56 protein-coding genes and 1 riboswitch (1 of these 57 only partly in view) are annotated in these 55,907 nt (G+C 69.0%); of the genes, 18 read left to right on the top strand and 38 right to left on the bottom strand.

All coding sequences use genetic code 11. The annotated features are described in order from the left end of the window. From ACWDV4_RS17700 to ACWDV4_RS17690, 3 genes are all read right to left on the bottom strand, one after another. A protein-coding gene (locus ACWDV4_RS17700; protein WP_449979907.1) for an urease subunit alpha crosses the window boundary here: on the bottom strand, positions 1-1,554 show its 5' portion. 165 nt of this gene lie to the left of the window's left edge; only the first 1,554 of its 1,719 coding nucleotides appear in the window; its start codon is at positions 1,552-1,554; its stop codon lies beyond the left edge, outside the window. Positions 1,555-1,605: 51 nt separating this feature from the next. Next, positions 1,606-2,154 carry an urease subunit beta gene (locus ACWDV4_RS17695; protein ID WP_449979904.1) on the bottom strand — a complete coding sequence of 183 codons (549 nt, stop codon included), beginning with the start codon at positions 2,152-2,154 and terminating at the stop codon, positions 1,606-1,608. Positions 2,155-2,236: 82 nt separating this feature from the next. Continuing rightward, the gene (locus ACWDV4_RS17690; RefSeq protein WP_449979901.1) at positions 2,237-2,539 is read right to left on the bottom strand and encodes an urease subunit gamma; all 303 of its coding nucleotides are present in this window, start codon (positions 2,537-2,539) and stop codon (positions 2,237-2,239) included. A gap of 265 nt (positions 2,540-2,804) precedes the next feature. On the opposite strand from ACWDV4_RS17690, the gene ACWDV4_RS17685 reads away from it, so the two are divergent. Further along, positions 2,805-5,198 (top strand): M4 family metallopeptidase, encoded by a 2,394-nt coding sequence (locus ACWDV4_RS17685; protein WP_449979899.1) that lies wholly within the window; start codon positions 2,805-2,807, stop codon positions 5,196-5,198. A gap of 105 nt (positions 5,199-5,303) precedes the next feature. Here ACWDV4_RS17685 and ACWDV4_RS17680 read toward each other — a convergent pair whose 3' ends face one another. From ACWDV4_RS17680 to dusB, 4 genes are all read right to left on the bottom strand, one after another. Further along, on the bottom strand, positions 5,304-6,530 hold the full coding sequence (locus ACWDV4_RS17680; protein ID WP_449979896.1) for a deoxyguanosinetriphosphate triphosphohydrolase: 1,227 nt from the start codon (positions 6,528-6,530) through the stop codon (positions 5,304-5,306). Positions 6,531-6,542: 12 nt separating this feature from the next. After that, on the bottom strand, positions 6,543-6,899 hold the full coding sequence (locus tag ACWDV4_RS17675) for a VOC family protein (RefSeq protein ID WP_449979893.1): 357 nt from the start codon (positions 6,897-6,899) through the stop codon (positions 6,543-6,545). A gap of 260 nt (positions 6,900-7,159) precedes the next feature. After that, positions 7,160-9,931, bottom strand: a complete 2,772-nt coding sequence (gene ppdK / locus ACWDV4_RS17670; RefSeq protein ID WP_449979890.1) for a pyruvate, phosphate dikinase — start codon at positions 9,929-9,931, stop codon at positions 7,160-7,162. 210 nt (positions 9,932-10,141) lie between these two features. Further along, on the bottom strand, positions 10,142-11,293 hold the full coding sequence (gene dusB, locus ACWDV4_RS17665; RefSeq protein ID WP_449979887.1) for a tRNA dihydrouridine synthase DusB: 1,152 nt from the start codon (positions 11,291-11,293) through the stop codon (positions 10,142-10,144). A gap of 201 nt (positions 11,294-11,494) precedes the next feature. On the opposite strand from dusB, the gene ACWDV4_RS17660 reads away from it, so the two are divergent. Beyond that, positions 11,495-12,535, top strand: coding sequence for a type IV toxin-antitoxin system AbiEi family antitoxin domain-containing protein (locus tag ACWDV4_RS17660; protein WP_449979885.1), 1,041 nt, complete (start codon positions 11,495-11,497; stop codon positions 12,533-12,535). Here the strand turns inward: ACWDV4_RS17660 and ACWDV4_RS17655 are convergent. The 3 genes from ACWDV4_RS17655 to ACWDV4_RS17645 all read right to left on the bottom strand — a co-directional run bounded on the left by ACWDV4_RS17655 (position 12,505) and on the right by ACWDV4_RS17645 (position 15,178). Beyond that, positions 12,505-13,884: a glycine--tRNA ligase gene (locus ACWDV4_RS17655; protein WP_449979882.1), complete on the bottom strand. Its 1,380-nt coding sequence runs from the start codon at positions 13,882-13,884 to the stop codon at positions 12,505-12,507. The genes ACWDV4_RS17660 and ACWDV4_RS17655 overlap by 31 nt on opposite strands. A 216-nt stretch (positions 13,885-14,100) precedes the next feature. After that, entirely contained in the window at positions 14,101-14,604 is a 504-nt protein-coding gene (locus ACWDV4_RS17650) for an Rv0361 family membrane protein (RefSeq protein ID WP_449979879.1), read from the bottom strand. A 232-nt stretch (positions 14,605-14,836) separates the two neighbouring features. Then, positions 14,837-15,178, bottom strand: coding sequence for an antibiotic biosynthesis monooxygenase family protein (locus tag ACWDV4_RS17645; protein WP_449979877.1), 342 nt, complete (start codon positions 15,176-15,178; stop codon positions 14,837-14,839). A gap of 26 nt (positions 15,179-15,204) precedes the next feature. Here ACWDV4_RS17645 and ACWDV4_RS17640 point away from each other — a divergent pair, with 26 nt between their 5' ends. The 6 genes from ACWDV4_RS17640 to ACWDV4_RS17615 all read left to right on the top strand — a co-directional run bounded on the left by ACWDV4_RS17640 (position 15,205) and on the right by ACWDV4_RS17615 (position 19,101). After that, entirely contained in the window at positions 15,205-15,462 is a 258-nt protein-coding gene (locus ACWDV4_RS17640; protein ID WP_449979874.1) for a hypothetical protein, read from the top strand. Positions 15,463-15,581: 119 nt separating this feature from the next. Next, the gene (locus tag ACWDV4_RS17635) at positions 15,582-16,601 is read left to right on the top strand and encodes a metal ABC transporter substrate-binding protein (protein ID WP_449979872.1); all 1,020 of its coding nucleotides are present in this window, start codon (positions 15,582-15,584) and stop codon (positions 16,599-16,601) included. Further along, positions 16,598-17,383, top strand: a complete 786-nt coding sequence (locus ACWDV4_RS17630; protein WP_449979870.1) for a metal ABC transporter ATP-binding protein — start codon at positions 16,598-16,600, stop codon at positions 17,381-17,383. Before ACWDV4_RS17635 ends, ACWDV4_RS17630 begins: the two co-directional genes overlap by 4 nt. Before the next feature lie 2 nt (positions 17,384-17,385). Next, positions 17,386-18,258, top strand: a complete 873-nt coding sequence (locus ACWDV4_RS17625; RefSeq protein ID WP_449979867.1) for a metal ABC transporter permease — start codon at positions 17,386-17,388, stop codon at positions 18,256-18,258. 139 nt (positions 18,259-18,397) lie between these two features. Further along, positions 18,398-18,697, top strand: a complete 300-nt coding sequence (locus tag ACWDV4_RS17620; protein WP_449979865.1) for an ArsR/SmtB family transcription factor — start codon at positions 18,398-18,400, stop codon at positions 18,695-18,697. Then, a complete protein-coding gene (locus tag ACWDV4_RS17615) occupies positions 18,694-19,101 on the top strand; it encodes a Fur family transcriptional regulator (RefSeq protein ID WP_449979863.1) in 408 nt (135 codons plus the stop codon). The genes ACWDV4_RS17620 and ACWDV4_RS17615 overlap by 4 nt, the downstream gene beginning before the upstream one ends. 243 nt (positions 19,102-19,344) lie before the next feature. Here ACWDV4_RS17615 and ACWDV4_RS17610 read toward each other — a convergent pair whose 3' ends face one another. Beyond that, a complete protein-coding gene (locus ACWDV4_RS17610; protein ID WP_449979861.1) occupies positions 19,345-19,821 on the bottom strand; it encodes a cupin-like domain-containing protein in 477 nt (158 codons plus the stop codon). 228 nt (positions 19,822-20,049) lie between these two features. Further along, positions 20,050-20,661 carry a hypothetical protein gene (locus ACWDV4_RS17605; protein WP_449979859.1) on the bottom strand — a complete coding sequence of 204 codons (612 nt, stop codon included), beginning with the start codon at positions 20,659-20,661 and terminating at the stop codon, positions 20,050-20,052. 86 nt (positions 20,662-20,747) lie between these two features. Here ACWDV4_RS17605 and ACWDV4_RS17600 point away from each other — a divergent pair, with 86 nt between their 5' ends. Next, complete coding sequence (locus ACWDV4_RS17600; protein WP_449979856.1) at positions 20,748-21,359, top strand: CGNR zinc finger domain-containing protein; 612 nt, start codon at positions 20,748-20,750, stop codon at positions 21,357-21,359. Positions 21,360-21,420: 61 nt separating this feature from the next. Further along, positions 21,421-22,023, top strand: a complete 603-nt coding sequence (locus ACWDV4_RS17595) for a hypothetical protein (RefSeq protein WP_449979854.1) — start codon at positions 21,421-21,423, stop codon at positions 22,021-22,023. Positions 22,024-22,176: 153 nt separating this feature from the next. On the opposite strand, the gene ACWDV4_RS17590 is transcribed toward ACWDV4_RS17595, so the two are convergent. From ACWDV4_RS17590 to ACWDV4_RS17565, 6 genes are all read right to left on the bottom strand, one after another. Next, on the bottom strand, positions 22,177-24,171 hold the full coding sequence (locus ACWDV4_RS17590; protein WP_449979852.1) for an acyl-CoA dehydrogenase family protein: 1,995 nt from the start codon (positions 24,169-24,171) through the stop codon (positions 22,177-22,179). A 132-nt stretch (positions 24,172-24,303) separates the two neighbouring features. Beyond that, the gene (locus tag ACWDV4_RS17585; RefSeq protein WP_449979849.1) at positions 24,304-24,816 is read right to left on the bottom strand and encodes a DUF6328 family protein; all 513 of its coding nucleotides are present in this window, start codon (positions 24,814-24,816) and stop codon (positions 24,304-24,306) included. 214 nt (positions 24,817-25,030) lie between these two features. Next, positions 25,031-25,780: a sugar isomerase domain-containing protein gene (locus ACWDV4_RS17580; protein ID WP_449979846.1), complete on the bottom strand. Its 750-nt coding sequence runs from the start codon at positions 25,778-25,780 to the stop codon at positions 25,031-25,033. 162 nt (positions 25,781-25,942) lie between these two features. After that, complete coding sequence (locus ACWDV4_RS17575; RefSeq protein WP_449979843.1) at positions 25,943-26,986, bottom strand: P1 family peptidase; 1,044 nt, start codon at positions 26,984-26,986, stop codon at positions 25,943-25,945. A 31-nt stretch (positions 26,987-27,017) separates the two neighbouring features. After that, entirely contained in the window at positions 27,018-27,794 is a 777-nt protein-coding gene (locus ACWDV4_RS17570) for a TIGR03943 family putative permease subunit (protein WP_449979841.1), read from the bottom strand. After that, a complete protein-coding gene (locus ACWDV4_RS17565; RefSeq protein WP_449980076.1) occupies positions 27,791-28,819 on the bottom strand; it encodes a permease in 1,029 nt (342 codons plus the stop codon). Before ACWDV4_RS17565 ends, ACWDV4_RS17570 begins: the two co-directional genes overlap by 4 nt. Positions 28,820-29,039: 220 nt before the next feature. Continuing rightward, positions 29,040-29,145, top strand: a riboswitch (TPP riboswitch). Between the two features lie 75 nt (positions 29,146-29,220). On the opposite strand from ACWDV4_RS17565, the gene ACWDV4_RS17560 reads away from it, so the two are divergent. The 3 genes from ACWDV4_RS17560 to ACWDV4_RS17550 all read left to right on the top strand — a co-directional run bounded on the left by ACWDV4_RS17560 (position 29,221) and on the right by ACWDV4_RS17550 (position 32,315). Next, the gene (locus ACWDV4_RS17560) at positions 29,221-29,811 is read left to right on the top strand and encodes an ECF transporter S component (protein WP_449979839.1); all 591 of its coding nucleotides are present in this window, start codon (positions 29,221-29,223) and stop codon (positions 29,809-29,811) included. Between the two features lie 123 nt (positions 29,812-29,934). Further along, positions 29,935-31,518 carry an ABC transporter ATP-binding protein gene (locus ACWDV4_RS17555; protein ID WP_449979836.1) on the top strand — a complete coding sequence of 528 codons (1,584 nt, stop codon included), beginning with the start codon at positions 29,935-29,937 and terminating at the stop codon, positions 31,516-31,518. 32 nt (positions 31,519-31,550) lie between these two features. Next, complete coding sequence (locus ACWDV4_RS17550; protein ID WP_449980074.1) at positions 31,551-32,315, top strand: energy-coupling factor transporter transmembrane component T family protein; 765 nt, start codon at positions 31,551-31,553, stop codon at positions 32,313-32,315. 20 nt (positions 32,316-32,335) lie between these two features. Here the strand turns inward: ACWDV4_RS17550 and ACWDV4_RS17545 are convergent, their stop codons facing one another. After that, positions 32,336-33,004 carry an NAD(P)-dependent oxidoreductase gene (locus tag ACWDV4_RS17545; RefSeq protein WP_449979833.1) on the bottom strand — a complete coding sequence of 223 codons (669 nt, stop codon included), beginning with the start codon at positions 33,002-33,004 and terminating at the stop codon, positions 32,336-32,338. 96 nt (positions 33,005-33,100) lie between these two features. On the opposite strand from ACWDV4_RS17545, the gene ACWDV4_RS17540 reads away from it, so the two are divergent. Next, a complete protein-coding gene (locus ACWDV4_RS17540; protein ID WP_449979830.1) occupies positions 33,101-33,535 on the top strand; it encodes a winged helix-turn-helix transcriptional regulator in 435 nt (144 codons plus the stop codon). On the opposite strand, the gene ACWDV4_RS17535 is transcribed toward ACWDV4_RS17540, so the two are convergent. The 7 genes from ACWDV4_RS17535 to ACWDV4_RS17505 all read right to left on the bottom strand — a co-directional run bounded on the left by ACWDV4_RS17535 (position 33,523) and on the right by ACWDV4_RS17505 (position 41,305). Then, entirely contained in the window at positions 33,523-34,086 is a 564-nt protein-coding gene (locus ACWDV4_RS17535; RefSeq protein WP_449979828.1) for a hypothetical protein, read from the bottom strand. The genes ACWDV4_RS17540 and ACWDV4_RS17535 overlap by 13 nt on opposite strands. A 14-nt stretch (positions 34,087-34,100) precedes the next feature. Next, positions 34,101-35,366: an ABC transporter permease gene (locus ACWDV4_RS17530; RefSeq protein WP_449979826.1), complete on the bottom strand. Its 1,266-nt coding sequence runs from the start codon at positions 35,364-35,366 to the stop codon at positions 34,101-34,103. Continuing rightward, on the bottom strand, positions 35,363-36,190 hold the full coding sequence (locus tag ACWDV4_RS17525; RefSeq protein WP_449979824.1) for an ABC transporter ATP-binding protein: 828 nt from the start codon (positions 36,188-36,190) through the stop codon (positions 35,363-35,365). The genes ACWDV4_RS17530 and ACWDV4_RS17525 overlap by 4 nt, the downstream gene beginning before the upstream one ends. Next, entirely contained in the window at positions 36,187-37,437 is a 1,251-nt protein-coding gene (locus tag ACWDV4_RS17520; protein ID WP_449979823.1) for an efflux RND transporter periplasmic adaptor subunit, read from the bottom strand. The genes ACWDV4_RS17525 and ACWDV4_RS17520 overlap by 4 nt, the downstream gene beginning before the upstream one ends. A 41-nt stretch (positions 37,438-37,478) precedes the next feature. After that, complete coding sequence (locus ACWDV4_RS17515) at positions 37,479-39,128, bottom strand: sensor histidine kinase (RefSeq protein WP_449979821.1); 1,650 nt, start codon at positions 39,126-39,128, stop codon at positions 37,479-37,481. Further along, positions 39,125-39,853, bottom strand: coding sequence for a response regulator transcription factor (locus ACWDV4_RS17510; RefSeq protein WP_449979819.1), 729 nt, complete (start codon positions 39,851-39,853; stop codon positions 39,125-39,127). The genes ACWDV4_RS17515 and ACWDV4_RS17510 overlap by 4 nt, the downstream gene beginning before the upstream one ends. 90 nt (positions 39,854-39,943) lie before the next feature. Further along, positions 39,944-41,305 carry an efflux RND transporter periplasmic adaptor subunit gene (locus ACWDV4_RS17505; RefSeq protein WP_449979816.1) on the bottom strand — a complete coding sequence of 454 codons (1,362 nt, stop codon included), beginning with the start codon at positions 41,303-41,305 and terminating at the stop codon, positions 39,944-39,946. A gap of 176 nt (positions 41,306-41,481) precedes the next feature. Between ACWDV4_RS17505 and ACWDV4_RS17500 the strand changes: the two genes are divergently transcribed. Next, on the top strand, positions 41,482-42,177 hold the full coding sequence (locus ACWDV4_RS17500; protein WP_449979814.1) for a hypothetical protein: 696 nt from the start codon (positions 41,482-41,484) through the stop codon (positions 42,175-42,177). Between the two features lie 17 nt (positions 42,178-42,194). Then, entirely contained in the window at positions 42,195-42,587 is a 393-nt protein-coding gene (locus ACWDV4_RS17495) for a VOC family protein (protein ID WP_449979812.1), read from the top strand. A 94-nt stretch (positions 42,588-42,681) separates the two neighbouring features. On the opposite strand, the gene ACWDV4_RS17490 is transcribed toward ACWDV4_RS17495, so the two are convergent. From ACWDV4_RS17490 to recO, 3 genes are all read right to left on the bottom strand, one after another. Beyond that, positions 42,682-42,954, bottom strand: coding sequence for a hypothetical protein (locus tag ACWDV4_RS17490; RefSeq protein ID WP_449979809.1), 273 nt, complete (start codon positions 42,952-42,954; stop codon positions 42,682-42,684). A gap of 351 nt (positions 42,955-43,305) precedes the next feature. Continuing rightward, a complete protein-coding gene (locus ACWDV4_RS17485) occupies positions 43,306-44,166 on the bottom strand; it encodes an isoprenyl transferase (protein ID WP_449979807.1) in 861 nt (286 codons plus the stop codon). 30 nt (positions 44,167-44,196) lie between these two features. Beyond that, positions 44,197-45,027 (bottom strand): DNA repair protein RecO, encoded by an 831-nt coding sequence (gene recO / locus ACWDV4_RS17480; protein ID WP_449979804.1) that lies wholly within the window; start codon positions 45,025-45,027, stop codon positions 44,197-44,199. 186 nt (positions 45,028-45,213) lie between these two features. On the opposite strand from recO, the gene ACWDV4_RS17475 reads away from it, so the two are divergent. Next, complete coding sequence (locus ACWDV4_RS17475; protein ID WP_449979803.1) at positions 45,214-46,002, top strand: DUF4097 family beta strand repeat-containing protein; 789 nt, start codon at positions 45,214-45,216, stop codon at positions 46,000-46,002. On the opposite strand, the gene ACWDV4_RS17470 is transcribed toward ACWDV4_RS17475, so the two are convergent. From ACWDV4_RS17470 to ACWDV4_RS17435, 8 genes are all read right to left on the bottom strand, one after another. Next, positions 45,989-47,188 carry an acyltransferase family protein gene (locus ACWDV4_RS17470; protein WP_449979800.1) on the bottom strand — a complete coding sequence of 400 codons (1,200 nt, stop codon included), beginning with the start codon at positions 47,186-47,188 and terminating at the stop codon, positions 45,989-45,991. The two genes, ACWDV4_RS17475 and ACWDV4_RS17470, sit on opposite strands and share 14 nt — an antisense overlap. Positions 47,189-47,361: 173 nt before the next feature. Further along, on the bottom strand, positions 47,362-48,021 hold the full coding sequence (locus ACWDV4_RS17465; RefSeq protein ID WP_449979798.1) for a response regulator transcription factor: 660 nt from the start codon (positions 48,019-48,021) through the stop codon (positions 47,362-47,364). After that, positions 48,018-49,169 carry a sensor histidine kinase gene (locus ACWDV4_RS17460; RefSeq protein ID WP_449979796.1) on the bottom strand — a complete coding sequence of 384 codons (1,152 nt, stop codon included), beginning with the start codon at positions 49,167-49,169 and terminating at the stop codon, positions 48,018-48,020. Before ACWDV4_RS17460 ends, ACWDV4_RS17465 begins: the two co-directional genes overlap by 4 nt. Positions 49,170-49,257: 88 nt before the next feature. After that, the gene (gene era, locus ACWDV4_RS17455) at positions 49,258-50,169 is read right to left on the bottom strand and encodes a GTPase Era (RefSeq protein WP_449979793.1); all 912 of its coding nucleotides are present in this window, start codon (positions 50,167-50,169) and stop codon (positions 49,258-49,260) included. A gap of 17 nt (positions 50,170-50,186) precedes the next feature. Further along, on the bottom strand, positions 50,187-50,576 hold the full coding sequence (locus ACWDV4_RS17450) for a cytidine deaminase (RefSeq protein WP_449979791.1): 390 nt from the start codon (positions 50,574-50,576) through the stop codon (positions 50,187-50,189). After that, entirely contained in the window at positions 50,569-51,960 is a 1,392-nt protein-coding gene (locus ACWDV4_RS17445; protein ID WP_449979788.1) for a hemolysin family protein, read from the bottom strand. Before ACWDV4_RS17445 ends, ACWDV4_RS17450 begins: the two co-directional genes overlap by 8 nt. Beyond that, positions 51,960-52,427: an rRNA maturation RNase YbeY gene (gene ybeY, locus ACWDV4_RS17440; protein WP_449979786.1), complete on the bottom strand. Its 468-nt coding sequence runs from the start codon at positions 52,425-52,427 to the stop codon at positions 51,960-51,962. Before ybeY ends, ACWDV4_RS17445 begins: the two co-directional genes overlap by 1 nt. 17 nt (positions 52,428-52,444) lie before the next feature. Next, a complete protein-coding gene (locus ACWDV4_RS17435) occupies positions 52,445-53,497 on the bottom strand; it encodes a PhoH family protein (protein WP_449979784.1) in 1,053 nt (350 codons plus the stop codon). Between the two features lie 311 nt (positions 53,498-53,808). Here ACWDV4_RS17435 and ACWDV4_RS17430 point away from each other — a divergent pair, with 311 nt between their 5' ends. Further along, positions 53,809-54,381 (top strand): snapalysin family zinc-dependent metalloprotease, encoded by a 573-nt coding sequence (locus ACWDV4_RS17430; RefSeq protein ID WP_449979782.1) that lies wholly within the window; start codon positions 53,809-53,811, stop codon positions 54,379-54,381. A gap of 59 nt (positions 54,382-54,440) precedes the next feature. Here the strand turns inward: ACWDV4_RS17430 and ACWDV4_RS17425 are convergent, their stop codons facing one another. Next, positions 54,441-55,823 carry a serine hydrolase domain-containing protein gene (locus ACWDV4_RS17425; protein WP_449979780.1) on the bottom strand — a complete coding sequence of 461 codons (1,383 nt, stop codon included), beginning with the start codon at positions 55,821-55,823 and terminating at the stop codon, positions 54,441-54,443. Positions 55,824-55,907 lie beyond the last annotated feature (84 nt).

Genomic DNA, 55,907 nt, shown 5'->3' with positions numbered 1-55,907 from the left:
CGGGATGATCTGGCGTTGCAGGCCGAGCTTCTCGGCGATTCCGTTCTCGTAGCCGGCCTGGGAGACGAAGGTGATGCAGTTCTGGGTGAGCGCCGAACCGAGCGCTCCGTACATGGGCCGGTAGTAGACCGGCTGCGGGGTGGGCAGGGACGCGTTCGGGTCGCCCATGATGGACCAGAGAATCTGGCCGTTCTTGATGACCATCTTGGGCTTGACCCCGAAGAAGGGCGGCTCCCACAGCACCAGGTCGGCCATCTTGCCCGGGGCGATCGACCCGAGTACGTGCGAGATGCCCTGGGTGATGGCCGGGTTGATGGTCATCTTGGCGACGTAGCGCAGCACCCGGAAGTTGTCGTTGTCCGGCGAGTCCTCGGCCAGCTTGCCTCGGACCCGCTTCATCTGGCCGGCGAGTTGGATGGTCCGCAGCCAGGTCTCCCCCACCCGGCCCATGGCCTGGGAGTCGCTGGACATCATCGAGATGATGCCCTCGTCCAGCAGTACGTCCTCAGCGGCGATGGTCTCCGGCCGGATCCGACTCTCGACGAATGCCACGTCGGAGGGGACCTTCGGGTTGAAGTTGTGGCAGACCATGATCATGTCGTACAGCTCGGCCTGGCTGTTGATGCCGTACGGCACGGTGGGCGTGGTGGAGCTGGGCAGGACGTTGGGCTGGCCGGCGACCTTGATGATGTCGGGGGCGTGACCGCCACCGGCGCCCTCGGTGTGGAAGGTGTGGATGGTTCGCCCCTCGAAGGCGGCGATGCTGTCCTCGATGTAGCCGCTCTCGTTGAGCGTGTCGGTGTGGATGCTGACCTGTACGTCGTACATCTCCGCCACGGTGAGCGCGGCCCGGATCGCCTCCGGCGGTGATCCCCAGTCCTCGTGCACCTTGAAGCTGGCCGCGCCCGCCTCCAGCTGTTCCATCAGCGGACCCCAGCCGGAGCTGTTGCCCTTGGCCAGGATGCCGACGTTGATCGGCAGCCCTTCGAGACCGCGCATCAACGCGTGGATGTTCCATGGGCCCGGGGTGATGGTCACGCCGTTCGAGCTGTCGCTCGGTCCGGTGCCACCGCCCCACAGGGTGGTCACGCCGTTGCTGAGCGCCGCGTACGCCTGCTGCGGGCAGACCATGTGCACGTGCGGGTCGATACCGGCCGCGGTCAGGATGAGGTGCTCACCGGAGATCGCGTCGGTGCCCACACCGGTCACCAGTCCCGGCGTGACCCCGTCCATGGTGTTCGGGTTACCGGCCTTGCCGATGCCGACGATCTTGCCGTCCTTGACCCCGACGTCAGCCTTGACCACGCCGATCGTCGCGTCGAGGACGGTCACGTTGGTGATGACGAGGTCGAGCACGCCCCCCGAGTTCTTGGTCTGGTTGTCGACCCCCATGCCGTCCCGGAGCGTCTTGCCACCGCCGTACATGACCTCGTCACCGAGGACCCGGAGGTCCTTTTCGATTTCGATGTAGAGCTCGGTGTCGGCCAGCCGGATCTTGTCGCCGGTGGTCGGGCCGTACATTCCGGCATATTCCTGCCGGGAGATCTGGCTCATCGTGGACTCTCTCTCCTGGGGCTGCCTCGGCCGACCCCGTCACCGGACCGCCTACTGGTTCTTGCCTTTGCCCTTGCCGTTCCCTTGGCCGCCACCTTGGGCACCGCTTTGACTGCCGCTTTGACCGCCACCTTGGCCGCCGCCCGATTTGCCGCCGCCCGACTTGCCGGAGCTCGACTTGAAGCCTCGGAGTTCGGCCTGGTGCATCGCCTCCGATCGGTCCGGCTGATATCCCGGAATTGGCCCCGGGCCGGTCCAGCCATTGACCAGACCGTTGAATCCGTACACCCGTTGCCGACCACCGAACGGCACGAGTTGTACGGTCTTCTTGTCACCTGGTTCGAATCGGATCGACGTTGTCGCGGGAATGTCCAACCGCCAACCGAAGGTGGCCTCCCGGTCGAATTCGAGATTCCGGTTGGTCTCGTAGAAGTGGTAGTGGGAGCCGACCTGGATCGGCCGGTCACCGGTGTTGTGGACCTCGATCTGCTGGGTGGGCCGTCCCGCGTTCAACTCCACCGGCTGGTCGGACAGGACGTATCCGCCAATCGGCCGCAGATGCTTGTGATTGGGTCCAGGATGCCGCTTGGGCTCCGTCATTTCGTCCTCGCATTCGTGGGTCCGCGTCCTGGCCACCGCCGGGGCCGGCGGTGCCACAGCAACCGAGGGCTGGCTAACCGGCTCACTGAACCGGCGAATGGATGGTCACCAGGCGGCTGCCATCGGTGAATACCGCCTCGACCTGGACCATGGGCAGCATTTCCGCGACGCCCTCCATCACGTCCGCCTTGGTCAGTACATGCGCCGCGTCGTGCATCACCTCTTCGACGGTCTTCCCCTCGCGCGCCCCCTCCAGGGCAGCAGCGGAAATGATCGCCACCGACTCCGGATGGTTCAGCTTTATCCCCTTGTCTCGGCGCGCGTTAGCGATCTGCGCCATCGAAAGAATGGTCAGCTTGTCAAACTCTTTCGGGGTAAGATGCACGGTCCATCCCTTTCACGCGATCATCGACGCGTAGGGCCGTTTCCACGCCAAGGGCGAGCGTTGGCGATGCTGCTCCACAGTTGGCGGCACGCGTCCAGCGAGGTCAGCGTAACAACGCATATGCCGCAGTGTTGGACAAAACAGAGAAGCTGACCACATCACCCATTGCCCCCGTCTGCCGGCGCATCCGAATGGAATTCACCTCTTCCCTTTCCCGCACGAGATCGCTATATCTACATGGCTGACTATCTCTCGGGAGGAACGAGTGAAGAGATCCTTCGCTGCCGCCAGCGCCATGCTGCTCACCAGCGGCCTGCTGGCCTGCATCACATCGACCGCACAGGCGGCGCCACCAGCGCCGGCAGCGGACCCAACCCCTGTCGGGCGAGCCAACGAGGTGCTCCGGACGAACCCGGGCGCCATCCAGGCCGCCGCTGGCGAGTCGTACACGGCGTACAGCTCCAAGGTCGATCCGAACGGCACGGCACACGTCCGCTACAACCGCACCTACCAGGGGCTACGGGTCTACGGCGGCGACTTCGTCGTACACACCGCCGCCAATGGCACCTACTCCGGGGCCTCGGTCAGCCTGGCCGCCCCGCTGACGCTGGGCACCACCGCCAAGGTGGGCAAGGCCGACGCGGCGAAGACCGCCAAGGCGAAGTTCTCCGGCAAGATCACGTCGGTCGGTGAGGCCGAGCTGATCGTCGACGCCAGCTCCGGACACGGCCGTCTGGCCTGGGAAACGGTCGTCGAAGGCTGGGCCCCGGACGGTCAGACCCCGTCCAAGCTGCACGTCATCACCGACGCGACCACCGGCGCGTACCTCGGCTCCTTCGACGAGATCCACGCCGTCGCCGGCACCGGAAACAGCATCTACTCCGGCACGGTCACCGTCGACACCACGCAGTCCGGCTCGACCTACCAGATGATCGACCCGCTGCGCGGCAACGGCTCCACCTGCGACATGAACAACGGCACCTCGACGTGCACCACGTTCACCGACGCCGACAACATCTGGGGTACGGGGAACAACTCCAACCGGCAGTCGGCGGCGGCCGACGCACACTACGGCGCGGCGGTCACCTACGACTACTTCAAGAACGTGCACGCCCGTAACGGCATCTTCGGCAACGGCCAGGGCGTGCCGAGCCGGGTGCACTACGGCAACAACTACGTCAACGCCTTCTGGGACGGCTCCCGGATGACGTACGGCGACGGCTCAGGCAACGCCAAGCCGTTGGTCGCCATCGACGTGGCCGGCCACGAGATGAGCCACGGCGTGACGGAGAACGTGGTCTCGGGTGGGCTGACCTACTCCGGCGAGTCGGGTGGCCTCAACGAGGCGACCAGCGACATCTTCGGCTCCATGGTCGAGTTCTACGCCAACAACACCGCCGACGCCGGTGACTACCTGATCGGCGAGAAGATCGACATCCGGGGCACCGGCGCGCCGCTTCGCTACATGCACGACCCGACCCTGGACGGCAGCTCACACGGCTGCTGGTCGACCAGCACCAAGAACGTGGACGTGCACTACTCCTCGGGTGTCGCCAACCACTTCTTCTTCAACCTGGCCGAGGGCACCGGCAGCACCCAGTGGGGCACCTCGCCGATCTGCGGCTCGGCACCGAGCGTCACCGGCATCGGCCGGAGCAAGGCGGAGAAGATCTGGTTCCGCGCGCTGGACGTCTACTTCACCTCCAACACGTCGTACGTCAACACCAGCAACCCGGCCAACACCGCCCGGGCGTACACGCTGCGGGCCGCGACCGACCTGTACGGCACCTGCGGCACCGAGTACAAGGCGGTGCAGGCGGCCTGGACGGCGGTCAACGTGGCGGGCAACGACTCGCCCTGCTCGGTGGGCGACGACTTCTCCGTGTCGCTGTCGCCGACCTCCGGCGCGGTCAACCCGGGTAGCTCCGTCTCCACCACCGTCGCCACCGCCACCACCAGCGGCACCGCCCAGACCGTCACCTTCACCGCCAGCGGCCTGCCCACCGGTGCCACCGCCACCTTCACCCCCAGCTCGGTGACCTCCGGCGCCTCCGCCACCCTCACCATCGGCACCAGCGCCAGCACCCCCGCCGGCACCTACACCGTCACCGTCACCGGCGCCGGTACGGCGGGGAACCGCACCTCCACCTACACCCTCACCGTCAACGGCTCCGGTGGCACCTGCTCCAGCCCCGGCCAGAAGCTTGGTAACCCCGGCTTCGAGACCGGCACCACCCCCTGGACCGGCACCACCGCCGCCATCGGCTCCTTCACCCAGCAACCCGCCCACGGCGGCACCCGCGTCGCCTGGCTCGGCGGCAACGGACGCACCACCACCGAAACCCTCTCCCAGAGCGTCACCCTGCCCGCCGGCTGCACCAACTACAACCTGACCTTCTGGCTGCACATCGACACCGCCGAAACCACCAGCAGCGTCGCCTACGACAACCTCCGAGTCCAGGTCCTCAACTCGGCCGGCACCGTCCTGGGCACCCTGGCCACCTACTCCAACCTCAACAAGGCCACCGGCTACAGCCAGAAGACCTTCTCCCTCAACAGCTACGCCGGCCAGACCATCACCCTCCGGTTCACCGCCACCGAGGACATCTCCCTACAGACCTCCTTCGTCGTCGATGACACCGACCTCACCGTCTCCTGACCCCACCCTGAACACACACTGATCCACCGCACACGCTGAGCCGGCGGTCATCCTCCACGGGATGGCCGCCGGTTCGGTGTTGTCCGACCGGTCATCGGTGCGGGATCAGCCAGCCAGTCGCCGATGCCAGGACACGGCGGCTGGGTCGGTCAACGACGCCACCTGGTCGACCACCACGCGCAGCCGTGCGGCGTCGTCCCCGGCAGCCCGCCACAGTGCCGCGAAGACCGGATCGAGGGTGGCCGGGGCACCAGCCAGAAGCGCATGCACCAGCTCGGTGAGCAGTTCCCGCTGCTGTTCGTACCGCCGCTCTGCCCCGGTCCGGCGCATGACGTAGCGCAACGCGATCCCCTTGAGCAGGGCGCACTGCGCCCGGATTCGCCGGGGCACCATCAGGTCAGCGGCGTACCGGCGGACCGGATCAGCGCCAAAACGCTCCTGGGTCGCGGTCACCACCGTCGCGACGAACCGTCCGGTTAGGACGCTCGTCGTACGTTTCAACGCCACCTGCGCCCGATGGCTGCCGTCGTAGCAGGTCAGCGGGGCCAACGCTGGATCGTCGAGCAGATCGGTCAGCACCTCGGCCAGATCGGTGGCGGACTCGGGAGAATAGACCGCCGCCACGTCGGCACAGAGTGCAGCCCGCTCGTCCGCGTCCATCATCAGCGAGCGAAGGTCGACGTAGCCACCGTGCACGCCGTCCTCCACGTCGTGCACCGAATAGGCAACGTCGTCGGCCCAGTCCATCACCTGCGCCTCCAGGCAGCGAGCCCGGTCCGGCGCACCCTGCCGCAGCCAGGCAAAGACCTCGGCGTCGTCGGCGTACACCCCGAACTTGCGCCGGCCGGGCTCGCGCGGCCACGGATACTTGCAGGTGGCGTCGAGCGAGGCCCGGGTCAGGTTGAGGCCGGCTGACGTACCGTCCGGGGCGAGCACCTTGGCTTCCAGCCGGGTCAGTACGCGCAGCGTCTGTGCGTTGCCCTCGAAGCCGCCGCAGGACTGCGCCACGGCGTCCAACGCCTCCTCGCCGTTGTGCCCGAACGGTGGATGCCCGAGATCGTGGGCGAGTCCGGCGACATCGACCACGTCCGGATCGCAGCCGAGCCGGCCGCCCATCTCCCGGGCGATCTGGGCAACCTCCAGGGAATGGGTCAGCCGGGTACGCAGAAAGTCGTCGGTGCCGGCGGTGTGCACCTGGGTCTTGGTGGCCAGCCGGCGGAAGCCCGCCGAGTGCAGCACCCGGGCCCGGTCCCGCTGGTACGGGCCGCGCCCGTGCCCGGTGTCCTTCGGTGCTTCGGTGACCCGGCGCTGCGCGTCACGCTCGCTGGTCACCTCACCAACCGCCTATCCGCGCTGCCGCAACACGCAGAACTCGTTGCCCTCCGGGTCGGCGAGCACCGTCCACGGGTCGTCCTCGGACTGTCCAATGTCGACATGCCGAGCGCCCATGTTGACCAGCCGTTCGATCTCGGCCTCCTGGTCGATCGGACGCAGGTCGATGTGCAGCCGGTTCTTCGCGCTTCCCTTGGCCTCGGCGACCCGGACGAAGGTCAGGCCGGGCGTCCCGTCGGTGGAGCGGCAAATCGTCACCTCGTCGGGCGTCTCGTAGGTGACCTGGTAGTCGAGCGCCTCAGCCCACCAGCGCGCCAGCCGCGCGGGATCCTGGGCGTCGACAACCAGACTCTCCCACAAGCTGCCCATCCGATACCTCCATCGAGGGGGGACGACGAATTCGAATGACGCATAGGTTACGCCGCGGTTCGTCGTCGGGTGACCCGACGGCCGGGTCGAACCATGTCGACCCGGCCTACCAGGCATTTCCAGTCCGGCTGCCCCACAAACCGCCCAGTGACCCGCTCAACAACTGCCCAACCCGGCCGCCCAGGGGCGCCCCGAGCCGGCCGCTCAAGACTCCCCGAACCGGCCGGCTCGGATAATCCCCGAACCGGCCGGTGGGCTGCTCAGCGGCTGTCCGAACCAGCGGATTCGATCGCGGCCCGGCCCGCCTCCAGCCGGGCCACCGGCACCCGGAACGGCGAGCAGGAAACATAGTCGAGTCCGACTTCGTGGAAGAAGTGCACCGACTCCGGGTCACCGCCGTGCTCACCGCAGACACCGAGCTTCAGTTCCGGCCGGGCGGCCCGGCCCTCCTCGGCCGCGATCCGGACCAGCCGGCCGACCCCGTCCCGGTCGATCGACTCGAACGGCGAGATGCCGAAGATGCCCAGTTCCAGGTAGCGCCAGAAGAAGGCACCCTCCACGTCGTCCCGGGAGAAGCCCCAGCCCATCTGGGTCAGGTCGTTGGTGCCGAACGAGAAGAACTGTGCCGCTTCGGCGATCTGCCCGGCGGTCAGCGCCGCCCGGGGCACCTCGATCATCGTGCCGATCAGCACCTCGACGCCGCAGTCCCGGGTCACCTCCGCGATGATCTTCTCGGCTTCGGCGCGTACGGTTTCCAGCTCCTGCACCGCGCCGACCAACGGCACCATGATCTCCGGTTTGGGCGTACCGCCCTGCTGGGCGCACTCCACCGCAGCCTCCACGATCGCCCGTACCTGCATACCGAAGAGGCCGGGAATGACCAGGCCGAGGCGTACGCCCCGCAGGCCCAGCATCGGGTTCTGCTCGTGCATGCGGCGGACGGCGGCGAGCAGCGCCTCCTCCTTGGCCACGTCCTCGCCCCGCTCCTGGGCCACCGCCACGTTCACCGCGAGTTGCTCCAACGGGGGCAGGAACTCGTGCAGCGGCGGGTCGATCAGCCGTACCGTGACCGGCAGGCCGTCCATCTCCCGGAAGATCTCCACGAAGTCGGCCCGTTGCAGCGGCAGCAGCGCGGCCAGCGCCGTCTCCCGCTCCTCCTCGGTCCGGGCCAGGATCAGCCGCTCCACCAACTCCCGCCGGTCGCCCAGGAACATGTGCTCGGTACGGCACAGACCGATGCCCTCAGCGCCGAACCGGCGGGCGCGGGCGGCGTCCGTACCGGTGTCGGCGTTCGTACGAACCGCCAGTCGCCGCTTGGCGTCGGCATGGCCCATGATCCGGTGTACCGCCTTGACCAGCACGTCGTCGGTCTCGGCTGGGTCGAGGTTGCCCTCGAAGTACTGGACCACCTCCGAGGGCATCACCGGCACCTCACCGAGATAGACCTTGCCGGTGGTGCCGTCGATGGAGACGACGTCACCCTCCCGGACGGTCTGTCCCGCCACGGTGAACTTCCGGCCCGGGACGTCGATGTCCAGTTCGTCGGCACCGGAGACACAGGTCTTACCCATGCCCCGGGCCACCACGGCGGCGTGGCTGGTCTTCCCGCCCCGGGAGGTGAGGATGCCCTGCGCGGCGATCATGCCGTTGAGGTCGTCCGGGTTGGTCTCCCGGCGGACCAGGATCACCTGCGCACCTTCGGCGGCCAGTTCGACCGCGCGGGCGGAGGTGAAGACCACCTTGCCGAACGCCGCGCCGGGGGACGCGCCGATGCCCTTGGCCACCGGCTGGAACTCGTGGTCCAGCTTGAACCGGGGGAACATCAGCTGGGCGAGCTGCGCCCCGTTGACCCGGTGCAGCGCCTCGTCGAGATCGATCAGGCCCTCGTCGACGAGCTGACCGGCGATGACGAACGCGGCGGCGGCGGTGCGCTTACCGACCCGGGTCTGCAGCATCCACAACTTGCCGCGCTCGATGGTGAACTCGATGTCGCACAGGTCACGGTAGTGCTCCTCCAGCCGGGCCATGATCCCGAGCAGTTCGTCGTACGACCGCTTGTCGAGCCTTTCCAGCTCCTGTAGCGGGACGGTGTTACGGATGCCGGCCACCACGTCCTCGCCCTGGGCGTTGGCCAGGTAGTCGCCGTAGATGCCCTGCGCCCCGCTGGCCGGATCCCGGGTGAAGGCGACTCCGGTGCCGGAGTCCGGGCCGAGGTTGCCGAAGACCATGGCGACGACGTTGACCGCGGTGCCGAGGTCGGCGGGGATCCGCTCCTGACGGCGGTAGAGTACGGCGCGCTCGGCGTTCCACGACTCGAAGACCGCACGGATCGCCAGGTCGAGCTGCTCCCGGGGCTCCTGGGGGAAGTCCCGCCCGGTGTGCTTTGCAAAGATCTTCTTGTACGCCTCGACCAGCGCCCGCAGGTCGGTCCCGTCGAGGTCCAGGTCGTTGGTGGCGCCCTTGGCCTGCTTGGCCGCATCGAGCGCGTGCTCGAACTCCTCCCCCGGCACGTTGCAGACCGTCTTGCCGAACATCTGGATGAGTCGACGGTAGGAGTCCCAGGCGAAGCGTTCCGCCCCGGCTGCGGAGTCGGCACCGGCGTTGCTGCCTGCGGCGTCGGCACCGGCTGCGGAGTTGGTGCCGCTGGCCTGTCGGGCCAAGCCGTGCACGCTCTCGTCGTTGAGGCCCACATTGAGAACGGTCTCCATCATGCCGGGCATGGAGAACTTGGCCCCGGAACGGACCGAAACCAGCAGTGGATCGTGCGGGTCGCCCAGCCGCTTGCCCATCCCCGCTTCCAGGGCGGCAAGGTGGCTGGCGATCTGCTCGGCCAGCCCGGCCGGTTCCGCACCGGTCGCCAGGTACGCCTGGCACGCCTCGGTGGTGATGGTGAATCCGGGCGGTACGGGCAGACCAAGGTTGGTCATCTCCGCCAGGTTGGCGCCTTTACCTCCGAGCAGATCCTTGAGTTCCTTGTTGCCCTCGGCGAAGTCGTACACATACTTGTGTCCCGCCGTCTCCTGCGATGCCACCGAAAGCCTCCCGCGCCGATCCGACACTGAACGAGGGTTAAAGTGGTCTCTTCGTACCCCGGCGTTGGGTTCCTTACCAGCCTTCGACAAGGTTCGGTGACAATAGGCACAGTCAGTGCAGGGTCCCCCGTTCGTGGCGGCTTTTGGGATCGCTTCCACGCGCAGGTTCGCGCACGTCGCCCGGCTTTTGACCGCAGCGGCTCCGGCGACTCAGCCGCCCGAATCGTCCAGTTCCGCGCCAGCCGGGACATCGTCACTGTCGCGGTCGGCCAGCCACCCATCCGGCAGGAACACCTTCCCCGGCGAGTTCGTCCGACCCCGGGGCTGGCCGAGGGTGCTGATCGGAAACGGCTCGGCCGGATCCAACTTGCCCAACAGGTCGTCCAACTCCGCGAGGCTCTCCACCATGGCCAAGGCCCGGCGCAGCTCGCTACCTACCGGAAACCCCTTCAGATACCAGGCGACATGCTTACGGAAGTCCGTACAGCCGTCCCGCTCAGCGCCAAAAGCTTCCGTAAGCAGTTCGGCGTGTCGGCGCATGGTGGCGGCCACCTCGCCGAGGCGCGGCAGGCGCCGCTCCGCACGCCCCTCGAAGGCCGCCGCCAGATCGGTGAAGAGCCAGGGGCGGCCCAGACAGCCCCGCCCCACGACCACCCCATCCACCCCGGTGTGCGCCACCATCCGCAGCGCATCGTCGGCCTCCCAGATGTCGCCGTTACCCAGCACCGGCACGTCCAGCGCCTGTTTCAGGGTGGCGATCGCATCCCAGTCGGCGGTACCCGAATAGCGCTGTGCGGCCGTACGCCCGTGTAGCGCCACCGCCGCCACCCCGGCGTCCTGGGCGGCCAGCCCGGCCTCGACGTACGTCAGATGGTCGTCGTCGATGCCCTTGCGCATCTTGACCGTGACCGGCACCCCGGCCGGGGCTGCCGCCGCCACCGCAGCCCGGACGAGCCGGGCGAAAAGCCGACGTCGCCAGGGCAGGGCCGACCCGCCACCCTTGCGGGTGACCTTGGGGACCGGGCAACCGAAGTTGAGGTCGATGTGGTCGGCAAGATCCTCTTCGACCACCATCCGCACCGCAGCCGCCGTGATCTCCGGGTCGGTGCCGTAAAGCTGAAGACTGCGGGGATACTCGTCCGCACCGAAGGCGATCATGCGGAGGGTCTTGGGATTACGCTCGACCAGCGCCCGAGTCGTGATCATCTCGCAGACGTAGAGCCCGCCCCCCTGTTCCCGACACAGCTGGCGGAACGCGACATTCGTGATCCCGGCCATCGGGGCGAGCACCACCGGCGGCCACACTTGGTGCCGCCCGAGGGTCAGCGGGCGTACGGCGGGCGGCAGCGCAGTCGTGGTCACCCTTCGAGGATTCCACGCCCCGCCCCGGTGAAAGGAAGGGCCCCTTCTTATCGCTTTTTGTATAGGAAGGGCCCCTTCCTAACACCCCGGCCATAGCACACTTCCTGCCACCGTGCGGCGTTGTGCACAGGCCACGAAGTTATCCACAGCTCGGGCGCAGGCGACCGACACGGGCGGCAATCAGTCGCCCATGCTGCACGCATGACCACCCCAACCACCCCTGACGAGGGCGGTACGACCATCGAGGCGATCGCGATCCGACAGCACCAGATCGTGACCCGCGCTCAACTGATCACCGCTGGCATCGACGACATGCACATCTATCGGCAGACGAGAGGCGGCCGTTGGCAGCGGATCCTGCCCGCGACGTACGCCCTCGTCACCGGCACACTCACCGACGAGCAGCGACGAATCGCCGCGGCGCTCTACGCCGGCCGGGGCGCGCAGATCAGCGGCCTGGCGGCGCTCAACTGGTACGGCTTCCGTTACGCGCCCAGGACCGATCTGGTGCAGTTGATCGTCCCGCATTGGGCCCGCCGCCGCTCCGCCGGTCATGCCGTGGTGTCCCGGGCACTCAGCCTGGACGAGCATGCTCGTGATGCCGGCCTCTACCCGGTTTGCTCGCCTGCGCGCGCCGTGGTCGACGCCGGGCGGGAGCTGCGTGACCTGCGTACGATCCGCGCGGTCGTGGCGGAAGCCATCCAACGCGACTTCACGAGCCTGCACGCCCTCGATCAGGAGGTGATCCGCGCCCGACGAAGCCGTACCTCCCTGGTCCGACGGGCGGTGAGCGAGGTCGTCGACGGCGTCCGCTCATCGCCAGAGGCCGACCTACGCGACTGTCTGTCCGTTAGTCGGTCGCTGCCCGCGATCCTGTGGAACCCCCAGCTGTACGGGCCAGACGGCACCCGGCTGCCCACCCCGGACGGCTATCTCGCCGATGCCGCGATCGCGCTGGAAGTCGACTCGCAGGAATACCACTTCACACCGACCGGGTGGCAACGCACGCTGGACCGGCACAACGAACTCAGCCGGTTCGGCGTACTGATCCTGCACTTCACGCCGGCGCAGATCCGGCGCGAGCCGGACCGGGTACGCCGCACGGTGGAGGACGCGTACCAGTCCCGCCGAGGGCTCGGCGCCCAGTGCCAAGTGTTAGGAAGGGCCCCTTCCTATGCAGAAAGCGATAAGAAGGGGCCCTTCCTAACATCTCAGCAGCCGGGGAGCCGCTCGATCAGGTAGTTCTCCACCCGGTCCAGCGGAATCCGTTCCTGGGTCATCGTGTCCCGGTCCCGCACGGTCACCGCGTTGTCGTCGAGGGTGTCGAAGTCGACCGTCACGCAGAACGGCGTACCGATCTCGTCCTGGCGACGGTAGCGGCGGCCGATCGCCTGCGAATCGTCGAACTCGACCACCCAGCGTCGACGCAACCGGGCCGCCAGGTCCTTCGCCTTCGGCGAGAGTGCCTCGTTACGCGACAACGGCAGCACCGCCACCTTGACCGGGGCCAACCGCGGGTCGAAGCGCATCACCGTACGCTTGTCGACCCCCCCCTTGGTGTTGGGCGCCTCGTCCTCGTCGTACGCCTCCAGCATGAAGGCGAGCACGGCGCGGGTCAGACCAGCCGCCGGCTCGATCACGTACGGCACCCACCGCTCGCCCTTCTCCTGGTCGAAGAAGGACAGGTCGACGCCGGAGTGCTTACTGTGCGTGGACAGATCGAAGTCGGTACGGTTGGCGATACCCTCCAACTCGGAGAACTCGGTCCCACCGAACATGAACTTGTATTCGATGTCGACCGTGCGCTTCGAGTAGTGGGACAGCTTCTCCTTCGGGTGCTCGTAGAACCGCAGGTTCGACTCGCTGAGACCCAGGTCGAGGTACCAGTTCCACCGCTCCTGGAGCCAGTATTCGTGCCACTGCTCGTCGGAACCGGGCTCGACGAAGAACTCCATCTCCATCTGCTCGAACTCCCGCGTACGGAAGATGAAGTTGCCCGGGGTGATCTCGTTGCGGAACGACTTGCCGGTCTGGGCGATGCCGAACGGGGGCTTCTTCCGGGCGGCGGTGGCGACGTTGTTGTAGTTGACGAAGATGCCCTGGGCGGTCTCCGGGCGCAGGTAGTGCAGCCCTTCCTCGCTCTCCACCGGGCCGAGGTAGGTCTTCATCAGGCCGTTGAACATCTTCGGCTCGGTGAAGGAGCCCTTCGCGCCACAGTTGGCGCAGTTGATCTCCGCCAGGCTGGCCGGGAGCCGACCGTGCTTGGCCTCGAACGCCTCCTCCAGGTGGTCGGCCCGGTAGCGCTTGTGGCAGGACTGGCACTCGGTCAGCGGGTCGACGAACGCGTCGAGGTGCCCCGAGGCGGCCCACACGTCCCGGGCCAGGATGACCGCGGAGTCCAGGCCGACGACGTCGTCGCGCTGCTGGACCATGGTCTTCCACCACTGGCGGCGGACGTTCTCCTTCAGCTCGACGCCGAGCGGACCGTAGTCCCACGCCGACCGGGTGCCCCCGTAGATCTCGCTGGACGGAAAGACGAAGCCGCGGCGCTTGGCGAGGCTGACGACGGCGTCGATACGGTCGGCTGGCATGAACTCTCCTCCTGCGCCGGCTGGCGGTCGGCGCGGACGTGATCCGATATGTGATTCGATGTGCGGCTCAGGAACCACCGTGGGAGGTCAACGGTACGGCCACCCACGGCCCAGGCCCAGGAGATTACCCCTGCCCAACCCCGGTGCCGTCAGCTGACCCTGCCCAGCTGCCCCAGCCCAGCCGCGTACCGTCAGCCGCCCAGCCACGTCGTACCGTCAGCTGATCCCGCACACCTCGAAGGTGCCGGTCTTGCTGTCCTGAGCGAGGGTGACCCGCAGGTTGTCCTGGCCACCGCTGCGGTAGGTGACGTCCACAGGGACGACGATCTCGTTGGTGACCATGCTCTGGTGGACCTGGTATCCGGCTATCTCCGGCTCGGCCGACACCCGCTGTTGGAAGTCGCGGGACGACTCGCGCCGTTGGTCCTCATCGCAGAGCAGGTCGTACGCCCGGCCGTACCGCCGGTTCTTCAACGCCTCGAAGTAGTCCCCGGCGACCGTACGGGCCTGTTCGTCGATGGCCTGGGTCCCGGAGACGGCGAGCCCGACCACGGCGACCACCCCACCGCCGCAGCAGAGCACCAGGGCGAGGGCCCCCACCCCCAGACCGATCCAGCGTCGGCGGCTGCGCCCCTCGGTGGGAGGTGCCGCGAACGGGGGCGCGACACCAGGACCGGGCGGCGGTGGTGGCGGGCCGCCCGGCACCGAGGGGCCGGGCATCGCCGGAAGGCCGGACGCCGTCGGACTGCCGGACGTTGGAAGGCCGGACGCCGTCGGACTGCCGGGCACTGGGAGTCCCGACGCCGTCGGACTGCCAGGCGCGTCGCCAGGTCCGGGAGACACCGGGTACGACCACGGCGGGCCGGTCGGTCCGGAAACGGTCATGAGGGCAAGGGTAGTGCTTCGACGGCCCGATGATCGGGACGAGTCACGGCACCGTCAGCCGGTCCGCTCACCGCCCCGGCTCCGTGGCCCGATCACTGGCGGCAACCTGCACTTCGCCGTTCGGGTCGGCGCTGGCCAGCGACTCGTACGCGGATGGCTCGTCGAGGGACTCGGCGAGCAGTGGAATGGAATGGATCTTGACATCGAAGGCGCCCAGTGCCCGGCGGTAGGTGCCCACGGACTCCCATTCGGTGACCAGGACCCAGTGTCGGGGATCGTCGAGGGCGCGCAGTAGTTGTCCGCGCCGGTAGCCGGGCCGGGCCGCGAGGGCGGCCAACGCCATGTGCGCTCGCTCGGTGAAGTCCGCTGCGACACCCTCTTCGACCACGAACCGATTCGTGACAAGCACCCGCATCCTCCTCGTAAAGTCGTGAGATGCAGCGTACGCAGAGCGCCTTCCTGGCCCGGCTCGCCCGGCTGAATCCGACCGTCGTGTTCCTCGCCACGCTGACACTGGTGTTGGTGGCCTTCTTCGCGCCGGGGATCATCGGCGGCGCTCTGTTACTGGCTCTGGCGGCGGGACTGGCCCTACTCATGGTCAAAACCTGGCCGGTGCAGCTGCCAGCGACTCGCGCGGTACGACTGCTGGCGCTGACGCTGCTGGTGGCAGCCGCCCTCGTCAAGATCCTCTAGCCGGGGCCTGCGGTTAGGAAGGGCCCCTTCTTATACAAAAAGCGATAAGAAGGGGCCCTTCCTTGCATGCAAGCATGCGTTTTTGACAATCATTATCATTGGCGCGGAGAGTTGAGCACATGGAGATCCACCCCGCTGCCCGAACCCGACCCGTACTCCGAGCTGCACCTGGCTGGTCCACTCGGCGGCGCGTCCCCGTGGCCAGCCCGTCCCGCTGGCGCGGGGTGGCGGTCGCGGCGGCGCTGCTCGCCCTCGGCGGCGCGACCGCCTGCTCCACCGACTCCACCGGCCAGGACCCGAACCGCGTCGACGTGGTCGCCGGCTTCTACCCGTTGCAGTTCGTCACCGAGCGGATCGGCGGGGACGCCGTCCAGGTGACCAGCCTGGCCAAACCGGGTGCCGAGCCACACGACCTGGAACTCAACCCGCGACAGGTCGGCCAGGTGGTCGACGCGGAACTGATCGTCTATCTCAAGGGGTTCCAGCCAGCCGTCGACGAGGCGATCGCACAGGAGGCGGGCGACCGGGCGTTCGACGTGGCCACCGTGCAGCCGCTGCTCGGTGCCAGCGACGCCGGGCACACCCACGAGGAGGGCGAGGAACACGGCCACGGGGAGGAGGCCGGCGAGAAGGACCCGCACGTCTGGCTCGACCCCGAACGGCTGGCCACCATCGGTGACCGGCTCGCCGAGCGGCTGGGCAAGATCGCGCCGGACCACGCCGCCGACTACACCGCGCGGGCCAAGGCGCTGCGGGCCGACCTCGCGGCCCTGGACAAGGAGTACGCCGAAGGGCTGAAGACCTGCCAGCGCCGGGAGATCGTGGTCAGCCACACCGCGTTCGGCTACCTCGCCCAGCGGTACGACCTGGAGCAGATCGGGGTCTCCGGGCTGACGCCCGAGGACGAGCCTTCACCCAAACGGCTGGCCGAGGTCGCCACCGAGGCCCGGCAGCACGGTGCCACCACCATCTTCTTCGAGACCCAGGTCAGTTCGAAGGTCGCCGACACCATCGCCCGGGAGGTCGGGGCGAGCACAGCCGTACTCAACCCCATCGAGGGTGTCGAGGCCGGCGAGGACTACTTCACCGCGATGCGGGCCAACCTCGTCGCGCTACGGAAGGCGCTGGGCTGCTCATGATCGGGAAGAGGGAGCAGGGCAGCACCGACCAGCCCGTCGTGACGGTGACCCATGCCCAGGTCGCCTACGACAACCGCCCGGTGCTGCGGGACGTCTCGTTCACGTTGACCGCCGGTGAGGTGGTCGCCGTACTCGGGGCGAACGGGTCGGGCAAGTCGACGCTCATCCGTACCATCCTCGGCCTCGTCCCGCTCACCAGCGGGTCGATCGAGCTCTTCGGCACGCCACAACGCCGGTTCCGCAAGTGGTGGCGGATCGGCTACGTCCCGCAGCGCATCGGGGCGGGCAGTGGTGTACCAGCCACCGTCGCCGAAGTGGTCGCCGCCGGCCGGCTCGCCCGTCGGGGCGTACTGCGCCCGGCCGGAGCCGCCGACCGCAAGGCAGTGGCCGACGCGCTACACGCCGTCGGGCTCGCCGACCGGGCCGGTGACTCGGTGGCCACCCTCTCCGGCGGCCAGCAGCAACGCACCCTGATCGCCCGGGCCCTGGCCGGTGAGCCCGACCTACTGGTCCTCGACGAGCCCACCGCCGGGGTGGACGTGGCCAGCCAGGCGGCGTTCGCCGAGGCGCTGCGCGGGTTCATCGCCCGGGGCGGCACGGTACTGCTGGTCGCCCACGAACTCGGCCCGCTGGCACCGTTGATCAGCCGGGCGCTGGTCGTACACGAGGGGCGGATCGCGCACGACGGACCGGTACCGGAGCCGGCCGGCCATCACGCGGACCCCGACCATGACCACGTCCATCCGCACGGACCGGACGAGCCGACCGGGATGTGGAGCTGACGATGGGCCTCTTCCAGTACGAGTTCATGATCCGTGCGCTGGTCGGTGCGCTGATCATCGGCCTGGCCGCCCCGGCCCTCGGCATCTACCTGGTGCAGCGCCGGATGTCGCTGATCGGCGACGGCATCGGGCACGTGGCGCTGACCGGTGTCGGCGTCGGGCTGCTGCTCCACCAGTCGCCAGTGATCACCGCGGTGATCGCTGCGGCAGTCGGCGCGGTGGTGATCGAGTTGATTCGGGAACGCGGACGCACCTCCGGGGACATGGCGCTGGCGTTGCTCTTCTACGGCGGTATCGCCGGTGGCGTGATGTTGGTCGGGCTCTCCGACAACCGCAGCAACGCAGCGCTGCTGTCGTACCTGTTCGGGGCGTTGACCACCACCTCCCAGACCGACCTGGTGACCATCGCGGTGCTCGGCGTGGTGGTGCTGATCGCCATGATCCTGCTGCGCCCGGCGCTCTTCGCGATCTGCCACGACGAGGAGTACGCCCGGGTCTCCGGCCTGCCGGTACGGGCACTGAACCTGCTGCTGGCGATCACCACCGCGGTGACCGTGACCATCGCCATGCGCGCCGTCGGGCTGTTGCTGATCAGCGCACTGATGGTGGTGCCGGTCGCCACCGCACAGCAGGTCACCCGGGGATTCCGTACCACCATGGCGCTGGCGATGGCGCTGGGTCTGCTGGCCGCCGGTTCCGGGGTGACCCTCGCCGGCAGCCTGGACACCGCTCCCGGAGCCACCATCGTCGTCCTGGCGATCGTGCTGTTCCTGCTGGTGACCGTCGGTACGGCCCTGTGGCGCAGCATCCGCCGCCGGTCGCTACCGACCGAGGCCACCCAGTTGGAACCGCCGGAAGTGGTCCTGGACCGATGATGCTCCGGAAACAGGTGCCGGGGCGTCGATCGACTCGCTCCCGTCGTCGCCCGCCGCACTGCTGCCGTCGCCCGACTCGCTGCTGCCGTCGTCCGGATCCTGTCGGCAGCACCGAAACCAAATTGGTTACCGTTACGTAATGGCGAGCAGCAACGGATATGAGGCGTACGCAGGCGCTGGGGAACTACTCCGCGCGTTGGCCGCCCCGATCCGAGTCGCGATCGTCACCGAACTCGCCCAGGGTGAGCGCTGCGTACACGAGTTGGTGGAGAAGCTCGGCGCGCCCCAGCCGCTCGTCTCCCAGCATCTGCGGGTGCTACGCGGTGCCGGCGTGGTGCACGGGTCGCGACGTGGTCGGGAGATCGCCTACGCCCTGGTGGACGAGCACATCGCACACATCGTGGCCGACGCGGTCAGCCACGCCGGGGAGGCGAAGTGACGACCGGAGAGAGCACCACCGCCGTACGCAACACCCGGCAACGCAGCGCGGTCAGCGCCCTGCTGCGGGAGGTCGAGGGCTTCCACAGCGCCCAGGACCTGCACGCGATGCTGCGGGACCGGGGGGAACGGGTCGGCTTGACCACGGTCTACCGCACCCTGCAAGGGCTGGCCGACGCGGGCGAGATCGACGTGATGCGACCGCCGGGCGGTGAGCACCTCTACCGCCGGTGCAGCGAGGGACACCATCACCACCTGGTGTGCCGGGCCTGTGGTCGTACCGTCGAGGTCGAGGGGCCGGCGGTGGAGACCTGGGCTGACCGGGTCGCCGCCCAGCACGGCTTCGTCGACGTCAGTCACACCATGGAGATCTTCGGCACCTGCCCCGCCTGCGCCAGCTCTTGAGTTAGGAAGGGCCCCTTCTTATCGCTTTCTGCCTTGGAAGGGGCCCTTCCTAACGCCCCACACGCGCGATTCCAGCCGAATCCCACTGGCCACGGACGAATTTCCGGACCCCCCACCGGAGAAGGACAAGGGTTAGCCGGGTGTGGGGGTGCCGACGCATCGGCACCCCCGTTCCGGCTGTCCCGCCTCACGGTCAGTCCGCTCCGGCTGTCCCGTCTCTCGGTCAGTCCGCTCCGCCCTCGGTCAGTCCGTGTCGCCGACCAACGGCGGGTGCAGGTAGTGGTTGCCGGCCGGCACCTGGAAGTGGTGCAGGCTCACCGTGGCACTGACGTCCAGGGCTCGTACCCAGTGCCACCACCCGGCGGGCACCAACAGGGCGTCGCCCGGTTGCAGTACTCCCTCCAGGACGGTCGCCTGCCCGTACGCCGGATGCTGGTCCAGGTCGGGCTGCGCCGCGTCGACATGGCTGTACGTCCCGCCCCGCGGATACACCCGGGCGCGCTGGTACGACGGCACAAGCCGGACGTGTTTACGGCCCATCACCTGACACAACAGGATGTTCATGTTGTCGTGGTGCAGTCCGGTGACCGTGCCTGCCGGTCCCAGCAGCAGAGTCACCGTCTCCGGCAGCAGGGCCGGATCGATGATGCCGGGCACCGGCCTGATGTCCTCGCTCAACGGTCGGAGCCCGTGCTGCCAGTTCTCGTTGCGCGCGACCATGTAGTAGTCGTTGGTTTCCCCGGCCGGCCAGCCGCCCGCCGTCGCTCCACACCAGGTCGCGGAGCCGTTCCTCGGGCAGCATCCGGCCCCGGGCCACCAGCAGCGTGGCCAGCACCATGCGCTGTCGCCGGCCGCCGAGCGCCACTTCCGCCCCATTGCGGTACGCGGTCAGTGGCCCGAGTACGCGCAGTTGCAGGTCGGTCATCTCCACTCACCAGCCGCACCGGGTCACCGTGGTCCGGCGGCCGGGTCACCGAGCGCGACACAGACGTTGTCCTGTCGGCCGATCCCCAGGGTCAACCGACGGGTGCCGGTCGGGTCGATCGAGATGACGTGCAGACCGTCGAGGATGTAGTAACCGCGCGGGTGGTGGTCCCCGGGCCGGAAGCCGAATCCGGCCGGCCCGACGATGGTGTATCGCAGCCACCCACCGTCCGGACGGTATTCGAGCAGGCCGGAGCCGCCCGCATCCCGGCGTACGGCTCGACCGGTGTCGACGTCGACGAAGTCGACGGTCAGTGGCCCGGCGTACTCCTCACGTTGGACGGCACCGGTGGCGTACCGGGCGAGCACGCGGACCCGCACGTCCTGGGAGACGACGCGGACGTGCAGCGGGAACGAACAGTAGCGGCCGGCCGGGGCGGTCCATTCCTCCTGGACCGACGGACGCCAGGGTTCGGGCCGATCGGCATTTCGATGCCACCAGCCGGGCACCAACGTGCGCTGGGGCCCGTCCTGGGCCGCCATCGCAGCTGCCGGTACAGCGGGTGCGGCGGCAAGGGCGGTGGGCACCATCAGTGTTGTGAGCAGGAACCGACTCAGGATCTTCTTCAACCGCATGCCACATCACCTAACCAGTAGATGAACGTCAACCGGTGTTATCGACAGTAGTGGTTAGTTTCGCCGAGTCAAGGCACACTGTCGGCATGCACTGGGTAGAGGTAGCGGGCTATCCCATGCCCATCCCGATTGGCGGGCACCCCGCCCTGGAGCTTTGCAACACCTGGGCCGGCTGGGAGGAACCACCCAGCCCGAACCGAGAATGGTTGCGCGACTTCGACCGGCTGGCGGTCTGGACCGGCCACGTCCAACTGCTCGCTCCCGCGACCGTCGCCCGACTCCGGGAACACGGTCGCGACGATCCGGCCGGGGCGCATGACGTACTGGTGGCGATCCGTTCGTTGCGTACGGCGCTGCACGACGTGCTGCTCGACCCGGACGATGCTGCCGCCTTCCGGCAGGTTGCCGAGGTGGCGCAGTGGGCCGCCGCGGCGGCGGTGCTGACGTCCGGCCCCGACGGACTGGCCCACTGGGTGTTCCCTGACGACCTCGGCCTGACGCTTCCCCTACTGGCGGCCGCCCGATCCGGCGCCGACCTGCTCGGCTCACCCGACCGACACCAGGTACGGGCCTGTCCCGGCACCGACTGCGGTTGGCTCTTCCTCGACCGGCGCGGCCGACGCCGCTGGTGCAGCATGGCGGACTGCGGAAACCGGGCCAAGGTACGGGCCTACTCCGCCCGCCGTAAGCCTGGCTGAGGCTCCTGCGCCACTTCTCGTCGCGATGCCGTAAGCCATCCGCCGTGTCACGCTGTCGAACGTGAAGATTTATGCTGACCGTTTTCCCATCGCCGTTCGCCAACTCCTCACCGACCTGCTCGTCGTCGTCTGGGTCTACCTGTGGATCCGGGGCGCGATGTGGCTGCACGACCTGGTTCAGAAACTCGCCCTGCCCGGGCAGAAGCTGGAGGGTGCCGGCGGTGGGCTCGCCGAGAATCTCGCGGATGCAAGCGGCAAGGTCGGCCGGGTACCGGTGGTCGGTGACGATCTGACCGCACCATTCGAGAAGGCTGCCGGGGCCGCCCGTACGCTCGCCGACGCCGGTCGCGAACAGCAGGAGCTGATCGGCGAACTCGCGCTGGCCCTCGCCCTGGCCGTACTGGTGTTCCCGCTCGGGTTGGTGCTGTTCGGCTGGCTCCCGCTGCGGGTGCGCTGGATCCGCCGGGCGACCGCCGCCACGCACCTCCGCTCGGCCCCGGCCGGGCGGGACCTGCTCGCCCTGCGAGCACTGGCCAACCAGCCCCTACGCAAGCTCACCCGGATCGATCCCGACGTGGTACGGGCCTGGCGGCAGGGCGACGAGTCGACAGTGGACAACCTCGCCGCGCTGGAGCTACGCGGCCTCGGACTACGTAACGGCTAACGCCTGCTGCGTAACGGCTGACGCCTGCCGTGCAACGGCTGACGCCTGCCGTGCATCGGTTGACGCCTGGTCGGCCGCTCTGCGGCGCACGAAGGTCTTGCCAGAGACTGCGCCCACTAACACGTCGCAGGTGAGAAAGGTCGTAGCCCGTCCTCAGGCGGGCGGAATACGTCGGCGTACGTCCGGCGCGGTGGACGGGCCGGGCTGCCACGATACGACCCAGGGCTGCTCGGCCGGTGGCGTGACCACTCCCTCCTCCAGTGAGGCGTAGCGGCCGGCCAGGATCCGCTTCGCCGCCACCACGTCGATCGAGTCGGTGTTGTCCCACAGCGCGGTGAAGAGCGCCTCGACGCGCAGGCGCGCCTGCCGGCAGAACAGGTCGGCCAGCTCACGCCCCTCGGGGCGGGTGTCTCGCTCGGCATGCGCCCGCACGCAGGCCGCCGACATCGCGAACAACTCCGCGCCGATGTCCACGATCCGGCCGAGGAACGCCTGCTTGCGCTCCATCTTGCCCTGCCATCGGGACATCGCGTAGAACGTCGACCGGGCCAGCTTGCGCGAGGTCCGTTCCACGTACCGCAGGTGTCCGGCGAGCGGCCCGTGGTCCGCGTACGAGATGGGGTTCTGCCCGGCACCGACGGTCAGCGTCGGCAGCCACTTGGCGTAGAAGGCGCTGGCGCGGGCACCGGCCTTGGCCTTACGGCCCAGCCCCGCATCCGGGTCGATGATGTCGCCGGCCACCGAGAGGTGCGCGTCGACCGCCTCCCGGGCGATCAGCAGGTGCATGATCTCGGTAGAGCCCTCGAAGATCCGGTTGATCCGCAGGTCGCGCAGCAACTGTTCGACCGCGGCCGGTCGCTCGCCCCGGCCAGCCAGCGAGTCGGCCGTCTCGTAGCCACGCCCACCCCGGATCTGGATCAGCTCGTCGGCGATCTTCCAGGCCATCTCGCTGGCGTAGAGCTTGACCAGCGCGGCCTCGATCCGGATGTCGTTACGGTCGTCGTCGGCGAGCAGACAGCAGAGGTCGAGCATGGCTTCCATGGCGTACGTCGTGGCGGCCATGAAGGACAGCTTGGTGGCGACCGCCTCGTGTTCGCCGACCGGCCGGCCCCACTGCACCCGCTCGGCGGCCCACTCGCGGGCGACGTTCAGCGACCACTTGCCGGCACCGACACACATCGCGGGCAACGACAGCCGGCCGGTGTTGAGCGTGGTCAGGGCAATCTTCAGTCCCTTGCCCTCGCCGCCGATGACGTTCTCCTTGGGGACGATCACGTCATGGAACCGGGTCACGCTGTTTTCCAGGCCGCGCAGGCCAACGAACTCGTTGCGCCGCTCGACGATGATTCCGTCCGAGTCGCCTTCCACGACGAAGGCGGTGATGCCGCCCCGGCGCGCGGGCCCATCCGGGCCCGCTGGCCGCGCCGGCACCCGGGCCATCACCACGAGCAGGGTGGCGACGGTGCCGTTGGTGGCCCACAGCTTGACCCCGTTGAGGCGGTAGCCGGTGCCATCCTCGGTCGGTTCGGCGCTGGTGGCGAGTCGGGCCGGGTCGGAGCCGACGTCCGGCTCGGTGAGTAGGAAGGCGGAGACCTCTCCGGCGGCGAGCCGGGGCAGGAACCGCTGCTTCTGCTCCTCGGTGCCGAACATCTTCAACGGCTGCGGCACCCCGATCGACTGGTGTGCCGAGAGCAGCGCGCTGATGGCCGGGCTGACCGAGCCGGTCAGCATCAACGCCCGGCAGTAGTCCAGGTTCGACAGGCCCAGCCCGCCGTACCGCTCGTCGATCTTCATGCCAAAGGTGCCGAGCTGAGCCAGACCGTGGAAGACATCGTCCGGGATCCGGGCGTCCCGCTCGATCTGGGCCCCGTCCACCTCGGTTCGGAGATAGCTGTCGAGGCGGGCGAGGAACTCGTCGGCCTTGGCGGTCTTGGCGGGGTCGGATTCCGGCCACGGGTCGATCAGGTCGAGCCGGAACCGGCCGAGAAACAGTTCCTTGCCGAAGCTCGGCTTGCCCCATTCGGTCTCCCGGGCCGCCTCCGCGACCTGCCGGGCTTCCTTCTCCGAGACCTGACCGGCCTCGGCGGGCAGCGGCCCGACGCCGTCCGGCGCGGCGGTCGTAGGTTGGCTGTTCTGCGTCGTGGTCACGGCTACCCCCTAAACCCGGGTACGGCTATGCCAGCGCTACTGGTGACAACGCTACTCCGCTGTGTTACCCAGGGGTAGTCCCGGCGAATCGAACCGTCGCGTTATCGGGATCACGAAGCGGTCGATGGGTGGTCAGTCGCCGGCCACCACCTCAGGGTCCTTCCACTCCTCTTCCTCGGCCTCGTCGTCATCGGTCCACCGCCGTCGACGGGCGAACGGCAGTGCCGCCCAGAAGGTCAGGAACCAGATCGCGGTGAACCCACTGAGTACGAACGCGAGCGCCCGGGGCAACACGAAATCGGTGATCAGCAGGACCGAGCTGACCATCGCAATGAGCATGAAGGTCAGCCCACCGGTGGCCATTCGATGTGAATACCGGACCAGTTCCGGCTTCCGCCCCTGCCGGAACAGGGCCCGGTGGAAGGCGACCGGCGAGATGATCAGGGCGGTAGCCGCGGCGGCGGCGAGCAGCGCCACCACGTACACGTCCTTCTGGAACGCCGTGGTGTCCTTGAAACCGGCACTGAACGGCAGGGTCAGCAGGAAGGCGAAGAGGATCTGCACACCGGTCTGGGCAACCCGCAGTTCCTGCAGCAGGTCAGCGAAGTTGCGCTGCCATCGCTGCCTGTCAGTCTCCTTCGACACGCTGGTCACCTCCGGCTCCGGGGCGGTTCGGGCGGTACGAGCCACCCGGGGTCGCGGCGGTGTTTGCCCGTCCGACGTGCCAGCAAAACGTGCGATCGCGCAGATTGGCACATCGGATGGCCGACAACGGCACGTCGAACGGGCATGACCGGGTCACCAAGGCGGAACCGGAGCCGAGGCAGACCCAGAGCCAGCGCCACCGACCGGCGGGGTCTCAGGCCCCGCGTCGGATCCGGCCCGCGTACCGCTCCTCCAGCGCGTTGTTGTGCGCGTCACCCGCCGGGATGTTGGCCGACAGGTAGACCGGCGGGGTCTCGCCGGCCTCGACCAGCCGAGCAACCACCTCCACCACGATCTGCTGGGCGAGCAGGGCGGCGGTGATCGACGACACCGCACCGACCGCACCGCCGCCGGGCAACGGCAGCGTCGAGTCCCCGTACGGGGCGCCGTTGTCCAACACCACGTCGGCGATCTCGCTGAGCTTTCGCCCGGACGGATGGCGGGAGTCCACCTGGGAGGAGTGATCCCGAGAGGTGATCGCGATCAGCTTGTGGCCGCGCTCCTTCACCAGCAGGGCGAACTCCACGATCGATCCGTTGACCCCGGAGTTGGACGCCACCACGAAGATGTCCTGCGGTGCCACCGGCGCGAGATCGTAGAGGCGCTTGACGGCTGCCGGGTCCCGTTCCAGCGTCGGGCCGAGGACGCTCGCCGGCTCGCCGCCGTAGAGCACCACGTCCCGCAGGGCGATCCGGTTGGTCGGGACCAGTCCCCCGGCCCGGCCGGCGATCTCCATCGCCAGTGCCTCCGAGTGCCCGGTGCCGAAGGCGTGGATCACGCCGTCAGCGCGCAACGTCTCGGTGATCAGGTCGGCGGCCTGGCGTACGGCGTCCCGCTGCTCGGTCGAGACCCGGGCGATCGTCTCGGTGACGACCGAAAGGTAGCCCTCGGCGCTGAGTGTCATGCGTCCTCCGACCTCTGTTCGTACAGCTGTTTTGGTTTCCCGACCGCGCGAGGATTCGTTTCCCGAACCTGCGAGGACAGGATGCCGAACTACCGTCACACACGAGCACCAACTAGATCAACGCGTTGCACCCGGGTGCGGTGGTCGCCGCGCCGCTGGCAGTCAGGCACCTGCCCCGAGTCGGCCAGCTGCGGACATCCGCCGGATCACGGTTCGGTGCGGAACAGCGTGACTGGTACGACCAGCAACTCCGGTGGTGGTGACGGCGGTGAAGAGCGAGTTGAGCAGCGCCTCCTCGACCGCGTCGCGCACAGCGGCGAAGACCGGATCGATCTCCCCGTCGGGGATCGGCGGCTGATCGGGCTGTGCCGTGCTGAACGCGATCGCGTAGTCGCCGCTGCCGTTGCTGTACGACGCCCCGACCCGGGCCATCGCGAAGACCGCTCGCCGGGCCACCCGGCCGAGCTGCCGGGCATCCAGGGGTACGTCGGTGGCGACCACGATCATGCACGAGTTGCCGGGTGGCTCGGTCCGATCGGCGTCTGGGACCAGCTCGTCGACCGGCAGCGGAACGCCGAGGACGGTCAGCACCCCGCCGAAGTTGGCCTGGACCAGGGCACCCACGGTCGCCGAGCGTTCGGCCAGTCGTACCGTCCTGGAGGAGGTGCCGATGCCGGCCTTGAAGCCCAGGGCGGTGGTGCCGGTGCCGGCCCCGACGCAGCCCTCCGCCGGAAGTCCGGCGGATGCCCCGGTGATGGCGGCGAGTACGTGTTCTTCGGTGATCGGGCGGCGGCGAATGTCCGAGAGGTGTCCGTCGTTCGTCTCACCCACCAGCGGGTTGAAGGACACCCCGTCCGGTCGGCGCTCCATCAGGTGACTCAGCAGCGCGTCGGCGGCCCGGAACACCGACAGCGTGGCGGTCAGGACGATCGGTGACTCCAGTACGCCGAGTTCGTCCACCTGGGTCGAGCCGACGAGTTTCCCGTAACCGTTGCCGGTGTACACGGCGGCCGGCAGGGTCCACCGGCCGGGGCCGAGTTGGCTCGGTACGACGGCGGTGACCCCGGTGTGCAGGTCGGCACCATCGTCGAGGGTGGTGTGCCCGACCAGCACTCCGGGCACGTCGGTGATCGCGTTGTGCGCCCCGGTGGGGAGTGGCCCGACGACGATCCCGAGGTCGCGGGCACGGCGGCTGGGCTGGTCCATGGATCTCCTGTCCCCGACGCGTCGCCGACCACTACTCGTACGGGTTCTTTGGCGGGGTGACCTGCTGCCACGACTCGACCATCAGGTACGGGATGGTCTCGTCGTTGACCGGGTCGGTGCCGGTCTGGTCGGTGTAGCGGCCCACCACTTCCACCCAGGTGTCCGGGGCCAGCCCAGTGGGCGGATCGCCAGCCATGCCGAGCTTGATCGGACGGCCGTCGGCGGCGCAGCAGGAGAGAATCATGCGGGCCAGGATCGGCTCACCGTTCGGCCCGGTGGCGAGGAACCCGGTGAGCTTCACCCGCCGGTCACCGAGCGACACGCCCTTGTCGAACAGCGCCCGGGAGGCGTAGTCGAGCAGGCTGACCTTCACCGGGTCGCCCTCGGGCAGCGGCGGATAGTCGGAGGTCGTCTGTTCACTGGTCAGGGCGGTGCCGGCCTGGCTCGCCGCGAACGAGCCGAGCGCGGGTGGGGCAACCAGCAGCAGACCGAGCACCGGCAGGATCAGCAGCCAGCCGATCCGGGGTTCGTGGTGGCCCGTACCGCCGTGGTCGTGCCCGTGGCCGTCGGCGCCGGCACCCAGGTCGTGGCCGTCCGTGTCGTCCACGTCGGCGCTGGCGGGCCGGGCCGGGGTGCGCAGGTCGTACACCAGGGTCATCACCGCGGCGACCACCAGCAGGATCCCGGCGGCGATCAGAAACGGCCGCAGCCCTTCCTTGACGTACCGCAGGTACATGTCGGTGAGGCTGGCCTTGATCACCGAACCACCGAGCAGCAGCAGCACGACCGCCTGCGCCTGCTTGTTCATGACAGGACCACCGCTCCCACCCCGACGGAAACCAGGACCGCGACGACGAAGGTCGTCGGCGCGAACCGGAAGGCGAACCGGCGACCGAAGACGCCGGCCTGCATGGAGATCAGCTTGAGGTCGACCATCGGGCCGACGACCAGGAACGTCAGCCGCGCGGTCAGCGAGAACTGCGACAGCGAGGCAGCCACGAAGGCGTCGGCCTCCGAACAGATGGACAGCAGCACCGCCAGTACGGCGAGCGCCAACACCGACAGCACCGGCTGGTCGGCGAGGGTCTGCAACCAGCGTTCGGGCACCAGCACGTTGATGCTGGCTGCGGCCATCGCGCCGAGAACGAGGAACCCACCCGCGTGTACGACGTCGTGCCGTACCGCCGCCCAGAACGCCCGCCCCTTCGACCGGTCCTCCAGGTCGGGGCGGTACGGCAACTTGATCCACTCGGTCCGCCCAAGGCGCAGCCAGAGCCAGCCCATGACCATGGCGACGACCAGGCTCGCCCCGGCCCGCGCGGCGACCAGCTCGGGATTGTTCGGGAAGGCAACCGCGGTGGCGGCCAGCACGATCGGGTTGATCGCCGGGGCGGCGAGCAGGAACGCCAGGGCGGCGGCCGGGGTGACTCCGCGCCGGATGAGCGACCCGGCGATCGGCACCGACCCGCACTCGCATCCGGGCAGCACGACGCCCGCGCAGCTCGCCACCGGTACGGCCAGCGCCGGATGACGCGGCAACGCCTTGGCCCAGAAGGATCGGGGTACGAAGACCGCGATCACGGCGGAGAGCACGACGCCGAAGACGAGGAACGGCACCGCCTGCACCAGCACCGAGACGAAGACCGTGGTCCAGGTCTGTAGGCGCGGGTCGGAGATGGCGTTGCCCAGCGGTTCCCGGAAGACCACCAGCAGGATCAGCAGTACGGCCAGCACCTCTACCGAGTAGTCCCGCCCGCCACGGAGACGCCGGGTCGGTTCGGCCGGCGCGATCAGCGAGTCGGCAGGTGCGATCGTGGGATGGGTGGAATCCATCGTCCAGTCGATCTCGTCGCCCGTCGGGGCGCGACCGGCGGGGGCACGGTCGGGGGCCGTCACGGCAGTCAGTCCCTTCGCCCAGTGTGGTTGTGTCGGCCATCGCTCGATGCTCAGGCGGGCAGCTCACCCTAACCCGAACCCGGGTGGGCACCACCACAACCAGCACTGGCCCCCTGTGCCCCGGTGCTGGCTGGTGCTAGCGTCTGCGACACAACTTCATATCCGACAGGGGAGCGCACAGCGCTGAGAGTGCGGGTCACACCCGCAGACCCTCGAACCTGATCTGGGTAATGCCAGCGCAGGGAGTTCGGTCATACCTCCAGCCGCGCCGTAGTCCGTCCAAACACGGGCACGGCGTGCGTCTTCTCCTGGTTCACGCAACGAACTGGGAGGCAAACATGAAACAACCCGACAACCACCGGTGGCGTACAGTCGACGTCGTCGTCGCCTCGGTCATCGCCGTCGCGTTCGGCGTGGTCTTCTGGGCCTGGGGCTACGTCTGGAGCGCCACCGACGCGGCCTTCGCCTTCTTCCCGCCCGCGCAGTCCCTGCTCTATGGCATCTGGTTGGTGCCGGCGGTGTTGGGCGGCCTGATCATCCGCAAGCCGGGGGCGGCGCTCTACACCGAGACCGTGGCGGCGATCGTCTCCGCCCTGCTGGGCACCCAGTGGAGCGGTACCGTCATCCCGCAGGGCCTGGTCCAGGGTATCGGCGCGGAGTTGGCCTTCGCCGCCCTGCGCTACCGCTCGTTCAAGCTGCCGACGGCGATCCTCGCGGGGGCCATGACCGGCCTGAGCGCAGCGCTGTTCGACTTCTTCGTGTGGAACACCAAGTACGACCTCTGGTCGTACCGAATCCCGTACGCGGTGGCCACCATCATCAGCGCGGCGCTGGTCGCCGGGGTCGGTGGCTGGCTGCTGACCCGAGCGCTGGCCCGGACCGGGGTACTGGACCGGTTCCCCGCCGGCCGCGAACGCACCGCCATCTAGCACTGTTGATCACCGTCGATCACCGTTGAGCACTGTTGATCAAGAGATTTACGTCAGCCGGGGCGGCCTGAGATGACGTAAATCTCTTGATCAACGAGGAGGGCGGGAGGGCGAGGAGGAGACATGAGCGCGGTCGAGTTGCGTGGGTTCGGCTGGCGGCACGCCGGGCGGCGAGCCTGGGCGGTACGCGACGTCGACCTGCGCGTCGAGCACGGCGAGCGGGTACTGCTGCTGGGCCCATCGGGGGCCGGCAAGAGCACCCTGCTCGCCGCGCTCGCCGGCCTGCTCGCCGAGGACTCCGGGGAGCAGGCCGGCACCGTCGAGGTCGACGGGCTGGACCCGCGCAAGGCGCGGGAACGGGTCGGCATCGTCTTCCAGGACCCGGCCACCCAACTGGTGATGGCCCGATCCGGCGACGACGTCGCGTTCGGGCTGGAGAACCGGGGCGTACCGGCCGACGAGATCTGGCCCCGGGTGGACGAGGCACTGCACCGAGTCGGGTTTCCCTACCCCCGGGACCGGCCCACTGCCGCGCTCTCCGGGGGCGAACAGCAGCGACTCGCCCTCGCCGGCACGCTCGCGTTGCGGCCGAGCCTGCTGCTGCTCGACGAGCCGACCGCCAACCTCGATCCGGCCGGCGCGGATCTGGTTCGTACCGCCATCGCTCGGGCGGTGGACCGGGACACCACGCTGATCCTGGTCGAACACCGGGTCGCCGAGGCACTGCCGCTGGTCGACCGGGTGGTGGTGTTGGAGCCGGGCGGCGGGGTACGCGCTGACGGGTCACCCGAGGAGGTCTTCGCCACGCACGGCGCGGCGTTGGCCGAGGCGGGGGTCTGGATCCCCGGTCGACCGATGCCGACCCATCGGACCATCGGCACGACCAGCGCTATCGGCACGACCAGCACAACCGGCACTGCCGGCGGGGCCGGCAGGACCGGCGGGGAACTCCTGCTCACCGCCGAACAGCTCGGCCTGCCACCTCGGCTGGCCGCCACCGACCTGACGGTACGCGCCGGCGAGGCGCTGGCCGTACTGGGGCGCAACGGCGTGGGCAAGTCCACCCTGGCCCTGCTGCTGGGCGGTCTACTCAAACCCGGCACCGGACGGGTGGTGGCTGCCCCCGGACTGGCTGGTCGGGAAGGCAAGCTGGCCGGTCGAGAGGGTAGTGCGCCGTACCGCTGGCGGGCACCCGTACTGGCCCGCCGGATCGGGTCGGTGTTCCAGGACCCGGAGCACCAGTTCGTCACCAGCACTGTCTTCGACGAGTTGGCGTTGGGCCCCCGCCGGGTCGGGCAACCCACCGCAGCCATCAAGTCCACGGTGGACGAACTGCTGGTCCGGCTCCGGCTGGACCGGCTGGCCGGGGCCAATCCGTACACCCTGTCCGGGGGTGAGGCCCGGCGGCTGAGCGTGGCGACCGCCCTGGCCACCGCCCCCCACCTGCTCGTCCTGGACGAGCCCACCTTCGGCCAGGACCGACGTACCTGGATCGAGCTGGTGGAGCTGCTCGCCGAACTGCGCGACGCCGGGCACGGCCTGGTCACCGTCACCCACGACGCTGACTTCGTCGCCGCACTGGCCGACCGGACCATAACGCTGGACCGGGCCACGCCGTCGCTGGACCGGGCCACGCCGTCGCTGGACCGGACCGTATCGCTGGACCGGGCCACCCAGGACCCGCCGACCGCCGGGGGCGCATCGTGAATCCCGCTCCCCCGATCGCGGCGACCAACGCCATGCTGGCCCGACGTAACCCGGTCGCCAAGCTCGCCGCCGCGCTGCTCTTCTCGTTCACCCTGATCGCCACGGTCGACCCGGTCGCTCCGGCGGTGGCCATCGCGATCGAGCTGGCGGTACTGCCGCTGTTCGGTATCCGCTACGGCACGCTGGCCCGACGGTCCTGGCCGGTACTGGCCAGCGCGCTGGGCATCGTGCTGACGATGGTGCTCTTCGCCGCCGAACGTACCGGCCCGATCCTGGTCACCGCCGGACCGATCGTGGTCACCACGGGTGTCCTCGCCACCGCCCTGGGACTGGCCCTACGCATGGTCGCGGTGGCTCTGCCCGGCGTACTGGTCTTCGCCACCACCGATCCGACCGACCTGGCCGACGCGTTGATCCAGAACGCCAAGGCACCGGCCCGCTTCGCGATCGGTGCCTTGGCGGCGTTCCGGCTGGTGCCGCTGCTGGCGGCGGAGTGGCAGATGATCAGCATGGCCCGCCGGGCGCGTGGCGTGGACGCCGGCCGTAACCCGGTGGCGAAGCTACGGCTGTTCGTGTCGACCGCCTTCGCCCTGCTGGTCGGCGCGATCCGGCGGGGCACCCGGCTGGCCACCGCGATGGACGCGCGCGGCTTCGACGCCGGTACGCCCCGGACCAACGCCCGCCAGCAGCGCTTCACCGCTGCCGACACGGCGTTGATCGTCGGGGCGGCAATCCTGGCCGGAGCCGCGCTCGCCGTCAGCATCCTGCTGGGTACGTTCCAACCACTCATCGGATAGCGCGCACCCACACGCATCACTCAGTCGAAGACCGAGACCCGGGTACGGTGATGCCGGGGCGACTCGATCTCGTCGAGCACGGCAACCGCCAGGTCGGCATAGGACAGATGGTCGGTACCGGGCGTCAGGGTCTCGCCGCCGACCCGGTACCGGCCGGTCCGGTGCCCCGCATCCAGCACCGCTGGTGGGGTGAGCATCAACCAGTCGGCTTCGGTCTCCGCCGCCCGCAGTCGTTCCAGACCGGCGGTGTGGGCCAGGGCGAATGGACGAAACTCACGGGGAAACGCCTCCGGGTCGTCCAGCACCAACCGGCCCTGCGCGTCCTGCAAATTGGCGAAGGAACCGATGAAGACGAGCCGACGCTGCCCGGTCTGCCCCACTGCCCCCAGCAGCGCGTCGACACCATCGACAAAGAAATTCTCATCGAGGCGGCCGAGGTCGGCGAGGGCCTCCGGCCCGGACGCCGGGGACACCGCGCTCACCAGGGCCTGATGGTCCCGAGCGATCGCAGACGTCACCGAAACGTCCCGGACGTCACCCGACACGACCGAGACGCCGTCCACGGCGATGTCGGAATACTTGCCCGGGTCCCGTACCACGGCGGTGACCTGGTGTCCTCGACTGCGTGCCTCGGCGGTGATGGCCCGGCCGGCTCGGCCGCCGGCCCCGAAGATGGCGATGCTGCTCATGTTCTCGCTGCTCCCCTACCTACGCGACTCACTGCGCCGGGACGGTAGTTCACGAGCAGCTGGTTACTGCAACGAAACCTGGGCTAGCCTCGGTCCGTGCTGCCGGCGTCGGACCCCGAGATGTTCAATCCGCTGTGTCCGTTCAGTGCGCTGCCGATCCAGATCGGTAGCAAGTGGACCGGCATGATCGTGCTCTGTCTGGAGCAGGGGCCGCGACGGTTCAACGAGATCAGATCCCCGCTGCGTGGCATCACCTCGAAGGTCCTCACCGAGACCCTGCGGGCAATGCAGCGGGACGGTCTGCTCGCGCGGACCGCCTACCCGGAAAATCCGCCGCGCGTCGAGTACCAGCTGACCCCGCTGGGCCGAACGTTGCTGCCCTTGATCGACGCCGCTCGGGCCTGGAGCAAGACGCACCTGCCCGCCCTGCTTGCGGCCCGGCAGGCACACGAAAGCGCTGACAACGCTGACCCCGGCAGCCAGGCATACGGAAGCGCTGACAACGCTCGCCGGCCTGATCACTTCCCCTGACCGGTGACGCTGGTCGCGGTGACGGTGCCGGCCGTACTCGGACCTTCCACAGTGACCGAATCGCCGGCCTTGAGCTCCTTCAGGGTGCCGTCCCGGGCGATCCGGACCGTGGTGTCCGTACCGGTCCGGACCGTGAGCACGGTCCCGTCGGCGGTCTGCACGTAGATGGTCGTGCCGTCCACCAGCTTGACCGTTCCGGTGGTGGTGGTCGTCGTCGTACCGGTGGCTGCTGTCGTCGGCCGGGCCCCGCCCCCGGGTGCGCCACTGGGCTGACCGGCACCACCCGGGAAGCCGCCCTGCCCCGTACCGCCGCGTTGTCCCGGGCCGGTGGCGGTCCGACCGGCCGGGGCAGCCGATTCACCGTACGACTTCTGCACCTGTACGCCGATCATGAAGCCGGCCAGCAGCAGCACGACCGCCCCCAGGCAGAGCGTCCATTTGTTCCACCAGCGCCGGCCGGCCGCAGCGGCGATCTGCGCGGCCAACCCGTCCCCGTCGGGATCACCCTGGACCTCGGGGGCTCGGCGGTCCGGCTCAACTGTTTCCGTCATGTCGTTCCCCGGGATCATTCGTAGCGTAGGGCGTCGATCGGCCGAAGGCGGGCAGCCCGGCTGGCCGGAACGCTGCCGAAGAAGAGCCCGATCGCGACGGAGACACCCAGTGCCAACACGATCGAACTCGGGACGATGACCGGCTTGACGCCGACGATGGTGAACTGGCTGCCAATCAGGGCGGCCGCCACGCCCAGCCCGCCCCCGACCAGGCTCAACATGGTCGCCTCGGCCAGGAACTGGGTGAGGATCACCCGACGCGGCGCGCCCAGTGCCTTGCGGATTCCGATCTCCCGGGTCCGCTCGGTCACCGTGACCAGCATGATGTTGGTGATCCCGATGCCGCCGACCAGCAGGCTGATGCCGGCCACCGCACCGAGTAGCACGGTGAAGGTCTGGGCCGTCTCGGTCTGGGTCTCCAACAGCTGCGCCGCGTTCTGGATCCGGTACGGCGACGAACTCGATCCGCTTCCCGAGCTGCCTCGGCCAGCCGATCCGGTTCCCGATCCGCCCCGGCTTCCCGTGCTCGTCGTGGCGACCTTGAGCCGCTGGTCGAGGATCGTCGCGACCTGCGCCTCGGCAGCGGAGACCTTGGCCGAACTGGCCGCCTCGACGATCACTGAGCTGACTGCGCCGTATCCGGTCAGGGTCTGCTGCACGGCGGTCAACGGTGCGACGACGACGTCGTTGGCGTCCTGGAATCCGGACGAGGAACTCTTCTCCCGCAGTACGCCGACTACGGTGAAGAGCGCGCCGCCAGCGGTCACCTCCTTGCCGATCGGGTCGGTGTCGGGGAACAGTTCCTCGGCGACGGTCTGCCCGATCACCACCACCCGCCGTCCCTGGTCGACGTCGGCCGTGCTGAAGGCCACCCCTCGGCCGACGGGCGCGTTCGTCGCCGCGAAGTACGTCGGGTAGCTGCCCAGGAACTGCTGGACCGAGTGTTCGGTCCCCTGGTACGTGAGGGTCGTCGACGTGGTGACCACCGGGGACACCGACTTCACGTCCGGGGCCAGCACCGGATCCTTCAACGCGTTGGCGATCTCGACGGTGATCGCCGTACTGCTGCTACCGCCACGGGACGTGCTCTGCACGGTGATGGTGTTGCTGCCCAGCGCGGTGATCCGGTCGGTGATCTGCTTGGCCGAGCCGTTGCCCACCGCGACCAGCAGAATCACCGCCCCGACTCCGATCAGGACGCCCAGCATCGTCAACGCCGAGCGCAGCTTGTTGGCGGTCACTCCCCGGACGGCGAACCGCAGGATCTCGAAGAAGCTCACGAAATCCGCTCCCACTGCATCGTCGGCTGCTCCGCCGAGCGGGCCGCGGGCCGCCCGGCCCGGTCCTGGCGTACGTCGGAGGAGATCTGCCCGTCGAAGAGCTTGATCAGGCGCTTTGCCCGCTCCCCCACCTCCGCCTCATGGGTGATCAACACGATGGTCCGGCCGGCCGCGTTCAGGTCGTCGAAGATCGCCAGAACGTCCGCTGTGGACCTGCTGTCCAGGTTTCCGGTGGGTTCGTCGGCCAGCACCAGTGCCGGCTCGGTCACCAGCGCCCGGGCCACCGCCACCCGCTGCTGCTGGCCACCGGAGAGCTGATTGGGCTCGTGGTCGGCCCGGTCCGCCAAGCCGACCAGGTCCAGCGCGGCCAGCGCCCGCCGACGCCGTTCGGCACCCTTCACCCCGGCGTACGCCAGCGGCAGCTCGACGTTGGCCACCGCACTGGTACGGGCGATCAGGTTGAACGACTGGAAGACGAACCCGATCCGCCGGTTCCGGACCAGCGCCAACTGCCGGTCGTTGAGCTGGCTGACGTCCAGCCCGTCCAGGAGGTACTGTCCGCTGCTCGGCACGTCCAGACAGCCGAGGATGTGCATCAGTGTGGACTTGCCGGAACCCGACGATCCCATGATCGCTACGTAGTCACCACGTTCGACGACAGCGGAGACGCCACGCAGCGCGTGCACCGCAGCCTCGCCTTCGCCGTACACCTTGGTGAGCTGGCGGACGTCGAGCACCGGACGTTCGGCGGCGAGCCGGTCGGTAGCGAGCACCGGACGTTCGGCGGCGAGCCGGTCAGCTGGCGGACCGAACGGGGAGGTCATCGCCCACCTCGCGACCCGCCACCGGGCTGCCCGCCGGCCGGGAAGCCACCACCTGCGGGAAGGCCGCCGCCCGGCTGGCTGCCACCACCGGGCTGGCCGCTGGTGCCGCCGCTGGTGCTGGTCGAGGAGGACTTCAGGACCACCTGCTCACCAACCTCCAGACCCGACTTGATCTCCACCGCCTGGTCGCCGATCAGGCCGACCTGCACCGACCGGGTCTCCTGCTGACCGTTCGTCAGCACGGTGACGGTGTGCCGGTTACCGGTCGTGGTGAGTGCCGCCGAGTTGACGTAGACGACGTTCTCCACCTGGCCGACGGTCACCGACACCTGGACGGTCTGGCCGGCCCGGACACCGTCGGGCAGGGTGTCCAGGCTGAACACCACGCCATAGGTGACGACGCTGTTCACGGTGGTGGCGTTCGGGTCGATCGAGACCAGCTTGGCGGTGGCGGTCACCCCGGTGAGCGCGTTCCAGCTCACCGTCGCCGCCTGGTCGACCTTCAGCTTGGTGGCGTCGGCTTCGGCAACCGACGCGGAGATCTCCAGCTTCGTCAGGTCGGCGAGTTGGATGAACCCACTGGAGGAGCCGCTGGACGATCCACTGGAGGATCCACCGCCCTGGCTACCGCCCGAGGAGCCGCCGCCCTGGCTACCACCGCCACTCGACGATCCACCCGAGCTGCTGGATCCACCGCCGGAGGAAGCTCCGATGCTGCCGTTGACCGCGACGACCGTGCCGGCCATGGGGGCCGTCAGCACGGTCCCGGCCACCGCGTCCTCAGCCTCCGTGACCGCCAGCTTGGCGCTGGTCACCTGGGCTTCGGCGGTGCTGGTGTCACCGCCGGCAGACTCCGCCCGGCTGAGCGCCGCCCGGGCTGCGACCAGGTCCGCCTTGGCCGCTTCGAGTTGGCGGTTCGCCGCGGTGGGATCCACCTTGGCCAACACCGCACCCTTGCTGACCAGATCGCCCACCTTGACCCGGATCTCAGTGACCGTGCCGGAGGTGACGAAGGCAGCGCTGGCGGTCGAGGCACTCCGTACGGATCCGGAGGCGGAGACGCTGGCGGTCACCGTCCCCTGCGCCACCGCGATGGTCCGGGCCGCGCCGCTGTCCGCTGCGGAACTCGACTCAGGTCGAACGAATGACAAATAAGCCCACAACCCACCGCCGACGATCGCCAAACCAAGTACGGCGTTGACAATCACCAATGGGCGGCGCGCTGAGAACAGACGTCGAACCCGCATGTACGGCAGCCTGCCCGGTCCGGCTCGGAGCAGACCCCGGGTTACCTCGGAGCCGGCTGGGAACCGCGGAATCCGCCGTCGACCCGGTCGTCCCCGGCGGACGCGCCGCTGTACGGACTCCCAGGCGGCGGGAAGCCGGGCTGGCGCCCGGTCGGCAGCAGGACCCGGAACACCGAACCACGTCCCTCGCCGGTGACGAGTTCGACCCGTCCACCATGGCTCTGCACGATCGCCGCCACGATGGAGAGACCGAGGCCGGAGCCGACGCCGGGGCTACGGGTACGACTCGGGTCGACCCGGTAGAGCCGCTCGAAGATCCGGGCGGCGTGCTCGGCCGGGATGCCCGGGCCGTCGTCCTCGACCTCCAGCACCGCCAGGTCACCGGCACGCTCCGCCCATCCGGGCTGACTATCAGAGAACCATCCGGGCTGGTCACCGGCGACCGCAGCCGGTTTCCTCCGCGCCGCGGTCGCCGGCAACCGGCCCACCCGTACCGTGATGTGGGTCCCCTCCGGCGTGTGCCGCAGCGCGTTGGCGACCAGGTTCGTTGCCACCTGGCGCAGCCGGTGCTCGTCCCCGAGCACGGTGACCGGCTCGAAATCGCCATCGTCGGGGCCGAAGGCCGCCAGCTTGACCGGTCGGTCCGGCACCCGGGCGTACGCGTCCCGGATCGTGTCGGCAGCGATCGCCAGCAGGTCAACCGGGCGATGCCGCATCGGGCGTTGCAGGTCGAGCCGGGCCAGCAACAACAGGTCCTCGACGAGTTCGCCCATTCGGGCCGCCTCGCCCTCGATCCGTCCCATCGTCTCGTCCAGTAGCGGGCCGGGTGGCGCACCACCCCGGCGGTAGAGCTCGGCGAACCCCCGGATCGAGGTGAGCGGCGTACGCAACTCGTGCGAGGCATCCGCGACGAACTGTCGTAGCCGCTGCTCGGAGGCGGTACGCGCGACCATCTCGGCACCGATCCGGTCAAGCATCGTGTTCAACGCGATGCCGAGCCGGCCGGGTTCGGTGTGTGGATCGGTCTCCTCGACCCGGCGGGACAGGTCCCCTGCGGTGATCTCTGCGGAGATCGTCTCCATTCGGGTGAGCGGCCGCAATCCGATCCGCACCATCGACGCCGAGGCGAGGCCGAGCGCCAGCACCACCAACAGCAGCACCGCCGCGTCGATCAGCAACAAGCCGTCCGAGGTGGCGTCGACATCGCGCAGGGAATGCGACAACGCGACCAGCCCGCCGCTGTCGGTACGTTCCACGTACACCCGCCAGTTGCTGTCCCCGTCCTCGGCGGCGACCGTGAACGGGTGTCGTTCGTCGGCCCGCTGGCTCAGCTCGGCGAACCCGCCCAGGCTCGGTGGGGAGAGTTCGTCGGGCCAGGTCGTCTGGGACAGCACGGTGCCATCGGGGTGCAGGAGCAGTACCGCCTGTCCCGGACCGCCACCGGGCGGACGGCTGTTCCGGGGAAGCATCGGCCCGAAGTCCGGGGGCGGAATACTGGTATACGGCCGGATCCCCCGCTGCAACTGCTCGTCGACCCGTTCAACGAGGTACGACCGCAGCAACACCAGCCCGGCGACGTTGGCCGCGATCAACGCGACCGAGGCCAGTGCGACGATCACGACCACCAGCCGCGAACGCAGCGTCCAGTGCCCCCAGCGGCGGGGCAACGGGACACGCAGCCAGCGGGTCATTCGTCGGCCGTTCGCGGTAACCGCAACGCGTAGCCGAATCCGCGTACGGTGTGGATCAGCGGCGGATCCCACCGGTCGATCTTCTTGCGCAGGTAGTAGACGTACGACTCGACGATCCGTCCGTCACCACCGAAGTCGTAACTCCACACCCGGTCCAGGATCTGCGCCTTGCTGACCACCCGCCCAGCGTTGACGAGGAGGTAGCGCAGCAGGTTGAACTCGGTGGGCGACAGTTCGATCAGCCGGCCGCCCCGACGTACCTCGTGGGCGTCCTCGTCCAGTTCCAGGTCGGCGTAACTGAGCACCGCGCTGGCCGGCTCGACCCGGCTGCGCCGCAGGATGGCGCGGATCCGCAGCACCACCTCTTCCAGGCTGAACGGCTTGGTGACGTAGTCGTCGGCCCCGACGGTCAGCCCGGAGATCCGGTCCTCCACCGCGTCCCGGGCGGTGAGGAAGAGCACCGGTACGGACTGCCGGGCCGGTTCGGCCCGTAGTCGTCGCGCCACCTCGAACCCGTCGAGGTCGGGCATCATGACGTCGAGCACCACGAGGTCCGGCTCGAACTCGGCGGCGGCGGCCAGGGCGGCGTGCCCGCCGTACGCGATCCGCACGTCGAAGTCGATCAGTCGCAGGGTCGCCGACAGCAGTGCGCAGATGTTGGGCTCGTCATCCACCACCAGTACCCTGGTCGCCCGCCGGGTCGGCTCGACCGCCTGTTGCCACATCCGCCAGTCCCCTCGCCCTTGTCCCCCGCGCACATCCCTATCGGAACCGGCTGGGAGCCAGCTAGGAACCAGATGTGATTCAGCTGAGCATCACCAACTGGCGACGATCTCGTCGCCTTCGCTCAGGCCGAAGGTGACTTCGAGGTACTGGTCGCCACGCTGGCCGACGGTGACCTGCCGCTGCTCGTCACCGCCGGGGGTACGGACCAGCACGGTTCCGGTAGTCGGGTCGGTGCTGCTAGTCGGATCGGTGCCGGTCCGGACCGCCGAGGACGGCACTCGCAGCACACCCGACACAGACTTGATCTTTACCCGTACGTTGGCGCTCTGTCCCACCAGCACGTCCGTCGGGACCTGGTCGAAGTTGACCAGGACACCGTATCGGACCATCTGGCCACTGACCGTACCGACCGGATCGACCTGGGTGACCCGTGCGGTGAACTCCTCTCCCGGGCGGTCGGCCAGCGTCACGGTCGCGGCCAGCCCGGTAACCAGATGACCGGCATCGGCCTCCGGAAAGCTCGCCGAGACCGCCATACCCCCCACATCCCCCAGGGTGATGAACGCGCTGCTGCTACCCACGGTGCTGCCGACCACGCCCGCCACGGTGAGCACCTTGCCCGAGATCGGTGCGGTGATCGTGGTGCCGGCCAGCGTGTCCTCCGCCTCCGCGAGGGTCAGCTTGGCGGCGGTCACCTTCTGCTGCGCCCGCAGTACGGCATCCGTGCCCCCGCTGCCCGACTGACCGTTACGGCTGGCACAGTTCTGGCCGGTGTCCCCGCCCGGCCGGCTCGACTGATCGGGTTGGGTGGTTCGACTGGGTCGCACCGACGGGCTGGTGGTCGGGCTCGGCGTGACATTGCTCGTCGGGGTGGCCGTGCCGGTGGCGGTCGGAATGGTCGCGATGGCACCGGCCGCGCTCGCCAGGCCAGCACCGCCCGCGCCTACCAGACCAGCACCGGCTGCCAAGCCGCCCCCGGTGCCAACCCCGCTGCCGCCACCGGTACCGCCGCAGTCCTCCCCGCCCGACGGGGACTGACCGTTGGCGCTTTTCCCGGCCTTGACCAGGTCCGCCTCCGCCTCACCGAGCGCCTCCCGCGCGGAGTCCACCCGATCCTGGGCGGTGGTGGCGTCGATGCGCGCCAACACCTGGCCCGAACTCACCTCGTCGCCCGGGCGCACCCGGATCTCGCTGACCTTGCCCGCCGCACGGAACCCGAGGCTACGGGTCTGGGCGGGCTGAAGCACCCCGGTCGTCGCCACCGCCAGCGTGACCTCCCCCCGGTCCACCCGGACGACCGGGTTCGACCCGACCGGCACCGGTTCCGTACGGGTCAGGGCGTACGCGGTCGCCGAGGCCAGCAGCACGACCGCCCCGGCCACCCCCGCCACTATCCATCGCGCCCGCCGATTCCCCGTCAGCCAACGTGGCACACCCAGGCCAATACCCATGGGGGGCGAGTGTGATCGTTCCGCCTCGCAATTCACTCAGCCACACCTCGGAATTTCCTGGGAGCCGATATTCCGAGCTTGTTTCGAGCTTCACCTGATCTGGTCTGGAGGTACCTCGGGTGGCATGGGTCGGTCCCGGGTACGGATCCCGGGGCGACCACTCGAAGGAGGTTCAGGTGGCGGTGCATAACCGGCGTACCCGATGGACGCTGGGCCTGACGGCAGTCTCCGCGCTACTGATCTTCACGGCGGGCTGTGGCGGGTCGGACGACAACGACGGTAAGGACACCGCTGGCGGCGCGGACGGCACCAACAGCCTCGCCGCGTATGTGAAGTGCCTCAAGGAGCAGGGCATCGACGTATCCGACCTGCCCACCGGACGCCCTTCCGGCGGACCGCGCCCCGACGGTACGGCGGGTCGTCCCTCTGGTGGCCCACGTCCCGACGGCTCCGGCGCACCATCCGGCTTTCCTTCCGAGCGGCCCTCTGGTGCCCCGTCCCCGGGAGCTTCCGGCCGACCCGGCGGTGGCGGTCCTGGCGGTGACGGGCCTGGCGGTCCCGGCGGTGGCTTCGGCAACCTGCGCCCCGAGGGGGTCGACGACGCGACCTGGCAGAAGGCGCAGGAGGCCTGTCAATCGGTGCTGCCGACCGGCGGCCCGGGTCGCGGCCAAAACGGCGGCAACGGCCAGAACGGTGGCAACGGGCAGAACGGCAACGGCCAGCCGGGAGCCAACGCCGCCTACGCCAACTGCCTGTCGGATCGGGGCGTACGACTCACCGCCGACCTGAACACGGCGGATCCGACGGTCACCGAAGCGCTGAAGGCGTGTCAGGCGCTCAGCCCAGCACCTACTGCTGCGCCCAGCAACTAGCCATCTAGGCTCACGCGGTGCGAGTCGAACTGTTCACCATCGTCGTGGCCGAGTACGACCCGGCAATCGCGTTCTTCGTCGACGTCCTGGGCTTCGAGTTGGTCGAGGACTCCCCGTCGCTGACGAACGACGGTCGCCCGAAACGGTGGGTCGTCGTCCGACCGCCGGGTGCCGAGACCGGCATCCTGCTGGCCCGTGCCGACGGGGAACGGCAGACCGCAGTCGTGGGTGACCAGGTCGCCGGCCGGGTCGGCTTCTTCCTCCACGTCGACGACTTCGATGCGAGCCATGAACGGATGGTGGCGGCCGACGTCACCTTCGTGACCGCGCCACGGACCGAGCCCTACGGTCGGGTCGCCGTCTTCCTCGACATCGCCGGCAATCGGTGGGACCTGGTCGGCCCCGCCTGATCCTTGACGACCGACCGACCGACGACCGGGGAACAGGGTGCCGGTGGGGCTGGCTGCCACGATCGCGATCGACGTGGCAGCCAGCAGGCCCGACTCAGCTACGCCGGAACGCGTACTGACGGTTCCGACCGATGTTCTGGTTCCGTACCGAGCCGGGGAAACCGCCCCGACCCCGCAGGGATGGACCGGCCTTCGGTACGGCTCGCCCGGTAGTGGGTTCGTCTCCCACACTCGGCAGGTTCACCGATACCAACAGGTCGACCGGTGCCGGCAACTCCAGCTCCGGCAATTGCGGCCTGGGCACACTGATGCTCGCCCCGGCACCGCTGTTCCTGGGGGTCGTCCTGGACTTTCGCTTGGCAGCCATCCGGTGTCTCCTTCTCTGCTGAGACCCACCCGAGGGGGTCTGCTGAGACCCGCCTGAGGGCGGATCGCTGGATAGGGATCTCCCGGGCGTTTCGTCGTATCGAAAGAGTCACCACGCTGGCGCAACCACCAGGTCTGGCGAACAAGAAGATGCGGACGCCCGGGTGCACGACCACCCCGCAGGGGGTCGGCACACACAAAAAGAGGGCGTCAGTTACGCATGTGACCAGGATAGGCCGGCCGGTCCGGGCCCGCATCCGATTATTTCCGCACCGGCTCGGGCCATCAGCAGCGACGACCGCCGACCCGGATCAGGCAGCGCGGTCCGGGCCGTAGCGCAGGCGGACCAGCGTCAGCTCTCCGCCTGCGCCGATCCCGATGCCGACACCGATCCCGACGCCGGGGCTGGGGCGACCGGGTTGGGCAGCGCGCCTCCGAACCGACGGTCGCGCTGGGCGTACAGCTCGCAGGCGTACCAGAGGTGGCGACGGTCGAAGTCCGGCCAGAGGGTGTCCAGATAGACCAGTTCCGCGTACGCGCTCTGCCAGAGCAGGAAGTTGGAGATCCGCTGCTCGCCGGAGGGCCGCAGGAAGAGGTCCACCTCGGGCACCTCCGGGTGATAGAGATACCGCGAGATCATCTTCTCGTTGACCTTCTCCGGGTCGACCTTGCCGGCGGCGACGTCTCGGGCGATCGCGGCGGCGGCGTCGGCGATCTCGGCCTGCCCGCCGTAGTTCACACAGAACTGCAACGTCAGGGTCGAATTACCCCGGGACATCTCCTCCGCGGTCTGCAGCTCGGAGATCACGCTCTTCCACAGCCGACCGGCTCGCCCGGACCAGACCACCCGTACGCCCAGGTCGACCAGTTGGTCGCGGCGGCGACGGATGACGTCCCGGTTGAAGCCCATGAGGAAGCGCACCTCCTCCGGCGAGCGCCGCCAGTTCTCCGTGGAGAAGGCGTACGCCGACAGGTAGGGGATGCCCAGTTCGATCGCGCCCTCAACCGTGTCGAAGAGGGAGAACTCCCCTGCCTCGTGTCCCTTGGTCCGGGGCAGGCCGCGCTGCTTGGCCCAGCGTCCATTGCCGTCCATGACCACGGCGACGTGCCGGGGCTTGGCATCGGCGGGCAGCGCCGGTGGCCGGGCACCGGACGGGTGCGGCGTGGGTGGCGTCGGCTGTCGCCGGCTACCGCCGACCAACGATCGGATCATGTCGCTTTCCCCTCGCGTGGACTGACACCGTCACTGCGCCCCTGGTCCGGGAACCGGACGGTGGCCGGCGGACCGATCGGTCGTCGGTATGGGTGGTCCGTCCCGATCGACCAGCGGCAGGGAGCGTAACGCGCGCTCCAGATGCCATTGCAGGTGCGCCGCCACCAGTCCGCTGCACTCCCGCCGGTTGCCCTGCTCGGCCGCGTCGGCGATCCGCCAGTCACCGGTGGTCAGGGCGGACATCAGGTCGATGGTGGCCGGTGCCGGGTGGGCCGCACCGGGTGGCCGGCAGTCCGGGCAGACACACCCCCCGGCCGGTACGGAGAACGCCCGGTGCCGTCCCGGCGTACCGCAGACGGCACAGTCGACCAGGGCCGGGGCCCAGCCGGCCAACGCCATGCCGCGCAGCAGGTACGCGTCGAGCACCAGGGTGCTGGCGTGGCTGCCGTCGGCGAGCGACCGCAGTGCGCCCAGGGTGAGCTGGAAGAGCCGCAGGGACGGTTCCCGTTCGACCGGGGTGAGCCGCTCGGCGGTCTCGGCGATGGCACTGGCCGCCGTGTACCGGGGGTAGTCGCCCAGAAACCGCTTGCCGTAGAGGTCGATGCCCTCGACCTGGCTGACCGTGTGCAGGGAGCTGCCGACGTTGCCCTGCGGATCGCCAGCGAGTTGCAGGTCGACGTGGCCGAACGGCTCCAACCGGGCCCCGAACCGCGAGCTGGTACGGCGTACCCCCCGGGCGACGGCCCGGAGCCGGCCGTGCCGGCGGGTCAGCAGAGTGATGATCCGGTCGGATTCGCCGAGCTTCTGTACACGGAGCACCACCGCGTCGTCGCGGTATAGCTGTCGGCGGTACCCGGGCATCCGCCTATTCTCTCCCGCCGCCCGATCAGCGGCCGCACCCCGGTCCCCGGGTGTCCGCCCCGGTCCCGATGACCGCCCCCGGTTCCTCGGATGTCCGTCCCCGAGGTGTTCTCAGGGTTCCCCCAGGGTTCAGCGCGGGACAGTCCCTGATGCGCCCGGTAGCACAGCACCCGTACCGTTCCGGACATGGCTTTCCGAATCGCGACGACGACCGCCACCGTGGGCGCGTTCGCCCTCATCGCCCTTTCCGGTTGCAACACCCTGGCGGAGAGCCGACTCGACTTCGACAACACCGAGAACGTCAAGGTTACGCAGATCACCCTCCTCGGCGATGGCTCCGGCGATCTCGTGGTGCACACCGGCGCGGTCTCTAATGTGCAGATCAAGCGGGTGGTGCGCTATCGCGGCGGCGAGCCGCGGAACACCGGGGCCTACCGCCTCGACGGCACCGAGTTGACCCTGGACGCGGACTGTGGTCGACAGTGCAGCGTGTCGTACGACATCCTCGCCCCCGAGGGGGTCGCGGTCCGGGGTGAGTCCGGGTCCGGCGAGGTGTCCCTTACCCGGGTAGGCACGGTCGACATCAAGGTCGGCTCCGGTGGGGTCGACATCGACGGGGCCACCGGCCCGGTACGGGCCGAAACCGGCTCGGGCGGCATCGAACTCACCAGCATCAATGGGGCGGTGACCGCTCGTACGGGCTCGGGTAAGATCACCGGACGGAGACTCAGCGGCGGGAAGGTCGACGTCGAGACCGGGTCCGGCGCCATCTCGGTGACAGTGGAAACGGTCACATCGGTACGGGCGTCCACCGCCAGCGGCGACGTCGAGTTGACCGTGCCGGCCGGAAGTTACCAGGTGACCGTCGACACCGGCTCGGGCGGCAAGGACGTCCAGGTGCCGCACGACCCCAGCGCCACCGAGCAACTCGACGTGGAGACCGGTAGCGGGGACGTAACGATCAAGCAGCGCTGACCCGCCGGTCCGCGGCAGCGAAGTTCTGGTCCGCGTCGGCGAAGTTCCGGTCATCGGCGGCACTCCGGTCGGCGGGCATCCGTTGGGTAGAACTCCTCCGCTCAGCCGAGGCGGTCGAGGCAGCCGAAACGGACGGGTGGCCAGCGGTGGTCCGGACCGGCCGGTCAGTTGTCCGGACCGGACCACCGGGCAGCAGCTCCGGGGGTCGACGGGCGGCGATGTCCTCCACCCAGCCGAACAACGCCACTGCCACGGTGACCAGCAGCGCCACGATGATGAGGCGCACGCCGGTCCCGGTGGCGCTGGCCGGATTCCAGCCGGCCCACACCACGAGGGCGGTCAGACCGATGACGATCGGCATGTGCCAGAGATAGATGGTCAGCGCCCGTCGGTTGAGCAGGGTCATCGCCTGACTGAGCCAACCGATGCGGTCCGTCCAGGCGGCGGTGAGTGGGGCGAGACCAAGTAGGAGCAGGATGAACCCGGCCGACCAGAGCGCGTTACCGAGCCGGATGTCGTTGATGTCGTAACCGCGTGGGCCGGGATGGGTGAGGATCCAGGCCGCCCCCAGCGCCGTCAGGGTGCCGGCGAGCGAGAGCAGCATCCGGCGGGAAAGCCGGCGCAGCATCCCGCTGTGGTGGGCGAAGCCGAGGAGCCAGGCCCCGAAGTAGAGCCCGAAGTCGCGCAGCACCAGTGGCGCGGTCGGGAACCCGAACTCCACCACGAGCAGCAACACGTACGGTGCCAGCAGGGTGGGCAGTGGGTAGCGGCGGAACAACCACCAGGCCACCGGCGAGAGCAGGACGAACCAGAGACAGTCGCGCAGATACCAGATGGCACTCAGGGCCAGCGCGCCCCACCCGTTGGTCGGCGGATCGGCCAGCGGCACCACCCACAGCAGCAGTCGCCATGTCAGCGGCAGTCCGGTCAGCAGCATGGCCGGTACGAAGAGCGCGGCGAGCAGCCAGAGCGACGGCAGGAGGCGGCGTAGTCGGCGGCCTAACGCGACCAGCCCGGACCGGTTCAGGGAGGCGGCCATCAACGATCCGGCGATGGCGAACATCACCGACATGGCGGGAAACACCAGGGTGAGAACGGCCCAGCCGGTGGTGTGGTAGACGACTACGCGGACGATCGCCAGCGCGCGGAGCAGATCCAGGTACCGGTTCCGGTTCCGGTTCTGCATCAACCCGCATCCATTGGTCGCAACGACAGAGGTCGACATCCTCCCTACCCTTGCCGGGCGGTATTCCAAACGCCCGGCCGGGGCCTGGCCGGGTTGACAATTCAACAAAAATTGGGGCTTGTCTCGCACAAGCCACCGGGGTATAGGTCGGCTAACTGCCGTACCGACAGGGGTCAGCGGGAGTCGTGCACGAGCAGCGCGATCTGCACCCGGTTGTTGAGATCGAGTTTGGTCAGGATCCGGGACACGTACGCCTTGACGGTGGCCACGCTCATCAGCAACTCCGCGCTGATCTCGCTGTTGGTCCGCCCCTGACCGACCAACCGGGCCACCTCCCGCTCCCGAGTGCTCAGCAGCGTCAGCAGCCGCCGGGCCCGGTCCTGTCGAGGATCGACGCTCGACTGGGCGACGAAGCCCATCATCCGACGCAGCACCTCCGGCGAGAGCATCGGCTCACCCGCGGCGACCAGCCGGATCGCCTGGGCGATCTGCGGCGGCGGCGTGTGTTTGAGCAGGAAACCGCTCGCGCCAGCCCGCATCGCACGCTGGATGTAGCTGTCCGTGTCGAAGGTGGTAAGGATGATCACTTCTGGCGGGTCACGCCGGGACCGTAGATGTTCGGTCGCCGCGAGCCCATCCAGCTGTGACATCCGGATGTCCATCAGCACGACGTCGGGTCGGTGCTGGTTTACCGCCGCCGCGACCTCGGTACCGTCGGCCACCTGCCCGACCACTTCGATCCCGTCGAACCCGCCCAGCATCATGGCGAGGCCGGCGCGGACCAGAGCGTCGTCATCGACGATGAGCACCCGTACGGGTGTCCCGGCGGTCACCGCGGCAACCAGGCCCGCAGCCGGAACTCGCCATCCGGCGTACGGGTGTGCTCCAGCCGTCCACCGACCAGGTCGACCCGTTCGCGCAGGCCGATGAGCCCGGTGCCGGTCCCCGGGATCTCCGTGACCGTGCCCCCAACCGGCAGGCGGTTGCGGACCTCCACGAGCAGACCCTTCGCCCCCGACGCCTCGACCGTCACCCGCACCTGGGCACCGGGAGCATGCTTACGCGCGTTGGTCAGTCCCTCCTGGACGATCCGATAGACATGCCGACCAAGGCCGGTCGGCACATTGGACAGTTCGGCGGCCCGGTTGTCCAGGGTGACCGATGCACCGGCCTGACGGGCCTGCTCCACGAGCGCTGGCAGGTCGCTGAGGGTGGGTTGCGGCCGTTCGACGACGGACGTGTCCCGCTCCGCGCGCAGCATGCCGATCACCTCCCGCAGATCCTCCAGGGCATCGTAGGCGCTCTGCCGGATGACCCCGGCCGCGTGCCGCTCCTCGGCGGAGGCGTCCCGGCGGAACTCCAACGCACCGGCGTGTACGGCCAGCAGGGAGATCCGGTGGGCGAGCACATCGTGCATCTCCCGGGCGAGCCGCTCGCGTTCCAGGTGCCGGGCCTCCTCCACCCGCAGCCGCTGCTGCTCCTCGGCGTCGCGGGCCCGCTCCCGCAGCGAGTGGACGAGCAGCCGCTGCGAACGGACGAACATCCCAGAGGCGATCAATGCGGCGTCCAGCGCCAGGAAGATGGCCACCGACTCCCAGAATGCCTGCGGATCCTCGGTCGCCAACCAGAAAACGACGACGAGGGTGCTCATGTGCACGGCACCCACTGCGGCGGTGACCTGCCAGGAGCGACGCACGGCGATGCTGAACAGGCCCACCATGACCGCACCGATCACGCCGGCGAAGACCATGCTGACGGGGACCAGGACCAGGGTGAACGGGACCAGGCCCCGCCCCCGTCGCCAGCGGGCCAAGCCGACGCTGACCACCACCAGTACCGCTGCTTCCAGGACAAGCGGGGGATAGTCGTCGGCCGGGTCGGACACGCGCGCAATGAGAGCGAAGAACGCGCCGACCCCGACACCGACGACCGCGTACCGCAGGCCGGCGATCAGCTCCCGGGTAGACCACCGATTGACCACCTGGCGAACCTACTGACCAGCCGGAGCCGACGATACGGCCACCGGTCGGCGACCGGTCCAACTTTGGTCGATGATCGCGCCGGCCGGGTCAGAAGCCGAGCTTACGGAGCTGCTTCGGGTCGCGCTGCCAATCCTTGGCCACCCGGACATGCAGGTCGAGGTAGACCCGGGAGCCGAGCAACTCCTCGATCTGCCGTCGGGCCCGGATGCCAACGTCCTTGAGTCGGCTGGCCCGATGCCCGATGACGATCGCCTTCTGGCTGGGCCGTTCCACGTACACGTCGGCGTAGATCTTGATGAGTTTCCCCTCGGGGATCATCTCCTCCACCACGACGGCGATGGAGTGCGGCAGCTCGTCGCGTACCCCCTCCAGGGCCGCTTCCCGAATCAGCTCGGCGACCATGACCTGCTCGGGGTCGTCGGTCAGCATGTCGTCGGGATAGAGCTGTGGCGAGGGCGGCAGATAGCCGGTCATCACCTCCACCAGCGTGTCGACCTGGTGCCCGGAGATCGCGCTGACCGGGACCACCGCAGCGAACTCGCCGAGCTCGCCGACCGCCAACAACTGCTCGGCGAGTTGCTTCTTGTCCACCAGGTCGGTCTTGGTCACCACGGCCAGCACCTTGGCCTTCAGCTCGGCCAGCTCGCCGGTGATGAACCGGTCCCCCCGCCCGATCGGCTCGTTGGCCGGAATGCAGAGGCCGATCACGTCGACCTCGCTCCAGGTCTGCCGGACCAGGTCGTTGAGCCGCTCGCCGAGCAGCGTACGGGGCCGGTGCAGGCCCGGCGTGTCCACCAGTACGAGCTGCGAGTTCGGCCGGTGCAGCACGGCCCGGATGACGTGTCGGGTGGTCTGCGGCTTGTTCGAGGTGATCGCGATCTTCTGGCCGATGATCGCGTTGGTGAGGGTGGACTTGCCGGCGTTGGGACGGCCGACGAAGCAGGCGAAGCCCGCCCGGTACGGCTGCTCGTCCGAAGAGTCGCCCAGGTGCCCCGTCATTCGACCACCGTGCCCCGTCATTCGACCACCGTGCCGAGCAGGGCACCGGACGGGGACGCCACGTGGATCGGCGCATCGGCGGTCAGATCCCGGACGGCGGAGTGTCCGCCACCGTCCAGGGTCGACGCCTCGGTGACCACCGCCGCCGCCTCGATCCGGGTGGCGCCGGCCGCAACCGCGGAGGCGACAGCCAACTGCAACGCGGTGATCGTCAACGACGGCAGCGCCACGTTGGCCGCCGCGTAGGTACGACCGTCCTGGTCCCGTACTGCCGCCCCCTCGACCGCGCCGATCCGGGCACGCGCGCTGCGGGCCAGGACCACCAGCTTGGCGTCCTCGGCGCTCAACTCCACCGGTACGGGTGGCGTGGCCCCCCAAGCGGTGGACGCGGCAGTTGACTCAGGCATCAGCGGGTTGCCTCTCCTCGGACCGGCTCTGGTTACCGCGCGAGTCCGGCCGGTCAGCACGGCCCGTACGGTCGTTCTCGTCGATTGGCTCCACCCGCTGCACCAGCAGCGAGTCGATCCGGTTGCGCCGGCCGGTGGTGCCCTCGGCGATCAGCCGGAGCCCCGCTACCTCGGCCTGGGCGCCGGGAATGGGCACCCGGCCGAGCGACTGGGCGAGCAGGCCGCCGACGGTCTCCACCTCGTCACCGGAGAGTTCCACGTCGAACAGCTCGCCCAGGTCCTCCACGGGCAGTCGAGCGGTGACCCGGACACTGCCGTCGTCGAGGTGCTCCACCGGCGGGCGTTCCACGTCGTACTCGTCGGTGATCTCGCCGACGATCTCTTCCAGGATGTCCTCGATCGTGACCAGGCCACCCGTGCCGCCGTACTCGTCGACCACGATCGCGAGGTGGGTCCGGGCCGCCTGCATCTCGGAGAGCAGGTCGTCGACCGGCTTGGACTCGGGTACGAAGGTCGCCGGACGCATCAACTCGGAGACCGGTGGATCCTCGGCACCGGGCCGGGCGCCCTGGGCCCGACGGATCAGGTCCTTGAGGTAGAGCACACCGAGCACGTCGTCGACGTTCTCACCGATCACCGGGATCCGGGAGAAGCCGGAACGCATGAACAGGGTCAACGCCTGGTGCGGCCGTTTGTGCGCCTCGATCCACACCATCTCGGTGCGCGGCACCATCACCTCGCGGGCGATCGTGTTGCCGAGCGCGAAGACCGACTGGATCATCTGCCGTTCGCCGTGCTCGACGACCCCTCGCTGCTCGGCCAGGTCGACCAGCTCCCGCAACTCGACCTGGGTGGCGAAGGGGCCTTCGCGAAAGCCCCGGCCGGGGGTGACCGCGTTGCCGATCAGGATCAGCAGCGAGGCGAGCGGGTTGAGGGCCCGCCCCAGCCAGCGCACCGAGGGTGCGGTGATCCGGCCGACGGCGTAGGCGTGCTGTCGGCCGATCGTACGCGGACCGACACCGACGACCACGAAACTGATCACGGTCATCGCACCGGCCGTGACCAGCGCCGCTGTCCAGCCGGCGCCGAACGTGTCGACAGCGACCAGGGCGACCAGGGTGGTGGCGGTCAGCTCACAGAGCAGCCGCACCAGCAGGAGCAGGTTGAGGTGGCGGACCACGTCGCCAGCGACGAGCTGGAGGGCCCGGGCACCGCGTACGCCGTCCCGGGCGAACTCGGCGGCGCGGGCCGGTGAGACGACGGCCAGGGCGGCCTCGGTCATGGCGAAGATGCCGGCGAGCACCACCAGCCCCGCCGCAGAGAACAACAGTTGCAGATCCGGCAGGCCGGCGGGGGCGCCGGCGGCCGCTAAGTGGGCGGGCATCACTGTGCTCGCGCTGCCCGCCAGCCGGACAGCAGGCGAGCCTGCAGCTCGAACATCTCCCGCTCCTCCTCCGGCTCGGCGTGGTCGTAACCCAGCAGGTGCAGTACCCCGTGCACGGTCAGCAGGTGCAGCTCGTCGTCGGCCGAATGGCCGGCGGTGGTGGCCTGCTTGGCGGCCACCTCGGGGCAGAGCACGATGTCACCGAGCAACGCCGGTTCGGCCCCGTTGACCTCGCCCGGACCGTGGTCGATGCTGCCCTCGTCCATCGGGAAGGCGAGTACGTCGGTTGGCCCGTCCCCGCCCATCCACCGGTGGTTGAGCTCGGTCATGTACTCGATGTCGACGAGCAGCACCGACAGCTCGGCGAGCGGGTTGACGCCCATCTCGTCGAGGGCGTGCCGGGCCACGGCGAGGATGGCGTCGGTGTCGACCTGGACACCCGACTCGTTAGTGATCTCGATGGACAACTGCTTCCCCTGTTGACTTAGCGACGACGGCCGGCTCGGCCGCTCTGTGCGGTACGACCGGGCACGGCGTGCACGCCCTGTTGCGCCTCCCGCTCGGCGTCCCAACGGGCGTACGCGTCGACGATGTCGCTGACCAGCCGGTGGCGGACCACGTCGGTGCTGGAGAGCGGGGCGAAGTGCACGTCCTCCACACCTTGGAGGATGTCACGCACCATCCGCAGACCGCTGGTCGTCCCGCCAGGCAGGTCAACCTGGGTGACATCCCCGGTGACCACGATCTTGGAACCGAAGCCTAGCCTGGTCAGGAACATCTTCATCTGCTCGGGGGTGGTGTTCTGCGCCTCGTCGAGGATGATGAAGGCGTCGTTGAGCGTACGTCCCCGCATGTAGGCCAGCGGTGCCACCTCGATCGTGCCGGCTGCCATCAGCTTCGGGATGGAATCCGGGTCGAGCATGTCGTGTAGCGCGTCGTAGAGCGGGCGCAGGTAGGGGTCGATCTTTTCGTTGAGCGTGCCGGGCAGGAAGCCCAGCCGCTCCCCCGCCTCGACCGCCGGCCGGGTCAGGATGATCCGGTTGACCTGCTTGGCCTGTAGGGCCTGCACTGCCTTGGCCATTGCCAGGTAGGTCTTACCGGTGCCGGCGGGGCCGATGCCGAAGACGATGGTGTGCGCGTCGATCGCGTCGACGTACCGCTTCTGCCCGAGGGTCTTGGGACGGATGGTCCGGCCCCGACGGGAGAGGATGTTGAGGGTCAGAACCTCGGCGGGCCGCTCGGTGGTGCCCTGTTCGAGCATCCCGACGGTGCGCCGGACGGCGTCGCTGGTCAGTGTTTCGCCCTTTTCGATCAGTTCGAGCAATTCGGTGAAGAGCCGCTCCGCGAGCGCGTTGTCGGCCGGGGCACCGGTGATGGTGATCTCGTTGCCCCGTACGTGCACATCGCTGTTGATCGAGCGCTCGACGAGTCGGAGGATCTCGTCTCCCGCGCCAAGCAGGTTCACCATGATCTTCGAGTCAGGAACCGTGATCCTGGTCTGCACCCGGGCCTGCCCGGGAGGCGGTGTACCGGTCATAGGTCGGGCCCGTGGGCCCTACGCCACCTGCTCTCGATCTAGATGTCCCGCCCTACTGGTGGGACGTGCGAACGTTGCTGCCATCGTATCGGGTCAACGCCGTACGCACCCTGCCCATTTCCGCCCATCCGCCCGCGCGGCAGCCGACGTCGACACCCGGCCCATCAGGCACGAAAGGCATCACCTATGTCGCCGGCAGGGCGAAATGCCCCTTCTGCACCATTCAGCATATGACCAACGGCGCTTGCATTGAAAGATTTCTATTTTTAAGAATGGTCCGTCCCTGTCCACGTCTCCCAGTGGAGTGAGCCATGTCCCCTCGGAAAGTCACCCGACTCCTGGCCGGACTCCTGGCCGGCGCGGTGGCGGCGATCGGTGTCCCCTTCGTCAGCGCGGCCCCGGCCGCCGCCACCTCCCTGGCTGCCACGGTCTGCTACAACACCAGCCAGGCCGGTAGCTTCGTCAGCGTCGCAAACCAGGCCGCCTCAATCTGGAACAACGCGACCTCGAACGTGACGCTCTCCCAGTGCGGGTCGAACCTGCGGATCTACCAGATCACCGGCGGCGGCTCGTACGCGGTCCGCACCAGCCTGGGCAACGGCCGGGTCTACATCGACACGCAGCAGGCACAGCAGTACAGCCCGCTGCGGATCATGACCCACGAGATCGGGCACATCCTCGGCCTGCCCGACAACTACAACGGCAACTGTGCCCTGCTGATGTCCGGCGGCAGCGCCGGCACCAGCTGCACCAACCCGTACCCGAGCAGCGGTGAGGCGTCCCGGGTCGACCAGCTCTTCGGCTTCGCCCCCAGCCGTAGCGACGACGCGACCCACGTGTTCCAGGGCAGCTGGCCGGCACCGACCGTGATGCCCGTCGGCTAGATCCACTCCGACAGCGGCCGGCGCGGTATCCCACCGCGCCGGCCGCTCGGAACGTCCCGTCAGGGCATATCCGAGCGGCGGAAGTCGAAGCTGTCAAAGGTCTCCTGGTTACGAGTGAACCGGTAGGTCGCCCAGTGCATCCGGACCACCATGCCCCGCTCGTCCCGGGTCAGCCGCAGCAACTCGCCAACCTCCCGTCCGGAGACGGTACGCAGCACATCCGGCTGTCCAGGCAACGGCGCGAAGACCGCAGGCGGCCGACCCACCTGATCAGCGGCACCCCGGGCCCGCAGCGCACCGTCCCGCCACGAGAAGACGTACTCGAAGCCCTCACCCCACCAGCGGCCAAGCAGACCACGGTACGGTTCCGGCGCGGGCTCGCCGGGGGCCCAGGCCACAATGTCGGCCGGGTCGTCGGCCACCGCGGCGGCCAGCAGTCGATGGGGCAGCTCCGCAATCTCGGCGGCAGTCCCGGAGGACGCGAGCACCGCGCACCCCATCGCGCCCGGCGTGTCAGCACCACCCCGGCGGCCATAGACGGCCGACAGGAAGCCCGGCATCGCCCCGTCGTGCCCGACGTGCATGACCCGGTCGCCCTGCGGCAGCAAAATCAACCCCAGCCCAAAACCAGTGCTCCAGAGCGTCTCGTCGGTGGTGGTCAACGGCCAACGCATCTCGTCCAAGGTGCTCGACCGCAGTACGGCACCAGCCGGATCGACCGCAGCCGGGTCGGCCAGGAAGGCAGCCCAGCGAGCCATGTCCGACGCGGTGCTCCAGAGCTGCGCCGCCGGGCCCACCGCGCCGAAGTCGGTCGGCGGCTCGGGCCGGGCGTGGTCGGAGTAGGCGTCCACCAGAAATCCGGTCACCGCATCCGGCCCCGGCTCGACACCGGTCGCCAACAGACGGAGCGGGCGCAGCACCCGGTCGGTCAGCACCTCGGCCCAGGTGCCACCCCGCAACCGGCCCACAGCGTGACCGAGCAGGGCCAAGCCCAGGTTGGAGTAGTGGTAGCGGCGGCCCGGCGGCAGCACCCGCTCGGCGCGTACCAGTTCGGCGAGAAGCTGGTCGACATCCGGCGCGTCCAGGGTGTCCCACACGTCACCGTAGGGCTCCCGCTGGATACCGGCGGTGTGCGACAGCAGCCGGCGTACCGTCAACTCACGGTGCGCCGGCACGTCGAGGTGGGCACCGATCGGGTCGTCGAGATCGAGCAGTCCCTCGTCCCGGCACTGCATCACCAGTACGGCGGTGAAGCTCTTGGTCACCGACCCGATCCGGAACCGGCTCGCCTCGGTCAACGGGGTGTCGTTGCCGGTCCCGCCGACGGTACAGCTCCACAGGGGGCGGTCGGCCCGGTGCAGCGCCACGGAAAGCGCCGGTATCCGCGCCTCCGCCTGCACCTGACGGGTCATCCGCTCCAGCCGTCGGCTCACCTCGGTCATCCGTCCTCCCACCCCACCCTGCAAGATCGCCCCGATCCTACCGGTGAAAGGAAGGGCCCCTTCTTATCGTTTTCTGCATAGGAA

This window comes from Micromonospora sp. NPDC003197, assembly GCF_053590565.1.
Note: the sequence above shows the minus strand (reverse complement) of the source record. Positions and strands in the feature narration are given on the sequence as shown.

Bases quoted from the DNA above. Each gene is read 5' to 3' on its own strand.
- ACWDV4_RS17695 (WP_449979904.1), bottom strand. From the start codon at position 2,154: ATGACGGAGCCCAAGCGGCATCCTGGACCCAATCACAAGCATCTGCGG.
- ACWDV4_RS17675 (WP_449979893.1), bottom strand. From the start codon at position 6,899: ATGGGCAGCTTGTGGGAGAGTCTGGTTGTCGACGCCCAGGATCCCGCG.
- ACWDV4_RS17660 (WP_449979885.1), top strand. From the start codon at position 11,495: ATGACCACCCCAACCACCCCTGACGAGGGCGGTACGACCATCGAGGCG.
- ACWDV4_RS17655 (WP_449979882.1), bottom strand. From the start codon at position 13,884: ATGCCAGCCGACCGTATCGACGCCGTCGTCAGCCTCGCCAAGCGCCGC.
- ACWDV4_RS17650 (WP_449979879.1), bottom strand. From the start codon at position 14,604: ATGCCCGGCCCCTCGGTGCCGGGCGGCCCGCCACCACCGCCGCCCGGT.
- ACWDV4_RS17640 (WP_449979874.1), top strand. From the start codon at position 15,205: ATGCAGCGTACGCAGAGCGCCTTCCTGGCCCGGCTCGCCCGGCTGAAT.
- ACWDV4_RS17635 (WP_449979872.1), top strand. From the start codon at position 15,582: ATGGAGATCCACCCCGCTGCCCGAACCCGACCCGTACTCCGAGCTGCA.
- ACWDV4_RS17630 (WP_449979870.1), top strand. From the start codon at position 16,598: ATGATCGGGAAGAGGGAGCAGGGCAGCACCGACCAGCCCGTCGTGACG.
- ACWDV4_RS17625 (WP_449979867.1), top strand. From the start codon at position 17,386: ATGGGCCTCTTCCAGTACGAGTTCATGATCCGTGCGCTGGTCGGTGCG.
- ACWDV4_RS17620 (WP_449979865.1), top strand. From the start codon at position 18,398: ATGGCGAGCAGCAACGGATATGAGGCGTACGCAGGCGCTGGGGAACTA.
- ACWDV4_RS17610 (WP_449979861.1), bottom strand. From the start codon at position 19,821: ATGGTCGCGCGCAACGAGAACTGGCAGCACGGGCTCCGACCGTTGAGC.
- ACWDV4_RS17605 (WP_449979859.1), bottom strand. From the start codon at position 20,661: ATGCGGTTGAAGAAGATCCTGAGTCGGTTCCTGCTCACAACACTGATG.
- ACWDV4_RS17600 (WP_449979856.1), top strand. From the start codon at position 20,748: ATGCACTGGGTAGAGGTAGCGGGCTATCCCATGCCCATCCCGATTGGC.
- ACWDV4_RS17580 (WP_449979846.1), bottom strand. From the start codon at position 25,780: ATGACACTCAGCGCCGAGGGCTACCTTTCGGTCGTCACCGAGACGATC.
- ACWDV4_RS17575 (WP_449979843.1), bottom strand. From the start codon at position 26,986: ATGGACCAGCCCAGCCGCCGTGCCCGCGACCTCGGGATCGTCGTCGGG.
- ACWDV4_RS17570 (WP_449979841.1), bottom strand. From the start codon at position 27,794: ATGAACAAGCAGGCGCAGGCGGTCGTGCTGCTGCTGCTCGGTGGTTCG.
- ACWDV4_RS17565 (WP_449980076.1), bottom strand. From the start codon at position 28,819: ATGGATTCCACCCATCCCACGATCGCACCTGCCGACTCGCTGATCGCG.
- ACWDV4_RS17560 (WP_449979839.1), top strand. From the start codon at position 29,221: ATGAAACAACCCGACAACCACCGGTGGCGTACAGTCGACGTCGTCGTC.
- ACWDV4_RS17555 (WP_449979836.1), top strand. From the start codon at position 29,935: ATGAGCGCGGTCGAGTTGCGTGGGTTCGGCTGGCGGCACGCCGGGCGG.
- ACWDV4_RS17550 (WP_449980074.1), top strand. From the start codon at position 31,551: ATGCTGGCCCGACGTAACCCGGTCGCCAAGCTCGCCGCCGCGCTGCTC.
- ACWDV4_RS17545 (WP_449979833.1), bottom strand. From the start codon at position 33,004: ATGAGCAGCATCGCCATCTTCGGGGCCGGCGGCCGAGCCGGCCGGGCC.
- ACWDV4_RS17535 (WP_449979828.1), bottom strand. From the start codon at position 34,086: ATGACGGAAACAGTTGAGCCGGACCGCCGAGCCCCCGAGGTCCAGGGT.
- ACWDV4_RS17525 (WP_449979824.1), bottom strand. From the start codon at position 36,190: ATGACCTCCCCGTTCGGTCCGCCAGCTGACCGGCTCGCCGCCGAACGT.
- ACWDV4_RS17520 (WP_449979823.1), bottom strand. From the start codon at position 37,437: ATGCGGGTTCGACGTCTGTTCTCAGCGCGCCGCCCATTGGTGATTGTC.
- ACWDV4_RS17515 (WP_449979821.1), bottom strand. From the start codon at position 39,128: ATGACCCGCTGGCTGCGTGTCCCGTTGCCCCGCCGCTGGGGGCACTGG.
- ACWDV4_RS17510 (WP_449979819.1), bottom strand. From the start codon at position 39,853: ATGTGGCAACAGGCGGTCGAGCCGACCCGGCGGGCGACCAGGGTACTG.
- ACWDV4_RS17505 (WP_449979816.1), bottom strand. From the start codon at position 41,305: ATGGGTATTGGCCTGGGTGTGCCACGTTGGCTGACGGGGAATCGGCGG.
- ACWDV4_RS17490 (WP_449979809.1), bottom strand. From the start codon at position 42,954: ATGGCTGCCAAGCGAAAGTCCAGGACGACCCCCAGGAACAGCGGTGCC.
- ACWDV4_RS17485 (WP_449979807.1), bottom strand. From the start codon at position 44,166: ATGATCCGATCGTTGGTCGGCGGTAGCCGGCGACAGCCGACGCCACCC.
- recO (WP_449979804.1), bottom strand. From the start codon at position 45,027: ATGCCCGGGTACCGCCGACAGCTATACCGCGACGACGCGGTGGTGCTC.
- ACWDV4_RS17475 (WP_449979803.1), top strand. From the start codon at position 45,214: ATGGCTTTCCGAATCGCGACGACGACCGCCACCGTGGGCGCGTTCGCC.
- ACWDV4_RS17470 (WP_449979800.1), bottom strand. From the start codon at position 47,188: ATGCAGAACCGGAACCGGAACCGGTACCTGGATCTGCTCCGCGCGCTG.
- era (WP_449979793.1), bottom strand. From the start codon at position 50,169: ATGACGGGGCACCTGGGCGACTCTTCGGACGAGCAGCCGTACCGGGCG.
- ACWDV4_RS17450 (WP_449979791.1), bottom strand. From the start codon at position 50,576: ATGCCTGAGTCAACTGCCGCGTCCACCGCTTGGGGGGCCACGCCACCC.
- ACWDV4_RS17445 (WP_449979788.1), bottom strand. From the start codon at position 51,960: ATGCCCGCCCACTTAGCGGCCGCCGGCGCCCCCGCCGGCCTGCCGGAT.
- ACWDV4_RS17435 (WP_449979784.1), bottom strand. From the start codon at position 53,497: ATGACCGGTACACCGCCTCCCGGGCAGGCCCGGGTGCAGACCAGGATC.
- ACWDV4_RS17430 (WP_449979782.1), top strand. From the start codon at position 53,809: ATGTCCCCTCGGAAAGTCACCCGACTCCTGGCCGGACTCCTGGCCGGC.
- ACWDV4_RS17425 (WP_449979780.1), bottom strand. From the start codon at position 55,823: ATGACCGAGGTGAGCCGACGGCTGGAGCGGATGACCCGTCAGGTGCAG.